General features: G+C 68.8%; 56 protein-coding genes and 1 pseudogene (2 of these 57 only partly in view). 47 read left to right on the top strand and 10 right to left on the bottom strand.

Going from position 1 to position 56,760, the window contains the following annotated elements; genetic code table 11:
• The 18 genes from FXO18_RS05520 to FXO18_RS05435 all read left to right on the top strand — a co-directional run.
• Positions 1–1,350, top strand: the 3' portion of a protein-coding gene (locus FXO18_RS05520; RefSeq protein WP_149359988.1) for a [protein-PII] uridylyltransferase. The gene continues 1,167 nt to the left of window position 1, outside the view; only the last 1,350 of its 2,517 coding nucleotides appear in the window; its start codon lies beyond the left edge, outside the window; its stop codon occupies positions 1,348–1,350.
• A 151-nt stretch (positions 1,351–1,501) separates the two neighbouring features.
• Complete coding sequence (ffh, locus tag FXO18_RS05515; protein WP_149359987.1) at positions 1,502–3,073, top strand: signal recognition particle protein; 1,572 nt, start codon at positions 1,502–1,504, stop codon at positions 3,071–3,073.
• Positions 3,074–3,079: 6 nt separating this feature from the next.
• The gene (locus tag FXO18_RS05510) at positions 3,080–4,159 is read left to right on the top strand and encodes an amidohydrolase family protein (protein ID WP_149359986.1); all 1,080 of its coding nucleotides are present in this window, start codon (positions 3,080–3,082) and stop codon (positions 4,157–4,159) included.
• Positions 4,156–5,193, top strand: coding sequence for a CPBP family intramembrane glutamic endopeptidase (locus FXO18_RS05505; RefSeq protein WP_149359985.1), 1,038 nt, complete (start codon positions 4,156–4,158; stop codon positions 5,191–5,193). Before FXO18_RS05510 ends, FXO18_RS05505 begins: the two co-directional genes overlap by 4 nt.
• 213 nt (positions 5,194–5,406) lie before the next feature.
• Positions 5,407–5,838, top strand: a complete 432-nt coding sequence (gene rpsP, locus FXO18_RS05500; RefSeq protein ID WP_149359984.1) for a 30S ribosomal protein S16 — start codon at positions 5,407–5,409, stop codon at positions 5,836–5,838.
• Positions 5,835–6,077 (top strand): RNA-binding protein, encoded by a 243-nt coding sequence (locus FXO18_RS05495; protein WP_149359983.1) that lies wholly within the window; start codon positions 5,835–5,837, stop codon positions 6,075–6,077. The genes rpsP and FXO18_RS05495 overlap by 4 nt, the downstream gene beginning before the upstream one ends.
• 10 nt (positions 6,078–6,087) lie before the next feature.
• On the top strand, positions 6,088–6,606 hold the full coding sequence (rimM, locus tag FXO18_RS05490) for a ribosome maturation factor RimM (RefSeq protein ID WP_149359982.1): 519 nt from the start codon (positions 6,088–6,090) through the stop codon (positions 6,604–6,606).
• 8 nt (positions 6,607–6,614) lie between these two features.
• Positions 6,615–7,361, top strand: a complete 747-nt coding sequence (gene trmD / locus FXO18_RS05485) for a tRNA (guanosine(37)-N1)-methyltransferase TrmD (RefSeq protein WP_149359981.1) — start codon at positions 6,615–6,617, stop codon at positions 7,359–7,361.
• A 57-nt stretch (positions 7,362–7,418) separates the two neighbouring features.
• Positions 7,419–9,794, top strand: coding sequence for a Tex family protein (locus FXO18_RS05480; RefSeq protein ID WP_235900460.1), 2,376 nt, complete (start codon positions 7,419–7,421; stop codon positions 9,792–9,794).
• Positions 9,795–9,993: 199 nt separating this feature from the next.
• On the top strand, positions 9,994–10,335 hold the full coding sequence (gene rplS, locus FXO18_RS05475; RefSeq protein WP_149359979.1) for a 50S ribosomal protein L19: 342 nt from the start codon (positions 9,994–9,996) through the stop codon (positions 10,333–10,335).
• A 43-nt stretch (positions 10,336–10,378) separates the two neighbouring features.
• Positions 10,379–11,209: a signal peptidase I gene (lepB, locus tag FXO18_RS05470; RefSeq protein ID WP_149359978.1), complete on the top strand. Its 831-nt coding sequence runs from the start codon at positions 10,379–10,381 to the stop codon at positions 11,207–11,209.
• A gap of 13 nt (positions 11,210–11,222) precedes the next feature.
• A complete protein-coding gene (locus tag FXO18_RS05465; protein ID WP_187774179.1) occupies positions 11,223–11,912 on the top strand; it encodes a ribonuclease HII in 690 nt (229 codons plus the stop codon).
• A gap of 76 nt (positions 11,913–11,988) precedes the next feature.
• Positions 11,989–12,312: a DUF2469 domain-containing protein gene (locus FXO18_RS05460; protein WP_149359976.1), complete on the top strand. Its 324-nt coding sequence runs from the start codon at positions 11,989–11,991 to the stop codon at positions 12,310–12,312.
• 10 nt (positions 12,313–12,322) lie between these two features.
• Positions 12,323–12,502: a hypothetical protein gene (locus tag FXO18_RS05455; protein ID WP_149359975.1), complete on the top strand. Its 180-nt coding sequence runs from the start codon at positions 12,323–12,325 to the stop codon at positions 12,500–12,502.
• Positions 12,503–12,649: 147 nt separating this feature from the next.
• Complete coding sequence (locus FXO18_RS05450; RefSeq protein WP_149359974.1) at positions 12,650–13,135, top strand: YraN family protein; 486 nt, start codon at positions 12,650–12,652, stop codon at positions 13,133–13,135.
• Positions 13,135–14,682 carry a YifB family Mg chelatase-like AAA ATPase gene (locus tag FXO18_RS05445; protein ID WP_149359973.1) on the top strand — a complete coding sequence of 516 codons (1,548 nt, stop codon included), beginning with the start codon at positions 13,135–13,137 and terminating at the stop codon, positions 14,680–14,682. Before FXO18_RS05450 ends, FXO18_RS05445 begins: the two co-directional genes overlap by 1 nt.
• 11 nt (positions 14,683–14,693) lie before the next feature.
• Positions 14,694–15,971 carry a DNA-processing protein DprA gene (dprA, locus tag FXO18_RS05440; RefSeq protein ID WP_149359972.1) on the top strand — a complete coding sequence of 426 codons (1,278 nt, stop codon included), beginning with the start codon at positions 14,694–14,696 and terminating at the stop codon, positions 15,969–15,971.
• 61 nt (positions 15,972–16,032) lie between these two features.
• Positions 16,033–17,121, top strand: coding sequence for a tyrosine recombinase XerC (locus tag FXO18_RS05435; RefSeq protein WP_149359971.1), 1,089 nt, complete (start codon positions 16,033–16,035; stop codon positions 17,119–17,121).
• Between the two features lie 30 nt (positions 17,122–17,151).
• Here the strand turns inward: FXO18_RS05435 and FXO18_RS05430 are convergent, their stop codons facing one another.
• Positions 17,152–17,760 carry a M23 family metallopeptidase gene (locus tag FXO18_RS05430; protein ID WP_235900459.1) on the bottom strand — a complete coding sequence of 203 codons (609 nt, stop codon included), beginning with the start codon at positions 17,758–17,760 and terminating at the stop codon, positions 17,152–17,154.
• Between the two features lie 452 nt (positions 17,761–18,212).
• Here FXO18_RS05430 and rpsB point away from each other — a divergent pair, with 452 nt between their 5' ends.
• The 6 genes from rpsB (at position 18,213) to FXO18_RS05400 (ending at position 23,379) form a co-directional block, all read left to right on the top strand.
• Positions 18,213–19,148 (top strand): 30S ribosomal protein S2, encoded by a 936-nt coding sequence (gene rpsB / locus FXO18_RS05425; RefSeq protein WP_149359970.1) that lies wholly within the window; start codon positions 18,213–18,215, stop codon positions 19,146–19,148.
• Between the two features lie 105 nt (positions 19,149–19,253).
• Positions 19,254–20,078 (top strand): translation elongation factor Ts, encoded by an 825-nt coding sequence (gene tsf, locus FXO18_RS05420; protein WP_149359969.1) that lies wholly within the window; start codon positions 19,254–19,256, stop codon positions 20,076–20,078.
• 133 nt (positions 20,079–20,211) lie between these two features.
• Entirely contained in the window at positions 20,212–20,943 is a 732-nt protein-coding gene (pyrH, locus tag FXO18_RS05415; protein WP_149359968.1) for a UMP kinase, read from the top strand.
• Between the two features lie 148 nt (positions 20,944–21,091).
• On the top strand, positions 21,092–21,649 hold the full coding sequence (gene frr / locus FXO18_RS05410) for a ribosome recycling factor (protein ID WP_149359967.1): 558 nt from the start codon (positions 21,092–21,094) through the stop codon (positions 21,647–21,649).
• Between the two features lie 52 nt (positions 21,650–21,701).
• Complete coding sequence (locus tag FXO18_RS05405) at positions 21,702–22,613, top strand: phosphatidate cytidylyltransferase (RefSeq protein WP_235900458.1); 912 nt, start codon at positions 21,702–21,704, stop codon at positions 22,611–22,613.
• Positions 22,614–22,644: 31 nt separating this feature from the next.
• Entirely contained in the window at positions 22,645–23,379 is a 735-nt protein-coding gene (locus tag FXO18_RS05400; protein WP_149359965.1) for a class I SAM-dependent methyltransferase, read from the top strand.
• Between the two features lie 54 nt (positions 23,380–23,433).
• Here FXO18_RS05400 and FXO18_RS05395 read toward each other — a convergent pair whose 3' ends face one another.
• On the bottom strand, positions 23,434–23,886 hold the full coding sequence (locus FXO18_RS05395; RefSeq protein WP_149359964.1) for a LapA family protein: 453 nt from the start codon (positions 23,884–23,886) through the stop codon (positions 23,434–23,436).
• A gap of 77 nt (positions 23,887–23,963) precedes the next feature.
• On the opposite strand from FXO18_RS05395, the gene rlmN reads away from it, so the two are divergent.
• Entirely contained in the window at positions 23,964–25,073 is a 1,110-nt protein-coding gene (gene rlmN, locus FXO18_RS05390) for a 23S rRNA (adenine(2503)-C(2))-methyltransferase RlmN (protein WP_149359963.1), read from the top strand.
• A 160-nt stretch (positions 25,074–25,233) separates the two neighbouring features.
• Here the strand turns inward: rlmN and FXO18_RS05385 are convergent, their stop codons facing one another.
• On the bottom strand, positions 25,234–25,509 hold the full coding sequence (locus FXO18_RS05385; RefSeq protein WP_149359962.1) for a DUF2631 domain-containing protein: 276 nt from the start codon (positions 25,507–25,509) through the stop codon (positions 25,234–25,236).
• A gap of 177 nt (positions 25,510–25,686) precedes the next feature.
• Here FXO18_RS05385 and dxr point away from each other — a divergent pair, with 177 nt between their 5' ends.
• The 6 genes from dxr (at position 25,687) to FXO18_RS05355 (ending at position 32,807) form a co-directional block, all read left to right on the top strand.
• Positions 25,687–26,856 (top strand): 1-deoxy-D-xylulose-5-phosphate reductoisomerase, encoded by a 1,170-nt coding sequence (gene dxr / locus FXO18_RS05380; protein WP_149359961.1) that lies wholly within the window; start codon positions 25,687–25,689, stop codon positions 26,854–26,856.
• On the top strand, positions 26,853–28,106 hold the full coding sequence (locus tag FXO18_RS05375) for a M50 family metallopeptidase (protein WP_149359960.1): 1,254 nt from the start codon (positions 26,853–26,855) through the stop codon (positions 28,104–28,106). The genes dxr and FXO18_RS05375 overlap by 4 nt, the downstream gene beginning before the upstream one ends.
• Before the next feature lie 124 nt (positions 28,107–28,230).
• Positions 28,231–29,361 carry a flavodoxin-dependent (E)-4-hydroxy-3-methylbut-2-enyl-diphosphate synthase gene (gene ispG, locus FXO18_RS05370; protein ID WP_149360143.1) on the top strand — a complete coding sequence of 377 codons (1,131 nt, stop codon included), beginning with the start codon at positions 28,231–28,233 and terminating at the stop codon, positions 29,359–29,361.
• A 126-nt stretch (positions 29,362–29,487) separates the two neighbouring features.
• Positions 29,488–30,324, top strand: a complete 837-nt coding sequence (locus FXO18_RS05365; protein WP_149359959.1) for a GNAT family N-acetyltransferase — start codon at positions 29,488–29,490, stop codon at positions 30,322–30,324.
• A 54-nt stretch (positions 30,325–30,378) separates the two neighbouring features.
• Positions 30,379–31,242 carry a type I methionyl aminopeptidase gene (gene map / locus FXO18_RS05360; RefSeq protein ID WP_149359958.1) on the top strand — a complete coding sequence of 288 codons (864 nt, stop codon included), beginning with the start codon at positions 30,379–30,381 and terminating at the stop codon, positions 31,240–31,242.
• Positions 31,239–32,807: a cobyric acid synthase gene (locus FXO18_RS05355; RefSeq protein WP_149359957.1), complete on the top strand. Its 1,569-nt coding sequence runs from the start codon at positions 31,239–31,241 to the stop codon at positions 32,805–32,807. Before map ends, FXO18_RS05355 begins: the two co-directional genes overlap by 4 nt.
• On the opposite strand, the gene FXO18_RS05350 is transcribed toward FXO18_RS05355, so the two are convergent.
• The gene (locus tag FXO18_RS05350; RefSeq protein WP_149359956.1) at positions 32,804–33,403 is read right to left on the bottom strand and encodes a TetR/AcrR family transcriptional regulator; all 600 of its coding nucleotides are present in this window, start codon (positions 33,401–33,403) and stop codon (positions 32,804–32,806) included. The two genes, FXO18_RS05355 and FXO18_RS05350, sit on opposite strands and share 4 nt — an antisense overlap.
• A 112-nt stretch (positions 33,404–33,515) precedes the next feature.
• On the opposite strand from FXO18_RS05350, the gene FXO18_RS05345 reads away from it, so the two are divergent.
• Together FXO18_RS05345 and FXO18_RS05340 are read left to right on the top strand one after the other, a co-directional pair.
• Positions 33,516–34,430 (top strand): diacylglycerol/lipid kinase family protein, encoded by a 915-nt coding sequence (locus tag FXO18_RS05345; protein ID WP_235900457.1) that lies wholly within the window; start codon positions 33,516–33,518, stop codon positions 34,428–34,430.
• Positions 34,431–34,556: 126 nt separating this feature from the next.
• Positions 34,557–35,120 (top strand): alpha/beta hydrolase, encoded by a 564-nt coding sequence (locus tag FXO18_RS05340; RefSeq protein ID WP_149359955.1) that lies wholly within the window; start codon positions 34,557–34,559, stop codon positions 35,118–35,120.
• A 26-nt stretch (positions 35,121–35,146) separates the two neighbouring features.
• Here the strand turns inward: FXO18_RS05340 and FXO18_RS05335 are convergent, their stop codons facing one another.
• Positions 35,147–36,574, bottom strand: coding sequence for a mycothione reductase (locus FXO18_RS05335; RefSeq protein WP_149359954.1), 1,428 nt, complete (start codon positions 36,572–36,574; stop codon positions 35,147–35,149).
• Positions 36,575–36,602: 28 nt separating this feature from the next.
• Entirely contained in the window at positions 36,603–37,679 is a 1,077-nt protein-coding gene (locus tag FXO18_RS05330; protein WP_149359953.1) for an alpha/beta hydrolase, read from the bottom strand.
• Between the two features lie 161 nt (positions 37,680–37,840).
• Between FXO18_RS05330 and mqo the strand changes: the two genes are divergently transcribed.
• The 7 genes from mqo (at position 37,841) to FXO18_RS05295 (ending at position 47,074) form a co-directional block, all read left to right on the top strand.
• Positions 37,841–39,505: a malate dehydrogenase (quinone) gene (gene mqo, locus FXO18_RS05325; RefSeq protein ID WP_407936426.1), complete on the top strand. Its 1,665-nt coding sequence runs from the start codon at positions 37,841–37,843 to the stop codon at positions 39,503–39,505.
• The gene (locus FXO18_RS05320) at positions 39,502–41,511 is read left to right on the top strand and encodes a VWA domain-containing protein (RefSeq protein WP_235900456.1); all 2,010 of its coding nucleotides are present in this window, start codon (positions 39,502–39,504) and stop codon (positions 41,509–41,511) included. The genes mqo and FXO18_RS05320 overlap by 4 nt, the downstream gene beginning before the upstream one ends.
• Before the next feature lie 70 nt (positions 41,512–41,581).
• Positions 41,582–42,202, top strand: coding sequence for a cob(I)yrinic acid a,c-diamide adenosyltransferase (gene cobO, locus FXO18_RS05315; protein ID WP_149359952.1), 621 nt, complete (start codon positions 41,582–41,584; stop codon positions 42,200–42,202).
• On the top strand, positions 42,199–43,593 hold the full coding sequence (locus FXO18_RS05310; protein WP_407936425.1) for a cobyrinate a,c-diamide synthase: 1,395 nt from the start codon (positions 42,199–42,201) through the stop codon (positions 43,591–43,593). The genes cobO and FXO18_RS05310 overlap by 4 nt, the downstream gene beginning before the upstream one ends.
• Positions 43,590–44,111, top strand: coding sequence for a cobalamin biosynthesis protein (locus FXO18_RS05305; protein WP_149359951.1), 522 nt, complete (start codon positions 43,590–43,592; stop codon positions 44,109–44,111). The genes FXO18_RS05310 and FXO18_RS05305 overlap by 4 nt, the downstream gene beginning before the upstream one ends.
• 57 nt (positions 44,112–44,168) lie before the next feature.
• On the top strand, positions 44,169–45,419 hold the full coding sequence (cobA, locus tag FXO18_RS05300) for a uroporphyrinogen-III C-methyltransferase (RefSeq protein ID WP_149359950.1): 1,251 nt from the start codon (positions 44,169–44,171) through the stop codon (positions 45,417–45,419).
• 107 nt (positions 45,420–45,526) lie between these two features.
• Positions 45,527–47,074: a DHA2 family efflux MFS transporter permease subunit gene (locus tag FXO18_RS05295; protein WP_149360138.1), complete on the top strand. Its 1,548-nt coding sequence runs from the start codon at positions 45,527–45,529 to the stop codon at positions 47,072–47,074.
• On the opposite strand, the gene FXO18_RS05290 is transcribed toward FXO18_RS05295, so the two are convergent.
• The gene (locus tag FXO18_RS05290) at positions 47,071–48,042 is read right to left on the bottom strand and encodes an arsenic resistance protein (RefSeq protein ID WP_149359949.1); all 972 of its coding nucleotides are present in this window, start codon (positions 48,040–48,042) and stop codon (positions 47,071–47,073) included. The two genes, FXO18_RS05295 and FXO18_RS05290, sit on opposite strands and share 4 nt — an antisense overlap.
• Positions 48,043–48,072: 30 nt before the next feature.
• Positions 48,073–48,813, bottom strand: coding sequence for a YaaA family protein (locus FXO18_RS05285; protein WP_149360137.1), 741 nt, complete (start codon positions 48,811–48,813; stop codon positions 48,073–48,075).
• A gap of 82 nt (positions 48,814–48,895) precedes the next feature.
• Between FXO18_RS05285 and FXO18_RS05280 the strand changes: the two genes are divergently transcribed.
• Positions 48,896–50,641, top strand: a complete 1,746-nt coding sequence (locus FXO18_RS05280; RefSeq protein ID WP_149359948.1) for a proline--tRNA ligase — start codon at positions 48,896–48,898, stop codon at positions 50,639–50,641.
• A gap of 68 nt (positions 50,642–50,709) precedes the next feature.
• Positions 50,710–51,441 (top strand): O-methyltransferase, encoded by a 732-nt coding sequence (locus FXO18_RS05275; protein ID WP_149359947.1) that lies wholly within the window; start codon positions 50,710–50,712, stop codon positions 51,439–51,441.
• On the opposite strand, the gene FXO18_RS05270 is transcribed toward FXO18_RS05275, so the two are convergent.
• Both FXO18_RS05270 and FXO18_RS05265 read right to left on the bottom strand, forming a co-directional pair.
• Positions 51,405–51,911 (bottom strand): DUF4439 domain-containing protein, encoded by a 507-nt coding sequence (locus FXO18_RS05270; RefSeq protein ID WP_149359946.1) that lies wholly within the window; start codon positions 51,909–51,911, stop codon positions 51,405–51,407. The genes FXO18_RS05275 and FXO18_RS05270 overlap by 37 nt on opposite strands.
• Complete coding sequence (locus FXO18_RS05265; RefSeq protein WP_149359945.1) at positions 51,911–52,477, bottom strand: hypothetical protein; 567 nt, start codon at positions 52,475–52,477, stop codon at positions 51,911–51,913. The genes FXO18_RS05270 and FXO18_RS05265 overlap by 1 nt, the downstream gene beginning before the upstream one ends.
• 93 nt (positions 52,478–52,570) lie before the next feature.
• Here FXO18_RS05265 and rimP point away from each other — a divergent pair, with 93 nt between their 5' ends.
• The 5 genes and pseudogenes from rimP to infB form a co-directional block, all read left to right on the top strand.
• Positions 52,571–53,119, top strand: a complete 549-nt coding sequence (gene rimP / locus FXO18_RS05260) for a ribosome maturation factor RimP (protein ID WP_149359944.1) — start codon at positions 52,571–52,573, stop codon at positions 53,117–53,119.
• Complete coding sequence (nusA, locus tag FXO18_RS05255) at positions 53,116–54,117, top strand: transcription termination factor NusA (RefSeq protein WP_149359943.1); 1,002 nt, start codon at positions 53,116–53,118, stop codon at positions 54,115–54,117. The genes rimP and nusA overlap by 4 nt, the downstream gene beginning before the upstream one ends.
• A 159-nt stretch (positions 54,118–54,276) precedes the next feature.
• Entirely contained in the window at positions 54,277–54,630 is a 354-nt protein-coding gene (locus FXO18_RS05250) for a YlxR family protein (protein WP_149360136.1), read from the top strand.
• A gap of 120 nt (positions 54,631–54,750) precedes the next feature.
• Positions 54,751–54,870 (top strand): annotated as a pseudogene (locus FXO18_RS16285) (hypothetical protein); the annotation flags it as partial.
• A 45-nt stretch (positions 54,871–54,915) separates the two neighbouring features.
• Positions 54,916–56,760, top strand: partial view of a translation initiation factor IF-2 gene (infB, locus tag FXO18_RS05245; RefSeq protein ID WP_456237246.1) — the 5' portion only. It continues 1,062 nt past the right edge of the window; the window shows 1,845 of its 2,907 coding nt (coding positions 1–1,845); it begins with the start codon at positions 54,916–54,918; its stop codon lies beyond the right edge, outside the window.

Here is a 56,760-nt window from a genome sequence, read left to right as displayed (position 1 = left end):
GAAGCCGTGCATGACCTGCTCGTGCTGCTCGGCTCCGGCCGCGCGATGGTTCCCGTCATCGAGGCGCTCGACCGGACCGGGCTGTGGGGCAGGATCCTGCCGGAATGGGGCGCGGTGCGCGATCTGCCCCCGCGTGATGCCATCCACACCTGGACGGTGGACCGTCACCTCGTGGAGACCGTCGCCTACGCCGATGCGCTGACGACTCGGGTCTCGCGGCCCGATCTGCTGCTGCTTGGCGCGCTGCTGCATGACCTCGGCAAGGGCAGGGGTGGCGACCACAGCATCGTCGGCGCCGACATCGCCGAGCACATCGGCAATCGCATGGGCCTGCCCCGGGCTGACATCGCGATCCTGCGCGCCATGGTGCGACACCACCTGCTGCTGCCCCATACCGCGACCCGCCGCGACGTCACTGATCCCGATGTGGCGCGCTTCGTGGCCGAGACGCTCGGCGGCTCCCGGGTGCTGCTCGAGCTGCTCCATGCCCTCGCCGAGGCTGACTCCCTCGCTACCGGTCCCGGTGTGTGGGGGGAGTGGAAGGCAACGCTGATCAGTGAGCTCGTGCGGCGCTGCGAGCACGCCATGGACGGTGACGAGCTGCCTGCTCCCGATCCGGTGCAGCCCGAGCTCCTTGATCGTCTCGAGCCCTCCGCGGACGGCCGGGTCGCCCTGCGGGTCTCGCTGCGCCCGACCGACCGCAACCACATGTACGAGCTCGCGATCACCGGCCCTGACGCGCCAGGCCTGCTCGCGAAGGCCGCTGGGCTGCTGACACTGCACTCGCTGCGCGTGCACGCCGCCTCGGTGGCCGGGCAGGATGGCGCCGCGCTCAACGTGTTCATGGTGTCGCCGAAATTCGGCAGCCCGCCCGATGCGGGATTCCTGCGGCAGGAGCTTGCCCGCGCCCTCGCCGGCGATCTCGACATCCAGGCGATGCTCGATGAGCGGGAGCGCACCACGTCAGGCACCGCGCTCCGGGACGACATCTCGTGCGATGCTCTTGACGATGACATCACTCCGCCGGGCACGGGCGTGCTCGGTAGCCAGGTCGCTGCGGTGCCGGCGCAGCATGCCGATGCTCCACCGGTGATCCGCTGGCTGCCAGCGCAGGACCCGAGCGAGGGAATCCTCGAGGTGCGGTCCGCCGATAGCCTCGGGCTGCTCTCCCGCGTCGCCGGAGCGCTCGAGCGGGGCGGTGCCGATATCCGCTGGGCGAAGGTGGCCACGATGGGCGCCTACGTGGATGATGTGTTCTGCGTGGCGCTGCCGAACGGTCCCGAGTCGCGGTCGCGCGCGGACGCCGCCGTGCGTGCCGTCCTGCCCCGTGCGGCGCGGGTCGTGCGCTAGCGCGAGCGCTGCGGGTAATGTCCATGGACCGGGCGGTTACCCTGTAGGGAGTGCCACCGTGCGTGCGGCGCATCCGGGTGGCCAGCAAGGCAAGCAGCGCGAGTAGTTGCAGACGAATGGCGCAGTGATGGACGAATAAGGAGTGCGGTCGGTGTTCGATTCCCTGTCAGACAGGTTGAATGGCGCGTTCAAGGGGTTGCGGGGCAAGGGGCGGCTCACCGACGCGGACATCGACGCCACTTGCCGCGAGATCCGGCTCGCCCTGCTCGAGGCCGATGTGGCCCTGCCCGTGGTGCGCGAGTTCATCAAGCGGATCAAGACGCGCGCCAAGGGCGCCGAGGTGCACGGTGCCCTCAACCCCGCCCAGCAGGTCGTCAAGATCGTCAATGAGGAGCTCGTGGGCATCCTCGGCGGCGAGACCCGCCGCCTGGCTCTGGCGAAGAACCCGCCCACCGTCATCATGCTCGCCGGCCTCCAGGGCTCCGGCAAGACCACCCTCGCGGGCAAGCTCGCTCTTTACCTGCGCAAGCAGGGCCACACGCCGCTGCTCATCGCCTGCGACCTGCAGCGCCCCGGCGCGGTCACCCAGCTGAAGATCGTCGGCGAGCGCGCCGGCGTCGCGGTGTTCGCGCCGCACCCGGGCACCTCGGTCAGCGATGGGGGAGCGGCTCGCGAGGTCACCGTCTCCGATCCGATCAACGTTGCTCGCGAAGGCGTGGCCGAGGCCCGCGCCAAGCAGCATGACATCGTGATCGTCGATACTGCGGGCCGCCTCGGCATCGACGAGGAGCTGATGGCGCAGGCCTCCGGCATCCGTGACGCCGTGCAGCCCGACGAGACGCTGTTCGTGCTCGATTCCATGGTCGGCCAGGACGCGGTGATGACCGCCAACGCCTTCGCCGAGGGCGTGGGATTCACCGGCGTCGTGCTGACCAAGCTTGATGGCGATGCCCGAGGCGGCGCGGCGCTGAGCGTCCGCGATGTCACCGGCAAGCCCATCATGTTCGCGTCCTCCGGCGAGAAGCTCGAGGATTTCGATGTCTTCCACCCGGATCGCATGGCCAGCCGCATTCTCGGCATGGGTGATGTGCTCAGCCTCATCGAGCAGGCCGAGCAGGTCTTCGACGCCGACCAGGCCGAGGCGACCGCTCACAAGATCGGTTCGGGCGAGCTCACGCTGGAGGACTTCCTCGATCAGCTGATGTCCATCCGCAAGATGGGCCCCATCGCGAACCTGATGGGCATGCTGCCCGGTGCCGGTGGGATGAAGGACGCGCTCGAGCAGGTCGACGAGAAGCACCTCGATCGCATCCAGGCGATCATCCGCGGCATGACCCCCGCCGAGCGGGAGAATCCCAAGATCATCAACGCCTCCCGGCGGCTCCGCATCGCCAATGGCTCCGGCGTCACCGTCTCTGAGGTCAACCAGCTCGTCGACCGCTTCTTCGAGGCCCGCAAGATGATGTCCGCCATGGCTGGGCGGATGGGCCTGCCCGGCGGCAACCAGCGGCGCTCGAAGACCCGCAAGGGCAAGAAGGGCAAGGGCAAGGGACGTGGTCCCACGCCACCCAAGGTGCGCGGCGGCCTGCCGCCCGGAATGGCAATGCCACCAGGAATGCCCGACCTGTCCTCGATGCCCAAGGGCCTCGACGAGCTGCCCCCGGGGCTCGAGGGCCTCGACCTCTCCCAGCTGAAGCTGCCCAACCAGGGCAAGAAGCGCTAGCACCCCATGGGAGCGCTCCACCTGCACGGAATCGCCCTGCCCGACGAGCAGCCCACCGACCTGTGGATCGTCGACGGCAGATGGGTGCGCGAGCCCGTGCCCAAGGCCACCACCATCGTCTCCGATGGCTGGATCACCCCGGGGCTTGTTGACGCGCACTGCCACATCGGGATCCGTTTCGGTGGTGGCCACGAGACCGAGGACGGTGCCCGGCAGCAAGCCACCATCGAGGCCCGTGCCGGTGTGCTGCTCGCCCGCGATGCCGGATCGCCGGTTCCCACGCGCTTCCTCGACGACGACGATGCGCTGCCGCGCATCATCCGGGCGGGACGCCACATCGCCGCGCCCAAGCGATACATCCGCGATCTGGGGATCGACGTGGAGGACGAGAAGGACCTGCCCGCCGAGGTGCGCCGGCAGGCCCGCGCCGGCGACGGCTGGGTCAAGCTCGTCGGGGACTGGATCGACCGGGACGCCGGTGACCTCGCGCCCCTCTGGAGCCGCGACATCCTCCGCGAGGCCATCGCCGCCGCGCACGAGGAAGGCGCCCGTGTCACCGCGCATGTCTTCGGCGAGGATGCGTTGCCCGATCTGCTCGACGCTGGAATCGACTGCATCGAGCACGGGACCGGACTGACGGCGAGCACCATCGACCAGATGGCCCGCGACAAGATCGCCCTCGTCCCGACCATGATCAACATCGATAATTTCCCCAGCATCGCCGACAGCGCCTCGCGCTTCCCCCTCTATGCGGCGCACATGCGGGACCTTCACGCGCGAGTCGGGCAGACGGTCCGGGATGCCGTCGAGGCCGGTGTCCCCGTCTACACCGGGACCGACGCCGGCGGGATGGTCGAGCACGGGCGCATCGCCGACGAGATCGACAAGCTCCGCGAGCACGCCATGACCACCGAGCAGGCCATCGCTGCGGCAAGCTGGTCCGCGCGCGAATGGCTGGGAGCCGATTCCGCCTTCAGCGCGGGGGAGCGCGCCGACGCTGTCGTCTACCTCGAGGATCCGCGCGCGCGGCCGCAAGTGCTGCGCCATCCCGTTCGCATCCTCTGCGCGGGCACCGTGGTGGCATGAGCGAGCCGGGCAGGGGGCCTGAGGAGGGCGGGCCCGACGGAAATGGCTCTGAGGACGGCGGCCCCGACGACGAGGGGACCGGCAGCGACGGTTCGGGAAACGGTTCCCCCGGTGCTGCCGAGAACCCTCAGTCCATCCCGGAGGATTGGTGGTATCCCACCACCATTGACGAGGCCCCCGGACCCGTGCACGGCAACTCTGATCCCCGTGACCTCTGGCGGCGCCAACCCATCCAGCCGCGGCCCCTCGACGCGCCCCGCCCGGCCGTACCACCCGGGCCACCAGGACGCTGGAAGCGCGCGGAGGAAGCGCTAGCGCGGCGCATGCCCGGGCAGCGCTGGGGCATGGGCGCTGCCATCCTCGTCCTTGCGACAAACCTCGCGGGGTTCGCGATCGCGGCGCTGCTCGTTGATCCGTCGAGCCCGCTGCTGGTGATCGCCGTGATCGTCCCGACGCTGGTCGCCGCTCTCGTGGGCGTAGCGATCACTTGGGTGCGCGGCAATGGGCCGTGGATCGATCTTGGCCTGCCCCGGTCGCTGCGCGAGGCGGCTGGCCAGGCGGGCGTCGGGCTCGTGCTCGGGGCGGCCGCGGTGCTCGGGGGGCTCCTGCTCGCGCTTGCCCTCTTCGGTCTCAGCGAGGACATCCCGACCGGTCCGCTGCAGGAGCTCGCTGACCAGACACTGGGGTGGCGGATCGCGCTGGCGCTGTGGATCTGGATCGGTGCCCCGATCGTGGAGGAGGTCATCTTCCGGGGCATAGTGTGGGGGGCGCTGGAGAAGCAGCGCCATGCCGCGCGCTGGCGCTGGCTGGCACAGGCCGCGAGCGGGAACGTCAGCGTGCTGCTGCTCACGGCACTGCTCTTCGCGGTGTGGCACGCGGAGCCCTGGCGCTTGGGGATCCTGCTCTTCGCGGGCCTGGTCTTTGGCCTCGCCCGCCTGCATGCAGGGGGAGTGCTCGCGCCAATCGTGGCGCACAGCGTCAACAACACCTTGCCGGCACTGAGCGTGCTGTTCCTCCCAACGATCATGCCGTGACCGGAATTACCACATTGGTCCCGGCATCTGGCAGAATATTGCGCTGTTCCCCTATGGCTCAACGACATTGTTGACCTGTCTCCCCGGCGAGAAGCTGGAGCGCGGGCCAACAAGGGCTGGCGCCGTGCGGGACCACGAAACCGCAAAACCGGGTGCACCGACCGGGTGCATCGCTGAATTGCACCGTGTTCATCATGAAGGAGCGCTACCAGCGTGGCTGTAAAGATTCGACTCCAGCGGCTCGGCAAGATCCGCAACCCCCAGTACCGCATCATCGTTGTTGACTCGCGCACCCGGCGCGATGGCCGCGCGATCGAGACGATTGGCAAGTACCACCCCAAGGAAGAGCCCAGCCTCATCGATGTGAAGTCCGATCGGGCTCAGTACTGGCTCGGTGTCGGCGCGCTCCCGACCGAGCCGGTTCTCGCGATCCTGAAGATCACCGGTGACTGGCAGAAGTTCAAGGGCCTCCCCGGCACCGAGGGCACCCTCCGGACGGCCAAGCCCAAGCCCACCAAGCTCGAGCTGTTCCAGGCAGCGCTCGCTGAGGCTGATGGCGAGGCTCCCGCCCCGGCGAAGGCCCCGAAGAAGGCCGCCGCAGCGGCGACCGCTGATGCATCGGCTGATGAGGCCGCGCAGAAGTGAGCTCCGTCCTCGTTGACGCCGTCGAGCACCTCGTCCGTGGCATTGTCAGCCAGCCGGACGAGGTGCGCGTCGGTTTGATCACCAACCGTCGCGGCCGCACCATCGAAGTCCACGTCCACCCCGAGGACCTCGGCAAGGTGATCGGCCGGAACGGACGGACGGCCACCGCGCTGCGGACACTCGTCTCGGCGGTCGGCGGGCGTGGCATCCGTGTAGACGTCGTCGATACCGACAGCTGATCGCGCTGCCATGGAACTCGTCATCGGTCGTGTCGCCAAGTCCCACGGTGTGCACGGCGAGCTAGTCGTGGAAGTGCGCACCGACGCCCCGGAGGACCGCTTCATCCCGGGTGCCGAGCTGCATGGACGACGTGAGCGTGACCAGGCGACGCGTCCCTTCGTGATCGAGACCGTGCGGCAGCACTCGGGCCGGCTTCTCGTGCGGCTCGAGGGCATCCGGGATCGCGACATGGCCGATGCGCTGCGCGGAACCCTGTTCGTGGTCGACAGCGCGGATCTTCCTCCTTCGGAGGATGATTCCTACTACGACCATGAGCTCGAGGGCCTGCGCGCGTTCCTCCGCGACGGTGGTGCGGAGCTCGGTACCGTGCGCGAGGTCCTGCACACCGCGGCGGGCGAGCTGCTCGCGATCACCACCACGGAGGGCAAGGAAGTGCTTGTGCCGTTCGTGACCGAGATCGTGCCTGATATCGACCTCGCGGCAGGCCGGATCACCATCGCGCCGCCCGATGGACTGCTGGAGCTCTGAGCGCTCCGGTGCGCCTCGACGTCATTACCATCTTCCCCGAGTACCTCCGGCCGCTGCGCGAATCCTTGCTCGGCAAGGCACGCGAGCGGGGGCTCATCGACGTCGGCATCCACGACCTGCGCGACTGGACGTCCGATGTGCACAAATCGGTCGATGACTCTCCCTATGGTGGCGGGCCAGGCATGGTCATGAAGCCCACGGTGTGGGGCCCTGCCCTCGACGATGTGTGCCCGGACGATGCCTTGCTCGTTTTTCCCACCCCTGCCGGGCAACCGTTCACCCAGCGAACCGCGGAACGCTGGTCCCGCGAGCCGCGCATCGTTTTTGCCTGCGGCCGCTATGAGGGCATCGACCAGCGTGTCATCGACGATGCGGGCCGACGCGTCCGCGTCGAGGAAGTGTCGCTCGGCGACTACATCCTCATCGGCGGCGAGGTCGCCGTCCTCGTGATGGTCGAGGCCGTCGCGCGGCTGCTGCCCGGAGTGCTCGGCAACCAGCAGTCCCACCAGGAGGATTCATTCTCCGACGGGCTGCTCGAAGGCCCGAGCTATACCCGTCCCGCGTCCTGGCGCGGCCTCGATGTGCCGCCGATCCTGCTCTCGGGGGACCATGCGCGCGTCGCGTCGTGGAAGCGGCAGCAGTCCTTGCGCCTGACCGCGCAGCGCCGCCCGGAACTGCTTGATTCCGTCGAGCTTTCCGCCGCCGACCAGCAGTTCCTCGCCACCGTCGAGGCTGACGCGCCGCGCGCTGAATGAACCGCCGGCGAGCGCCGCGCCGCAGCAATGTCGGACCGAGCGGGTAATCTGCCCGCCGTGAAGATTGCTGTGAAGCCCGTGCCCGAACGCATCGCGGAGGAGCTCGGCATTGCCGTCTGGCAGGCCGCCGCCGCGATCGCGCTCCTCGACGAGGGCGCCACCGTCCCCTTCGTGGCGCGCTACCGCAAGGAAGCGACGGGCGGCCTCGATGATGCCCAGCTGCGCGAGCTCGACGAGCGCAGGCACTATCTCCGCGAGCTCGACCAGCGGCGCGAAGCCATCCTTGAGTCCATCGACGCCCAGGGCAAGCTCACCGCGGAGCTCGCCAAGCAGCTCCATGAGGCGAGCACCAAGGCGCGGCTCGAGGACATTTATCTGCCCTACAAGACGAAGCGTCGCACCAAGGCCCAGATCGCACGGGAATCAGGCCTCGAGCCGCTTGCCACTGCACTGCTCGGGGACCCCACCCAGGACCCGCACGCCCTCGCCGAGGGGTTCGTGGACCCGGACCGCAGTGTCGCTGATGCGACAGCTGCTCTCGACGGTGCCCGTGCCATCCTCATCGAGCAGATCTCCGAGGACGCCGACCTCGTGGGGGAGATCCGTGAGCTCATGTGGAGCCAGGGGCGGGTCACTTCGACGGGCAAGCCTGGGCAGGATGAGAGCGCTTCGAAGTTCTCCGACTACTTCGATTTCTCCGAGCCGTTCCGAACCTTGCCCTCGCATCGCGTCCTGGCCCTGCTGCGTGGCGAGAAGGAGGGCGCGCTCGCCCTCGCGATCGATCCGCATCCGGCAGATCCGGAGGATCCCCGTGCCAGGACGGTCTACGAGAACCGCATCGCGGCCCGGATGGGCATCGCGGACCACGGGCGGCCAGCGGATCGATGGCTCAACGACACGGTCCGCTGGGCCTGGCGCACCAAGCTCTACGTGAGCTCCAGCATCGATATCCGCAATCGCCTGCGCCACTCCGCCGAGCAGGATGCGGTGGAAGTCTTCGGCCAGAACGTGCGTGACCTGCTGCTTGCTGCTCCCGCGGGAGCGCGCACCACGATGGGCCTCGACCCGGCCTATCGCACCGGGGTGAAGGTAGCGATCATTGACCACACGGGCAAGGTGCTCGAGACCACCGCCATCTACCCGCACAAGCCGCAGGGGCAATGGGAGCAAGCACTAGGGGTGCTCTCCGCTCTGGTCGCCCGCCACGGCGTGGACCTCATCGCGATCGGGAACGGCACTGCCTCGCGCGAGACCGACACGCTCGCCACCGAGCTGATCTCGCGCATACCCAGCTCCAAGCCCACCAAGATCGTCGTTTCCGAGGCAGGCGCCTCCGTCTACTCCGCCTCCGCCTACGCCACCCGCGAGCTGCCCGAGCTCGATGTCTCCCTGCGCGGCGCGGTCTCCATCGCCCGGCGGCTGCAGGATCCGCTCGCCGAGCTCGTCAAGATCGATCCCAAGTCCATCGGCGTGGGCCAGTACCAGCACGATGTATCCGAGACGCTCCTCGCTCGCTCGCTCGATGCCGTCGTCGAGGACGCCGTCAATGCTGTCGGTGTCGACGTCAACACGGCATCCGTGCCGCTGCTCGCGCGCGTCTCCGGAATCACGGCGGCGCTCGCCGAGAACATCGTCGCCCACCGTGACGAGAATGGCGCCTTTCCGAGCCGCTCCGCGCTGCGCAGCGTGCCCCGGCTTGGCCCGAAGGCCTACGAGCAGTGCGCGGGCTTCCTGCGCATAACCGGCGGCGACGACCCGCTCGACGCCAGCGCGGTGCACCCCGAGGCGTACCCCGTCGTGCGGCGCATCGTCGCGAGCAGCGGCACCGAGATCGGCAGCCTGCTCGGCAATGGCCGGATCCTGTCGTCCCTGCGGCCGCAGGATTTCGTCGATGACTCCTTCGGCCTCCCCACCATCACCGATATCCTCGCCGAGCTCGAGAAGCCTGGCCGTGATCCGCGCCCCGAGTTCAAGGCCGCGCGCTTTGCCGAGGGCGTCGATACCGTCTCGGACCTCAAGCCCGGGATGGTGCTCGAGGGCACCGTGACGAACGTAGCGGCCTTCGGGGCGTTCATCGACATCGGTGTGCACCAGGATGGACTTGTCCACGTCTCAGCGATGTCCAGTTCCTTCGTCTCCGACCCGCGCGCCGTGGTGCGCTCCGGCGACGTCGTCAAGGTCAAGGTCACCAGCGTGGATGTGCCGCGCAACCGAATCAGCCTCACCCTTCGGCTCGACGATGAAATCCCGGCCAGTGGCAACGCCGCGCAAGGGGGCGCCGCCGCGCCACGGCGGAGGGAGGACCGCAGGCCCGCTGCCAGGGGCAAGCAACCCGGGAGCCAGCAAGCAGGGGCGGGCCGTGGCTCGGCGCCGCCCGCCGGGGGATCCCTCGCCGATGCCTTGCGCAAGGCGGGGTACTCCGGGCGCAACTGAACCTGGCCTCCTGCGCGGGCCCGGCCACGTGCGTGCACCACGGTCCGGTTTTCCAACCCTGATGCCGTTCTGGCATGATTGCAGGGTTGCCCGTCGCGGACCGCGGCGCGCGGCCATAACCCAGGGGTACGAACCAGACGAGCCTGCGTGCCACTCGGTTCCTCTACCCGTCACGCGAATACGCGAGGAATTACACACTATGAACACCCTGGACTCACTCGACGCCAAGTCGATGCGCGATGACATCCCAGACTTCCGCGCTGGCGACACGCTGGAAGTTCACGTCAAGGTCATCGAAGGATCCAAGGAACGCGTCCAGGTCTTCAAGGGCGTCGTGATCCGGATCTCCGGCGGCGGCATCCGCGAGACCTTCACCGTTCGCAAGGTCTCGTTCGGCGTTGGCGTGGAGCGCACCTTCCCGATGCACAGCCCCAACATCGCCAAGATCGACGTCGTCACCCGCGGTGCCGTGCGTCGCGCCAAGCTCTACTACCTGCGTGATCTCCGTGGCAAGGCTGCCAAGATCAAGGAGAAGCGCTGAGAGTCGTCCGCTCCGGGGGCGTGCGCATCGCTAGGCTGGTCGCGTGACCGACCCGCGCCCGCACACTCCCGGTAGTGACGCCTCCGCGTCCCGCAGCAGCGACAACGATGATCGGCAGGATCCCGTGAGCAAGAAGGAAGACCCCCCCAAGAAGGAAGGCTCCTTCTGGAGGGAGCTGCCGATCCTGCTGGTCATCGCTCTCGCGCTGAGCTTCGTCATCCAGACCTTCATCGCCCGCGTCTATGTGATCCCCTCGGAATCCATGGAGCCGACGCTGCATGGGTGCCCGGGCTGCACTGGCGATCGCATCCTTGTCGAGAAGATCACCTACCGGTTCGCTGATCCCCGTCCCGGCGACGTGCTGGTTTTCCGCGGCACCGGGCCGTGGGCCGAGGGCTTCGTCTCCACACGGTCGGACAACATCGTCGTGCGCGGTCTCCAGGAGGTCGGTTCCGCGATCGGCGTCGTCCCGCCCGATGAGAACGATCTGGTCAAGCGCGTGATAGCCACGGGCGGCCAGGCCGTGGCCTGCTGCGATGCCGAGGGTCGAGTCACCCTTGATGGCCAACCCATCGACGAGCCCTATATCGTATCGGACTTCCCGTTCGACCCGAGCGTGCTGGATTGCGAGACCTCGCCGGCCTCCCGCCGCTGCTTCCCCACCGTGACCGTTCCCGAGGGCCACCTGTGGATGATGGGCGACAATCGCAACAACTCCAAGGACTCGCGCTGGTACATCGGCAGCGAGACGGACGGCGCGATCCCCGAGGACACCGTCATCGGCAAGGCCCGCTGGATCATCCTCCCGCCCTCGCGGTGGGGCGGCATCAGCGATCCCGAGATCCAGCCAGCAGCCGTGGCATCGACACGGTGAACCAGGACGACTGATGGCTGCATGGCCACCTCGCGCCATCATCCGGCGCGATACCGGCACCCGTGCGCTCGAAGGTGCCTTGCGGCGTCGTCTCGGACCGGTCGCCGGAGTGGACGAAGCCGGGCGGGGAGCCTCGGCGGGCCCTCTCGTCGTCGCGGCCTGCATCCTGCCCGAACGGGCGCACACCAGGCTTCCCGGGCTCGATGATTCGAAGGTCCTCAGCGAAAAGACCCGCGAGCGGCTCTACCCGCGCATTCTCGACATCGCTCGCAGCACGCACATCGTCACCATCCCGCCGGGCGAGATCGATGAGCGCGGCGTGCACGTATGCAACATCGAGGGGATGCGGCGCGCTGCCATGGGCCTTGATCCACAACCAGGCTATGTGCTCACCGATGGCTTCCCGGTCCCCGGGATTCCCTGGCCATCCCTCGCGGTCATCAGTGGCGACGCCAGCGCGGCGTGCATCGCTGCGGCAAGCGTGCTCGCCAAGGTGACGCGTGACCGAATCATGGCCGAGATGGACGACAACTACCCGGGGTATGGGTTCGCGCGCCACAAGGGGTACTCCACCGCCAGACATATGCAGGAAATCGTCGCTCGCGGAGTCACGCCACTCCACAGGACGTCCTACGCCAACGTCGCCGAGGCTTCCCGTATGTTTAGGTCTCGCCACGCGCACGCTGCTGACGGCCACGCATGACAAGGCTTCCAGAGCACGAGCGATCGGGCAGCCGCGAACGACCCAATAGACGCAACAGAGAAGGAGGACCCACGTCATGAGCGCAGAGGATCTCGAGAAGTACGACACCGAGATGGAACTCACGCTGTACCGCGAGTATCGCGACGTGGTGGGCCAGTTCGCCTATGTGGTCGAGACCGAGCGACGCTTCTACCTCGCCAACGCCGTGGAACTGATCCCGCGCAACGCCGAGGGCGAGGTCTACTTCGAGGTGCGCATGACCGACGCCTGGGTGTGGGACATGTACCGCCCGGCGCGATTCGTCAGCCACGTCCGTGTCTTCACGTTCAAGGACGTCAACATCGAGGAGCTCGAGAAGCCCGAGATCAACCTGCCGCCCGGCGGCGGCCACTTCAGCTAGGGGGCAACGGATGCGAATCCACCGACGGATCCTCGGACTGATCGACCTCGACGTCGTGGCGGGGGAGAAGCACGGACTGAGCACCTTCAGCATCAACTGGGCCAGGCCGCGGGCTTCCCGGGATGGCGACGATCCGTCGCGCCCGGGCGACGGCAACGAGCCCCCGCCCATTGATAGCAGGCTTGGCTGACAAGAAAACCTGTCCGGGACTGACTTATCCACAGTTCCGGTGTATCCACAGCAATTTCGCCCCCAGGCGCGGATCCCTGCCTCATGCGGGCACAGTGACAGCGGCGCAACGCCACTGCCCCTGAACTCGCACAAGCAGGACGGACCCATGCCCCGCCAGACCAATCCCAGCCCGGTTCCCGCGGGCGCGAAGCCCGCTCCCGGCCCCAGGGCGCCCGGCCATACCCCGAAGATCCAACGATCCCCAGGCAATCCTGCCCGGGACCGACGTGTCGACGCACTTGCCCTTGGCAGTGCTGGCGAGGACCTTGCCGCGGAGTACCTCGCCGGTCTTGGCTACCGGGTGATCGCCCGGAACTGGCGCTGCACCCACGGTGAACTGGACCTCATCTGCCTCGATGCCGCCGGATCGCTCGTCATGGTCGAGGTGAAGACACGCACCAATGACCTCCACGGCCACCCCTGCGAGACAGTCACGCCACGCAAGGCACGGCGCATGCGCGAGGCAGCCCGGCACTGGATCGCCGCTCACGACTGGCGGCACGGAGCGATCCGCTTCGACATCGTCGGGATCATCACGCGCCCCGGAAACAAGTTGCTCCCAGACATCACGCACCTTAGGGACGTGTGCTGATGCCCATCGGGCGCGCCCACACAGTAGCGATGACCGGGCTCGATGGTCGGCTGGTGGAGATCGAGGCCGATATCGGCAGAGGACTGCCCGGCATGCACATCGTCGGTCTCCCCGACACCACCCTCAATGAGGCCAGGGACCGTGTCCGTGCCGCGCTCCGCAATTCGGGGCACAGCTGGCCCGTCGGGCGGACCACCCTCGCGCTCTCGCCCGCGGACTTGCCCAAGATCGGATCCCACTACGACCTGGGCCTGGCCTGCGCAATTCTTGCCTCCGCTTCGATCATCCCCGCGACCCCGGCATGGGGGCGGACCGCAGTCATCGGTGAGCTTGCCCTCGACGGTCGCATCCGGCCGGTGCGAGGCGTGCTGCCCGCAGTGAGCACCGCGCGCGCCAGCAAGTGCGAGACCGCCATCGTGCCCACCGGAAACCTCGACGAGGCCTCCCTCGTGCCGGGAATCACTGTGCTGGGCGCAAGCTCCCTCAACAGCGTCATCAGCTGGTGCAACGGCGACGACATGCTCGAGCGTCCCAGCGCGCCCAGGGCCCCAGCGCCGCCCCGGCATCCCGACCTTGCCGACGTGGCTGGGCAGGATGAGGCCCGGTTCGCCCTCGAGGTAGCTGCTGCCGGCGCCCATCCACTGCTGCTGCAAGGAGCACCAGGAACCGGCAAGACCATGCTTGCTCACCGATTGCCCGGAATCCTGCCGCCACTGCATCCCGACGAGGCGCTCGAGGTCACGGCGATCCATTCACTGCTCGGTGAGATTCCAGCCGGAGGCACCCTGGTGAGCAGCCCGCCATTCGTGGCGCCCCACCACTCAGCCACGATGGTCTCGCTCATCGGAGGCGGTTCCGGCATCGCCCGTCCCGGCGCGGTCAGCCGCGCTCACCGTGGAGTGCTCTTCCTGGATGAGTGCGCGGAGCTCTCGCCCCGGGTGCTCGACACTCTTCGCACGCCGCTCGAGGAAGGCGAAGTGCGGATCAGTCGCCGCGGCGGGGTCGCCCGCTACCCGGCACGATTCCTGCTCGTGCTCGCAGCGAACCCCTGCGCGTGCGCGCCCCGCCATGAGGCGGACTGCACCTGCACTCCCACAACGCTGCGCCGCTACCGGTCGCGCCTTTCCGGCCCGCTGCTCGATCGAATCGACCTCGGTGTCAGGATGTGGCCCGCCCCAGCGGGAGGCTCCCTAGCGGGACACCCCTTAACGGGCCACCACAGCCCCGGCCATGAAACACCCGAGACCTCCCATCAGGTGCGGCAGCGCGTGCAAGCGGCACGCGACGCCGCCCGGGAACGGTGGAAGCAACTGGGCTGCGCCACGAACAGCGAAGTGCCCGGTCCCGTGCTACGCGCGCAAGCAGCACCCGGCCCGCGCGCCCGCGAGACCCTCGATACGGCGATGCGCCAGGGCCTGCTCAGCGCACGCGGCGCGGATCGAGCGCTCCGCGTGGCCTGGACCATCGCAGACCTCGAGGGAGCCACGATGCCGTCGCGCGCCCACGTCGAGCAAGCGCTCGCCTACCGCCTCCAGCACCTCCGATAGCAGGAGCAGACATGCCATCCCCCAGCATCCCGCCCCGCCCTGCCACGACACCTAGCCCTGCCACGACACCCAGCCCTGCCACGACGACCCTCCCCGCTGCCACAACCACCCGCACCCCAGAGCGAGCCTGGGCCTACCTCTCGCGCGTCGCCGAAGGACCATGCTGGGCGCTGCACGAGCTGATCAACCTCGTGGGCCCGATCGACGCCGCCGAGGCCATCCGCGCGGGCAATCTGCCGCCGGCCCTCGACAAGCCGACCCAGGCCCGCCGCGGCACTGACAGCTCGGATGCCGACCTCGAGGCCCTCGCTCGCCACGGCGGAACGCTCCTCACCCCTGACAGTCCGCACTGGCCGGCTTGGCACACGCTGCAGATGCGCAGCGACCCGGCCCGTCGAGACGCAGGAGCCGCGCCACCCATCGCACTGTGGATCCGCGGACGCGATGATCTTGGCACGCTCCTCTCCCGCGGCATCGCCATCGTCGGCACCCGCGCCCCTACCTCGTACGGCGAGCACTGCACCCGCGATATCGCGCACGAGCTCGCCACCAATGGCGCGACGATCGTCTCCGGCGCTGCCTACGGAATCGACGGCTGCGCTCACCGGGCCGCCCTCGCCGCTCACCAGCCGACGGTGGCGATCCTCGCGTGCGGCATCGACCAGGACTATCCCGCCGGTCACGCGCGACTCCTCCAGGACATCGCGCGAAACGGCACCGTGATCAGCGAATACCCGACCGGTACGCGGCCAGCGCGATTCCGCTTCCTCGCCCGCAACCGGCTCATCGCGGCGTTCGCCGAGCACGTGATCATCACCGAGGCCGGGGCGCGCAGCGGCGCGCGCAATACCGCGCGGTGGGCACGCCTGTACAACACGCCCGTGCATGCCATGCCTGGTCCCGTCAGCTCGGCCGCCTCCGTGGGATGCCACGAGATGATCCGGAACGGTGAAGCCACTCTCCTCGCGCGAGCTCGCGACATCGCAGGTGATGCCATGCTGCCGATGGACTGCGGAGCGCAGCCCGCCCCGGCCAGCCACACCAGGCCGACCGACCATCTCACGCCCGAGCAACTGCGCGTGTTCGACATGTTGCCCAGAAGAGGCTGCGCTAGCGCCACCCGGATCAGTGCCGACACTGGTCTCGATGCGAGAACTACCCGTGCAGCGCTGGCCGTGCTCGAGATGCACGGTCACGCACGATGCATGGACGGTGAATGGCAGCGAGCTAGCCAGCGGGCGGGCACAAGCCCGATTGCCCAGCGACGCGCCTCGCGCCCCTTGCCGTGAGGAACACGCGACTGCGGAGCGATTCGTTGCCAAGGCACGTGGCAGCAGGCAGGCTAGCGGCATGCCAGGAGAGCGCGCGAATGCCCCCGACGAAGCCAGTTTCGCGCCCAGCCCGCCGGGCCCGGCGCCGCAGCATCCGGAGCCGCTGGGGTTTGCAGTGGTGCTGGATCAGTTCGCGGAGCATCTCGTACTCGAGCGGGACCGGTCCGACCACACTGTCCGCGCCTACCTCGCCGACGTTCGCGCGCTCCTCGATCACGCAGCAGCAGATGGCTGTACCAGGCTGCGCGACATCAGCCTCACCACGGTCCGGGCGTGGCAGTCCGAGCAGGCGGCTGACGGTCTTGCTCGATCGACCCTTGCCCGGCGCGCGTCATCGGTCAAGGCATTCACCGCCTGGGCGGTCAAGCATGGACACCTGGATTCCGACCCGGCTGCTCGCCTGCAATCGCCCCGGCGCCACCGGACGCTCCCGCACATCCTGCGGCAGGACCAGGCGGCCGCCGCGCTTGATGGGCTCGACGCGAGCCGCTCGAGCAACGAGCGCGCTGCGGAGCCTCTCCCGGAAGCCGCCAGCTCGCCGGATCATTCTCCGCACGGTGGAGCGGACGAGGCCAACCATCGACCGCGGTCCCCGCGAGAGGAGGCGATGCGCCGCCGGGACCGCCTCATCGTCGAGATCCTCTACTCGACCGGAATCCGGGTCAGCGAGCTATGCGGCCTCGACCTCCACGACGTCGACCAGCGCAGCCGGATCGTGCGCGTGCTGGGCAAGGGACGCAAGGAGAGAATGGTGCCGTACGGGGCGCCGGCCCAAAGCGCCCTCGACGACTGGTTGCGTCTCGGCCGACCACTACTCGCGGTTCCCCGCTCGGGAAGCGCGTTGCTGCTGGGCGCGCGCGGAGGTCGCCTCAACCCTCGGCAGGCCCGCGAGATCGTGCACACGGTTCTCGCCGAAGCTGGCATGCCCAGCCTAGGGCCCCACGGTCTCCGGCACTCGGCTGCTACCCATCTTCTCGAGGGCGGCGCTGATCTCCGAGTCGTCCAGGAGCTTCTCGGCCACGCCAGCCTCTCGACCACGCAGCTCTACACCCAGGTATCTGTGCGTCGCCTGCGGACTGTCCACGACCAGGCCCACCCGAGGGCTTGAGTCCAAGCAGCTGCCCCCAAGAACCCGGTCTCACCCTGATCCCGTGACAGGTTTCAGCCCGACGGTGACATGCCCGACCAGGAGCAAGGGATCGAGATAGGCCAGTCGGTCCTCGGCGCGGCGGGCTCCCCAGTGCAAGCATGCAGCGGCCTCGCATCCTGCATGCCCTGGCTCCACGGTTCCGATGACGGTCCCGCTCGCGATCTCGTCGCCCATGCTGACTGTCGTGGCGACTGGCTGGTAGGTCGTGAGGATGCCGCCCTCATGCCGGATCGACACGACTCCCGCTCCGGCGACCGAGCCAGCGAACCACACGATCCCGTGCGCCGGAGCGGTGATGCGCGCACCGGGCGTGGCAGCGAGATCGACTCCGCGATGGCCGGGGCCGTAGCGATGCGAGGGCGCGATGAATCGCTTCGCGATGCGGATCGGAGGACCGAGCGGCCAGGAGAACCCAGGATCCATGATCTCGTGCGCGGGGCCGAGGCTCCCCGCGATTGCCGGGGCGGGGGAGAGATGCTGCTCCGGCTGCCCGGTGGCGGCCGGGGACATTGCCGCGACTGGCAGGAATGCTGTCGCGATGACCAGTGCGATCCGCAACGCGGTGGCGCGGCGGATGCGAGCGGGAAGTCCTGACATGGAGTACAGGATGCCGCGCACTAGGTGGGAGCCTGGATCAGAAGGCGACATCTGTGGATGGTGCGGGGATGATCCACAGGAGGCTCGGAGGCAAGCGCCGCGATGCTATGAGTGGCGTGCAAGCCGAGCACCGCGTCGGTTGCGCGCGAGCGGCCACCTGGGAGTACACTGCATGGCGGCGCGCTTGCTGCGTGCCACAATTTCGCGTTCTCGAACGCACCCAGATCCGAGTGGTGGACTAGCAACGTCGAATCGTGGTTCACGGACCACAGCATGATGGTTGCTTGTTCCTGCCCGGCACTCCGGGAGCCCGGGCCTTCCGGTCCCGCGCATTGCGCGGGTGGAGGCTCGCGACGAGGACCAGGGCGGTCACCAACCCGGTGGCTGCACAAACCGGAACACGAGAAAAGGAGCGAGGACTACAGGCCACGTGCCTGGGTCCGTGAATCGCTATGGCTGTTGTAACCATGAAGCAGCTGCTTGACAGCGGCGTGCACTTCGGTCACCAGACCCGTCGGTGGAACCCCAAGATGAAGCGATTCATCTTCACCGACCGGAACGGCATCTACATCATCGACCTGCGTCAGACCCTGACGTACATCGACCAGGCGTACGAGTTCGTCAAGGAGACTGTCGCCCACGGTGGCACCATTCTCTTCGTCGGCACCAAGAAGCAGGCGCAGGAGTCCATCGCGTCCGAGGCCACGCGGGTCGGCATGCCCTATGTCAACCACCGCTGGCTCGGCGGCATGCTCACCAACTTCCAGACCGTCCACAAGCGCCTGCTGCGCCTCAAGGAACTTGAGAGCATGGAGCAGACCGGTGGCTTCGAAGGTCGCACCAAGAAGGAAATCCTCATGCTGACGCGTGAGAAGACCAAGCTGGAGCGCACCCTCGGCGGTATCCGTGACATGGCCAAGGTGCCGAGCGCGGTGTGGATCGTCGATACGAACAAGGAGCACATCGCCGTCGGCGAGGCGCGCAAGCTCAACATCCCCGTGGTGGCGATCCTCGACACCAACTGCGATCCCGACGTCGTTGACTACCCGATCCCGGGCAACGATGACGCGATCCGGTCGGCTGCTCTGCTCACCCGCGTTGTGGCTGCTGCGGCCGCTGACGGCCTCAAGTCCCGCGCCGGCGTGAACACTGGTGCGGACGAGAAGGCCGAGGGCGAGCCGCTCGCTGACTGGGAGAAGGAACTCCTCGAGTCCGCATCGCCCGCGACCGAGGAAGCTGACGCTCCCGAGGCAGAGGCTCCTGCGGCTGACGCTCCCGAGGCAGAGGCTCCTGCGGCTGACGCTCCGGCATCTGACGCTCCGGCAGCCGAGCCTGCTGCTGCAGAGGCGCCCGCGGAAGCGGCCGCTGACACGAAGTCCGACAACTGATGTGAAGCGCCAGTCGCGGCTACGATCGTGACTGGCGCTTTCGCTCGGCCCGTACAGCACCACCCGTTGCATCCCGCACACGCATTTGAGGAGGCTCGCCCCACCATGGCGAATTTCACTGCCGCTGACGTCAAGCGGCTTCGTGAGCTCACCGGCTCCGGCATGATGGATTGCAAGAACGCGCTCGCCGATACCGACGGCGACTTCGACAAGGCCGTGGAGATCCTCCGCATCAAGGGCGCCAAGGACGTCGGCAAGCGCGCCGAGCGCGCGACCGCCGAAGGCCTTGTCGCAGCGGCCGGCGGCGCCATGATCGAGCTCAACAGCGAGACCGATTTTGTTGCCAAGAACGCTGACTTCCAGGCCGTTGCTAACGAGATCGTCACGGCAGCCGCGGAGGCCAAGCCTGCCGATCTCGAGGCGCTCAAGGCGGTCGAGGTCAATGGCCGCAGCGTCGAGGCCGTCGTGCAGGAGCTGGCAGCCCGGATCGGCGAGAAGATCGAGCTTCGCCGGGTCGTCTCGTTCGACGGCCAGGTCCAGACCTACCTGCACAAGCGCAGTGGCGATCTGCCCCCCGGCGTCGGCGTGCTCGTCGAGTACACCGGCGAGGGCGAAGCTGCCGCCGAGGCAGCCCGTGAGGCCGCTATGCAGGTAGCGGCGCTCAAGGCGAAGTACGTCACGCGCGACGATGTCCCCGCGGAGATCGTCGAGAACGAGCGGCGCATCGCCGAGCAGACCGCGAAGGAGGAGGGCAAGCCCGAGCAGGCCCTCCCCAAGATCGTCGAAGGCCGCGTCAACGGCTTCTTCAAGGATGTCGTGCTCACCGAGCAGGCATACGTGAAGGACAGCAAGAAGTCGGTCAAGGCTCTCCTTGACGAGGCTGGCGCTACCATCACTCGTTTCGTGCGGTTCGAGGTCGGACAGTCCTGACCGGGGGTCCCGGAGGCACGAGCCACAGCGATGAGGCAAGATATGCGGGGTTGCCGCGTGGGTATTTCCACGTGGCAGCCCCGCATTCGCGTATGAGGCGACATTCACACAGGCACCAGTGACGAGGAGACTCATGGCCGACCAGACACCCGAAGAGCGCCGCCCCTACAAGCGAGTGCTCATCAAGCTTGGTGGAGAAATGTTCGGGGGCGGGCGCATCGGCGTGGATCCTGACGTCGTTCACATGGTTGCCGAGCAGGTCGCCGAGATCGTCAAGACCGGGGTGCAGGTGGCTCTGGTGATCGGCGGTGGCAACTTCTTCCGTGGCGCTGAGCTGCAGCAGCGTGGCCTTGATCGGGCCAGGGCCGACTACATGGGCATGCTGGGAACAGTCATGAACTGCCTCGCGCTCCAGGATTTCCTGCAGCAGCAGGGAGTCGACACCCGGGTGCAGACTGCCATCACGATGGGCCAGGTCGCCGAGCCGTACATCCCGTTGCGCGCGATCCGGCACCTCGAGAAGGGCCGCGTCGTGATCTTCGGCGCGGGCATGGGCATGCCGTACTTCTCCACCGACACCACCGCGGCGCAGCGTGCCCTCGAGATCGGGGCCGAGGTGGTCCTGATGGCCAAGGCTGTCGACGGCGTCTACACCGCTGACCCTAAGATCGACAGTACCGCGACGATGTTCGATGAGTTGACGCACCGCGAGGCGCTGGAGAAGGGACTGAAGGTCGCTGACGCGACCGCGTTCAGCCTCTGCATGGACAATGACATGCCGATCATCGTGTTCAACCTGCTGCGTCACGGCAACATCGCCCGTGCTGTGGCGGGCGAGCATGTAGGCACCCTGGTGCGGCCCTAGGCAACCAGGCCGGACCAGAGGCCGCACGAGAGGCTGGACCAGCCCAGGGACGCGAGCGCCCCCGCAGCCGCGCCAGCTCGTGAAGAGAGCGCGGTGAAGCAGCCGCGGTGCAATAGTTATCAACGAAGTGCTACGAGGAAGGTGTGCCGTGATCGACGAAGCAATGTTCGATGCCGAGGAAAAGATGGAGAAGGCGGTGACCGTCGCGAAGGACGAGCTCGGGTCCATCCGGACCGGTCGTGCCAACCCTTCGATGTTCGCCCGCGTGTCCATCGACTACTACGGCGCCCCCACGCCCATCACGCAGCTCGCGAGCATCGCGGTGCCAGAGGCTCGCATGGTGGTCATCAAGCCGTACGAGCAAGCGCAGCTGAACAACATCGAGACGGCGATCCGCAACTCCGATCTGGGCGTCAACCCCACCAACGATGGCAACATCATTCGCGTATCGATCCCGCAGCTCACCGAGGAGCGGCGCCGCGACCTGTCGAAGCAGGCCCGCTCGAAGGGCGAGGATTCCAAGGTCGCCATCCGCAACGTGCGCCGCAAGGCCATGGAGGAGCTTGGCCGCATCCAGAAGGATGGCGAGGCCGGCGAGGACGAGGTAGCGCGCGCGGAGAAGGAGATCGACAAGATCACCGCGAAGTACACGAACCAGATCGACGAATTGGTCAAACACAAGGAATCGGAACTTATGGAGGTCTAGCCTCAACCGTGAGTGAATGATCAGCCAAACCGGGCGGGCGAGGAGATATGTAGTGGTTGACGGTCACGAGTCGCACCAGCCAATCGGCGAGCCAGCGGAGCCTGTGACCGCTGCCACCGAGGAGAAGAAGACTTCTCGGGCGGGCCGCAACCTGCCCGCTGCAATCAGTGTCGGGGTCGGTCTTGGTGCCATCATCGTCGCGGTGCTGCTGCTCGCGCCGCGTGGATGGGTCGGCATCGTCGCCATCGCTGTCGGGCTAGCGATATGGGAGCTGTTCAAGCGGTTGCGCCAGCAAGGCGTGTACCTGCCCCTCATCCCGATGGTGGTCGGGGGACCGGCGACCGTGCTCGCGGCGCTGCCCTTCGGGATAACCGGGGTCTTCACAGGCTTCGCCGTCACCACCGTGACATGCATGATGTGGTGCCTGCTCCGCAATGGCCTGTCGGGCAAGCCCGAGAACTATGTGCGAGATTCCGCGATCACCCTGTTCGTCGCGACCTGGGTGATCCTCTTCACTAGCGTGGGAGCGATGCTCGTCCTCACAGAGAAGGGCGCTGGCCCCATCTGGGTGCTGATGATCGGCGTGATCTGCTCGGACGTGGGCGGCTACACCGCTGGGGTGCTGTTCGGCAAGCATCCGATGGTGCCGCAGATCAGTCCCAAGAAGTCGTGGGAGGGATTCGCGGGCTCGATGATCGCCGGGATCATCGGCAGCATTCTCACGGTCACTCTGATCCTCGGGGAGCATCCGCTCATCGGAGCGCTCATCGGCGCCGCGCTCGTAATTTTCGGGACGCTCGGCGACCTCATCGAGTCACAGTTCAAGCGCGATCTCGGCATCAAGGACATGGGTACCCTCCTGCCTGGCCATGGCGGGCTCATGGACCGGCTCGACTCGCTGGTCGTCGCGGCGGTCGTGCTGTGGGTGTTCGTGATGCTTCTCGGCTATCCACTGACTGTCTAGCAGCAGCTCGGCGGGGGAGGATCGCCAAGGAATGCTCCGGAGCGGGCGGCGCAAGGGAACCATCACGATCCCGAGTCCCAACATCTGGCACTGGCCCGAGATCTATGAGATCGAGAACCTGGCCCAGGACCATGCTGGAGCCATCCCCGCGGAGCTCCAGCGCCACGCCCGCTGGTCCGGGGCACGCATCGTGGACATCGGGTGCGGCACCGGATTCCACCTGCCACTGTTCGCCTTGCAGGCGCAGGCCGTCACTGGTATCGAGCCGCACCCGCCGCTCGTCGCAGCGGCCCGCGAGCGCATCGCGGGCTTCGGCAATGTGACGGTGCTCCACGGCCGGGCCGATGCGATCCCGCTTCCCGCTTCAAGCGTGGACATCGTGCATGCGCGCACCGCCTACTTCTTTGGCCCAGGCTGCGAGCCTGGCATCAGGGAAGCACTGCGGGTGCTCGTGCCGGGGGGCTGGCTGCTGATCGTGGACCTCGACGTGACGGCCGGCCTCTACGGGGAATGGATGCGCGCTGACCTGCCCCGCTACGACCCAGCGGCCGTGGAGTCATTCTTCGAGCGCCAGGGCTTCGGGCTCGCGCGCGTCGACACTCGATGGACATTCCGCACGCGGGCCGATCTCGAGGCCGTCCTCGCCATCGAGTTCAGTCCCCGCGTCGCGAGCCGGGCTCGGCAGCAGGTGGTGGGAACGTGCCTGCCCGTGCGCTACCGCATCCATAGCCTGCGCAAGCCGACCTTCGAGGGCAGCAGGGCATAGCAGGACCGGAGACGCCGGGCAGGCACAGTCGTCAGGCCTCGGGGCGAGAGGCGGCTAGCGCAAGCCCTTCCTGGCCTCGCGCCGGAGCTGCAGGATGCGGATGCCGCCAATCGTCGCGGTGATGAGCACGCCGAGGATCGCGGCGCCGAGCAATGCCACGCCGAGCGGAATATCCATCTGCCACACGAGGAGGTGGATGGTCTGCGTCTCCAGGTTCTGCAGGATGAACACCAGCAGGACGATCAGCAGAGCCGCACCGATGATCAGCGCGGTCCACCAGGAGCCCGCGCGGGAATGCGGCAGGGCCTGCTTGGCAGGCTTGGGCTGCTTCCCCGGCTTCTTCTCGGATGCCGATGGCTTCGTCGAGGAGCTTCCGGCGGCGCTCGAGGACGCGGGGGACGGGGTGCTGGACGCGGAGCCCGAGCGGCCTGCTGATGGCTCCGGCGTCGGTTCCTTGGAGCGTGGGAACGGTTCCTGGGATGACGGGTCCGTAGATTTTGATGCCATGTGTTGATCATGGCTGATTTCGCGAGCACGCGCACTAGTTCGGAGTTCCCGGCGATCCGTGGGACACTGGTCCAGCCATGCCTGCGAATATTCCTCTTGTCTTCACCGCGCCCCGCCGTGGGATCCCTCCACGGCATTTTGCCGATCTTGATCCCGCCGAGCACAAGTCAGCCGTCTCGGAGCTGGGCCTGCCGGCCTTTCGCGCCGATCAGATCGCCCGCCACTACTACGGCCGGCTCGATGCTGATCCGCACGCGATGACCGACCTTCCTGCCGCCGCCCGCGCGACGGTCGCCGATGCCCTGTTCCCGCCGTTGCTCGAGCCGGTCCGGCACCTGGCCTGCGACCGGGGAGAGACCCGCAAGACCTTGTGGAAGGCCCACGACGGCACTCTCCTCGAGAGCGTCCTCATGCGCTACCGGGATCGCGCCACGGTGTGCATCTCGAGCCAGGCGGGGTGCGGGATGGCCTGTCCGTTCTGCGCGACCGGCCAGGCCGGTCTTGACCGGAACCTCTCCACCGCCGAGATCGTCGACCAGGTGCGGGCGGCTGCGGCCGCGATGCGTGATGGCGAGGTCGGCGATAGCCCCGGTCGGCTGTCCAACGTCGTGTTCATGGGCATGGGCGAGCCGCTGGCGAACTACAAGCGGGTGCTCGCCGCTGTGCGACGCATCACCGATCCTTCCCCGCGTGGGCTCGGGCTGTCCCAGCGCAACGTGACGGTCTCCACCGTCGGACTGGCGCCGGCGATCCGCAAGCTTGCCGACGAGGGACTCAGCGTCACCCTCGCGGTGTCGCTGCACACGCCTGATGATGAGCTGCGCGACACGCTCGTTCCGGTGAACAATCGCTGGTCGGTGGCCGAGGTGCTCGAGGCTGCCCGCTACTACGCCGATCAGACCGGGCGACGTGTATCGATCGAGTACGCGTTGATCCGCGACATCAATGATCAGCCGTGGCGCGCGGACTTGCTGGGCAAGAAGCTGCACAAGGCGCTCGGTCAGTTCGTCCACGTCAACGTGATCCCGCTGAACCCGACGCCGGGCAGCAAGTGGGATGCGAGCCCCAAGGCTGCCGAGGCTGAGTTCGTGCGGCGCGTGCAGGCGCAGGGAGTGCCGTGCACGGTGCGCGATACTCGTGGCCAGGAGATCGCGGCAGCCTGCGGCCAGCTCGCCGCTGAAGGCTGACCAGCCCTTCGCGTAGCTACCACGCTTGGTCAGCTCCCGTGGCCAAAGCGCATAGCTGCCACCGATATTTCGGTGGCAGCTATGGGAGATCCGTGGGATCGGCGCGCTATGGGTGGCAGATAGCCTGAGGCCCGCGCGCGGGGGCCGGCCTCGACCTTTTCTAGCGGCGCTTGGCCTTGCGCGAGTCGATGTTGTACTTGATCAGCAGGATGGCAATGGTGAGCCCGGTGCCGATGATGAAGATGTTCTCGATCATGCCGTCGTGATTGCCGATGAGGTACGCGAACACCATGACCGTGAAGAGCCAGCCCACGGCCTGGAACGCGGCAGGGAACTCGCCGTGCCAGCCCCAGCCCACGGAGGGCTCGTCCTGCGGGTCGATCTTCGATCGCGCGATGGCGCGCTCGAGGCCTGGATCGATTTCTGTGCTGGCCACCGTGGTTCCTCCTGATCGCCTGGACGCTGACGCGGCCCGGGCCTGCCCCGGGAACGCGTGGTCCACTGAGCTTATCGTGACACATCGCGCGCGGGCGCATCCGGGAGGGGTTGCTGAGCGCGGCGCGCGCGGCACCGCGTGGTGCGGGGGCGCGGGCGCATCGGCCACAATGGCGGGGTGACCTCACCGACTCGTGTTCTTCTCCTTGGCAGCACTGGCTCGATCGGCACGCAGGCCCTGGAGGTGATCGCGGAGAACCCGGAGCGCTTCGAGGTCGTGGGCCTGGCCGCCGGCGGCGGGAACGTGGACCTGCTGCGGCAGCAGATCGCCGCGGCGGGCGTGCCGGGTCACCGGGTGGCGGTCGCATCGGCTGGGGCAGCGGAGAGGCTGGGCGTCGAGGGCGTGCGCAGCGGCGCGGGCGCGGTCACCGAGCTCGTGGAGTCCGTCGAGGCAGACGTGGTGCTCAACGCCCTGGTGGGCTCGCTCGGCCTCAAGCCCACCCTGGCGGCGCTGGCCACGGGCGCGCGGCTCGCGCTGGCGAACAAGGAATCCCTGGTGGCGGGCGGCTCGCTGGTGCTCGATGCAGCGTCGCCCGGGCAGATCGTGCCGGTGGACTCGGAGCACTCGGCGATGGCGCAGTGCTTGCGGTCGGGCGCGCGCGGCGAGGTGGACCGCATCGTGCTGACCGCATCGGGCGGCCCGTTCCGCGGGTGGTCGGCCGACCGGCTCGAGCCGGTGACCCCGGAGCAGGCGGGGGCGCATCCGACGTGGTCGATGGGGCCGATGAACACCTTGAACTCGGCAACGCTGGTGAACAAGGGCCTGGAGCTGATCGAGACGCACCTGTTGTTCGGCGTGCCGTACGAGCAGATCGATGTCGTGGTGCATCCGCAGTCGATCGTGCATTCGATGGTGACGTTCGTCGATGGGTCCACGATCGCGCAGGCGAGCCCGCCGAGCATGCGCCTGCCGATCGCGCTGGCGCTGGGCTGGCCGGAACGGGTGGCGGGCGCGGCGCCGCGGCTGGATTTCGCGGAGGCGTCCTCATGGACGTTCGAGCCGCTCGATGACGCGGTCTTCCCGGCGGTGCGGCTCGCGAGGGAGGCCGGGATGGCCAGGGGCTGCTCCACGGCGGTGTACAACGCGGCGAACGAGGAGGCTGCTGCGGCGTTCCTCACTGCGGGCCTGCGTTTTCCCCGGATCGTCCGTATCGTGGAGGAGGTGCTCGCGGCCGCGGGCGAATGGTCGGCGGCGCCGTCGACGGTCGAGGATGTGCTCGCCGCGGAGGACTGGGCCCGTGCCCGTGCCCGTGAGCTCATCGCCCAGGAGGATGTAGCCCGCTCATGATGTTTGCGTTCGGCGTGACCCTGTTCGCGCTCGGCATTGGCTTGTCGATCGCGCTGCACGAGTACGGCCATTTCCTCACCGCCAAGGCATTCGGCATGAAGGTGCGCCGGTACTTCATCGGCTTCGGCCCGACGCTGTTCTCGTGGCGGCGCGGGGAGACGGAGTATGGGCTCAAGGCGATCCCCGCGGGTGGGTTCTGCGACATCGCGGGGATGACGGCTCTCGATGAGCTCGAGCCTGATGAGCACGAGCGAGCCATGTACAAGCAGGCCACGTGGAAGCGCCTGGTGGTGATGCTGGGCGGGCCGATGGGCAACTTCGTGTTCGGCTTCGTGCTGGTGATCGTGCTCGCGGTGGGCTGGGGCCTGCCCAACCTGATGCTGTCGTCGAGCGCGGTCGTGGGCGAGGTCGGATGCGTCGCCTCGTCGCAGGAGCCGCCCCGGCAGAATGCTGAGGGCCAGTGGGTGCCGGGAGGCGTCTCGGGCTGCTCGGGAACCGGTCCGGCCGAGGAGGCCGGCATCGAGCCGGGCGATCTGATCGTCGCGGTCGACGGGCAGCCGGTCGCGGACTTCGGCGAGCTGGTGCGCCTGGTGCAGCCCGCCGAGGGCGTCATCACGGTGACGGTGGAGCGTGGCGAGGAGCGCCTCGACTTCCCGGTGCGGGTGGAGCCCGCGCAGCGCTACGTGATCGATCCTGGGCAGTCCCTGGAGCAGGCGCGGCCGGAGACAGTCAGTGCTATCGGTGTCGGTGCTGGCCGCTTGGCCCCGCCCGAGCCCTTGGGCGTGCTGCCCGCGCTTCCCGCTTCGGTGTCCTTCACCGGCGATATGGCGGTGCTCACCTGGGACGCGATGCTGCGCATCCCCGAGCGCATGCCTGCGGTGGTGCGGTCGATCATGGGGGAGGAGCGTGACCCGGACACCCCGATCAGCGTGGTGGGGGCGAGCCGCATCGGTGGCGAGGTCGCCGAGCGCGGCTTGTGGGAAGTGTTCATCCTGCTGCTCGCGAGCCTGAACTTCTTCATCGGCCTGTTCAACCTGCTGCCGCTGCTGCCGCTCGATGGCGGGCATATCGCGGTCACCATCTACGAGTCCATCCGCAACCGCATCCGGCGCATGATGGGCAAGCCCAATGGCGCCCCGGTCGACTACACCAAGCTGCTGCCGATCACCTTCACCGTGATGCTGCTCGGCGGCGCGGTTATGCTGTTGACCATCACCGCCGACATCGTCAACCCGATCAGATTGTTCTAGTGGCGCACCCACGGCCACATCCCTTGCTGCGGCCCAGCGCGGAGCAGGGGCGCGAGACGTTGAAGGAAGGTTTGTTGTGACAGGCACGAGCTCGGCCGGAACCACGAATGCGATCGGCCTCGGGATGCCCGCGGGACCCGTCGAGGTCCTCGCGCCCCGCCGCCGCACCCGGCAGCTTATGGTCGGCTCGGTCGGCGTGGGCAGCGACCACCCGATCTCGGTGCAGTCGATGACCACCACCAAGACTCATGACGTGAACGCGACGCTCCAGCAGATCGCCGAGCTCACCGCGTCGGGCTGCGACATCGTGCGGGTCGCCTGCCCGCGCCAGGAGGACGCGGACGCGCTCGCCGAGATCGCGCGCAAGAGCCAGATCCCGGTCATCGCCGATATCCACTTCCAGCCGCGCTACATCTTCTCCGCGATCGATGCGGGCTGCGCCGCGGTACGGGTGAACCCGGGCAACATCAAGGAGTTCGACGGTCGCGTCAAGGAAGTGGCCAAGGCCGCGGGTGATGCAGGCATTCCCATCCGCATCGGCGTGAATGCTGGCTCGCTCGATCCACGCATCCTCGGCAAGTATGGCAAGGCCACCCCGGAGGCGCTCGTCGAGTCGGCTCTCTGGGAAGCGGGCCTGTTCGAGGAGCACGGCTTCGGCGACATCAAGATCTCCGTCAAGCACAATGATCCCGTCGTGATGGTGCGAGCGTACGAGTTGCTCGCCGAGCAGTGCGACTATCCGCTGCACCTCGGCGTGACCGAGGCTGGCCCGGCGTTCCAGGGGACCATCAAGTCGGCGGTGGCGTTCGGCGCGCTGCTCTCGCGCGGTATCGGCGACACGATCCGGGTCTCGTTGTCCGCGCCTCCGGTGGAGGAGATCAAGGTGGGCAACCAGATCCTGCAGTCGCTGAACCTGCGGCCGCGCAAGCTCGAGATCGTCTCCTGCCCGTCGTGCGGGCGCGCCCAGGTCGATGTGTACACGCTCGCCGACGAGGTCACCGCCGGCCTCGAGGGCATGGATATCCCGCTGCGCGTCGCGGTGATGGGCTGCGTGGTCAATGGGCCCGGCGAGGCGCGCGAGGCCGATCTCGGTGTCGCCTCCGGCAACGGCAAGGGCCAGATCTTCGTCAAGGGCAAGGTCATCAAGACCGTCCCGGAGGCGAAGATCGTGGAGACCCTGATCGAGGAAGCGATGCGCATAGCCGAGGAGATGGGCGAGAGTGGCACTGGTGGACCGGTCGTGACTGTCAGCTGAGCCACTGATCGGCGGGGCCCTGATAGCGGGCTCATCACGGCCTCGGCACGGTCGAGTTTCTGTTTTTTCGTTCTTGCCCCCCAAACGGGGTACCGCTGGACCCCTTTCTCGTGGCAATCTTGAGTTGTGCTGAAGTTGCTGGGTGCCCGTCCGCTGGGGTCGCGCGATACCCCCGCGGTGCTGCGCGCGCTCGACAACGACCCGATCGCGAGCTGCATGGTCGCCGCGCGCATCGAGGAGTTCGGGGTGGACCCTCGATTCCTGCGGGGCGAGCTGTGGAGCCGGGGCCGCCCCGAGGAGTCCCTCTGCTTCTCCGGGGTCAACCTGATCCCCCTGCGCGGTGATGAGACCGACATGCGATTCTTCGCGGATCGCGCCTGCCGGGGACCACGCATGTGCTCCTCGCTGGTGGGGCGCGCTGACCTGGTCCTTCCGCTGTGGGAGCAGCTCGAGAGCGAGTGGGGCGCGCCGCGCGAGATCCGCGACGAGCAGCCCATGCTTGCCCTGCCTGGCCCCCCGCGCTGCCAGTCCGACCCGTTGACCCGCCGGGCGCGCAAGGACGAGCTCGAGCCGTACCTCGATGCAGCGGTCAAGATGTTCATCGAGGAAGTCGGCGTGGATCCGCTCGCCCACGATGGGGGTCGTTCCTACCGCTACCGCATCGAGCGGCTGATCGAGTCGGGCCAGGCGTGGGTGCGCTTCGAGGGCGACGAAGTGGTGTTCAAGGCCGAGGTTGGCTCTACCTCGCGCCGGGTCGGCCAGATCCATGGCGTCTGGGTGCACCCCGACTACCGGGGGTGCGGGCTCGGAGCAGCAGGAACGGCAACGATCGCGCAGGCCATCGCGAGCTCGGGACGCATCGCGAGCCTGTATGTCAACAGCTACAACCGGGCCGCGCGCACCATGTACGCCAAGGTCGGCTTCCAGCAGGTCGCCACTTTCGCCACCGTGCTCGTGGACTAGCAGGCACCACCTTGCTCCTCGCGCCGGCCCCGCGCGCCCATTACTCTCGTTAGCATGTCGACCCGTACCGCCCTGCAGCCTGGAACCCTCTCACCGATCCGTGAGGTGCCTACCTCGATCGCCCGCCCCGAGTACGCGTGGCGCAAGACAGCGAAGGAAGGCCGCGAGCCGTGGGTGCAGACGCCCGAGGTGATCGAGAACATGCGCATCGCGGGACGCATCGCCGCCGATTCGATCGTCGAGGCGGGCAAGCGGGTCGAGCCAGGCGTCACCACGGACGCCCTTGATGCGGTGGTGCACGAGTACTTGTGCGATCACGGCGCCTACCCCTCGACCCTGGGCTACCGGGGCTTCCAGAAGTCCTGCTGCACCTCCCTCAACGAGGTGATCTGCCACGGCATCCCGGACTCGACGGTGATCGAGGACGGGGACATCGTCAAGATCGACGTGACCGCCTACATCGGTGGCGTGCACGGCGACACGTGCGTGACGTTCCTCGCTGGCAACGTCTCCGAGGAGCATCGCCTGCTCGTCGAGCGCACCAAGGCGGCACTCGACCGGGCGATCAAGGCCGTCAAGCCGGGGCGGCAGCTCAATGTGGTGGGCCGGGTCATCGAGTCCTACGCGAGCCGCTTCGGCTACGGGACGGTGCGCGCGTTCACCGGCCACGGCGTCGGCCCGACGTTCCACAACGGCCTCGTGGTGCTGCACTACGACGATCCCACCGTGGAGACCGTGCTCGAGCCTGGCATGACCTTCACGATCGAGCCGATGATCAACCTCGGTGGCATCGAGCATGAGATCTGGAACGACGGCTGGACCGTGGTGACCAAGGATCGCAAGTGGTCGGCGCAGTTCGAGCATTCGCTGGTGGTCACCGATACCGGTGCCGAGGTCCTTACCCTCCCCTCGGCGTGAGCTCCGCGCGTCCCTCGGGGGCGCTGCTTGTCGCGGGCACCACCTCCGATGCGGGCAAGAGCCTGATCGTGGCGGGCTTGTGCCGGGCCTGGGCCCGGCAGGGCGTGGCAGTGGCGCCGTTCAAGGCGCAGAACATGTCGAACAACTCGTTCGTCACCCTCGACGGTGGCGAGATCGGTCGTGCTCAAGCGTTGCAGGCGCGGGCATGCGGCCTCGAGCCCAGCACGCGGTTCAACCCGATCCTGCTCAAGCCAGGTTCAGATCGGCGCTCGCAGCTCGTCATTCATGGCCGCGCCGAGGGAATGGTGATGGCCGGTGACTATGTCGCGCGCCGCGCCTGGTTGCGGGATGTCGCCGCCGAGACGCTGCGCGGCCTGCGCGAGGAGTTCGACATCGTGGTGTGCGAGGGAGCGGGCTCGCCGGCCGAGATGAACCTGCGCCATTCCGATGTGGCCAACATGGGCCTCGCCGAGGCCGCTGATCTGCCCGTGGTGGTGGTGGGCGACATCGACCGGGGTGGCGTGCTGGCGCACTTCGTGGGCACGCTCGCGGTACTGTCCGCTGCCGATCAGCAGCGCGTGGCGGGATTCATCGTCAACAAGTTCCGCGGCGATCCTGAGCTGCTGCGCCCGGGCCTCGAATCCGTGGAGGAGCTGACCGGGCGGCCGGTGCTGGGCACGGTGCCGTTCCTGCATGATGTGTGGCTCGATGCGGAGGATTCGCTAGCGAGCCAGATCGGGCGCGTGGTCGGTGTGGCGGCGCCGCCGCTGGGTGGCGCGTGGCTGTCGGTGGCGGCGATCCGGTTACCGCGGGTATCGAACGCGACCGATGTGGAGGCGCTGGCCTGCGAGCCGGGCGTGGTGGTGCGGTGGGTCGATGATCCCGGCTCGGTGCTGGCCGCGGACCTCGTGGTGCTGCCGGGCAGCAAGGCCACCGTCGATGACCTGCGCTGGTTGCGCGAGCGTGGCCTGGACCGGGCGCTGCGAGCGCGGGCGGATGCGGGTGGTCCTCTGCTGGGCATCTGTGGTGGCTATCAGATGCTGGGCAGGACGATCCTCGACCCGGTGGAGTCCGGTTCCCCGGCACCAGTCGCGGGGCTGGGCCTGCTGGATGTGGTCACGGAGTTCGCGAGCGACAAGGTGCTCGAGCGCCCTGAGGGCAGGGGCAGCGCTGTGGGCGCGGGCATCTCTGTGCGGGGCTATGAGATCCATCATGGCCGCGTGACGCACAACGGCGAGGCACCGCTGCTGCATACCGCGTCGGGTGGCGAGGGCAGCGCGCGCGAGGCCTTGTGGGGCACCCATTGGCATGGTCTTCTCGACAACGACGAGTTCCGCCGCGCGTTCCTGGTGGAGGTCGCGCGGTTGCGTGGCGCGCGGGGCTTCCGGGTCTCGTCCAGCACATCGGTGGCGGGCGCGCGGGAGGCGCAGCTCGATGCGATCGCGGATGCGGTGGAGCAGGGGATCGGGCTGGCCCGGCTGGAAGCAGTGATGCGGGCGGGGTGCGGTAGTAGGGGCGAGCCGGGCTCGGTGCCGGTGCTGGAAGCGCGGCTGCGGTGGCCCTAGCTGGGTTCCAGGTAGCGCGTGAGCAGCTCGACCTGCTCGGCGCGGAGAGCCTCGAGCGTCGGGGGGCCTGCCATGATGGGGGCGGAGACGAGCCAGGATTGGCACAGCAGGAGGATCGTGTGCGCCATCGCTGCCGGGTCACCGTCGCGGATCGTGCCAGCGGCCTGCCCTTGGTGGATCATCTGCTCGAACGCCGCGATGCCCCAGTTCTGGGTGCGACCGCGGCGCTGGATGACGTAGGTGAGCATGATCTCGGGGTCGACGTCGATGACCTTCGCGAATAGCTTGTTCTCGCGGAGCGAGTCGGTGATGGCGAGAAGCGCGGTCGCTAGGTCCCGCAGTGAGTGAGCGTTGTGCTGGTCGTCGTTGCGGAGAAGCTCCTCGATGCCCGGAAGGCCCGTCCATTCACGGGTCATGACATCGCTCATGAGGCGACGCATGTCATTCCACTTGCGGTAGATGGACATGCGGGAGACATTGGCGCGACGGGCCACATCAGTGAGGGTGGTGCGTTTCCAGCCGACGGCGAGCACGCAGTCGCGCGCGGCATCGAGGATGGCGTCCTCATTGATAGACCTGTGACGACTTGCTGACATATGTCACAACGTAACATATGAGGCTGCCGTCGCACCGGTCCATCGGCAGCAGTGATCGACGCCTCGTGCCGTCTCTATCGACAGCAACGCCGCCATCCCGCATTATCAACCGGTGAGCACCGGCCGCGCTTTCCACTTTATCGTCAACCGCGAGGCCGGCGGCGGCGCTGCCGAGCGGACAGCCCTATCGGTGGCGCGCCGCATCCGGTCCGCGGGTCACGAGGTCCGGATCACCCCGAGCGCGGGGACGGAGCACTGCCGCGGCCTGATGCCCGGCTCCATCGCGCGCGGCAAGATCATCGTCGCAGTGGGCGGGGACGGTACGGTCGGCTCGCTCGCCGGCCTGGTATCCACGGTCGGCGGAACGCTCGGTATCGTGCCCGCCGGTCGTGGCAACGATCTGGCCCGGCAGCTCGGCATTCCACGCGCGCCCGCGGCGAGCGCGGCCTGCTTGCTGCACGGACCGGCCACGAGCATCGATCTCATCGATGTGGCCACCGCTAGCGGTGCGGGCCTTGTCGTGGGCAGCGCCTACGCGGGCGTGGAGTCCCTCGCCTCCGCCCTCGTGGAGCGCGCCCCACGCTTCCTCCCCGCCGCGCTCCAGTACCACTATGCAGCGGTCCGGGCACTTGCCTCGTTCCAGCCCCGCCAGTACGTCGTGGATGTCGACGGGGCGACCTACCGCTTCCGGGGATTCACCACCGTCATCGCGAGCTCGGGCTTCTACGGCAGGGGAATGCACATCGCCCCTGATGCCGACCCGGCGGACGGAATGCTCGACATCGTGATGATCTCGGCCGGCTCGCGCGCGAGATTGATGCGTGCCCTGCCGCGGATCTATCGAGGAGATCACGTCGCCCTGGCCGACGTCACGATCCTGCGCGGCAAGCAGGTGGAAGTCCGCACCGAGGGCCCGGGGGAGCAGCTCGAGGCGTGGGGCGATGGCGATCGGCTCGGCCTGCTCCCGCTGCGCGCGGCCGTGCGGCCCGCAGCGCTCGAGGTTCTCGTGCCGCGAGCCGTGCCATGACGCGATGGCTGCCTATGAGGACTATCGCGCGACGATCCCGATGTGTGCCGTGCCCCACCTCTGCAATCGAGTGAGTTCGCACAACTGTGCAGGTAGCGCCCCCGGCTCTCGCGTAACGTTCAATGCATGGAGATCGTCTCGAAGACAATGGGGGAGAACGACTACACGGTGCGATGCGGAGGGGACCAGCGCAACGCCGCCGTCCTCGTCCTCGTGCCCGGTAACGAGGCCGCCGAGGACTATGACGAGCTGTGCACCCGGCTGCACAACTCCGGCCTGCGCACCGTCACCGTTCCGGTCGCGACCGACACCCCCGACGCCGACATCCTTGCCCTCACCGACGCGCTGCAATTCGGCTGGGTCCACGTCACCGGCATCCGTTCCGCCACCCCGGTCGCCTGGCGGTTCGCCGCGCACCACTTCGATCGCACGAGCAGCCTCATTGTGCTCGGATCCGGGCATCCGGCCGCGGTGACCAGCCAGGACACGGCTACCGACGCCGCATGCCCCGCCGTCGAGGTCGGTACCACCATCATCGCGACCAGTCCGCGCGAGCTCGCCCATGCCAAGGCATCCGGCCAGCACGTCCGCGGCGATCTGCGCATCGTCACCACCACCGACACCACCGGCGCGCATTCCGAGCTGGGCGTGCTCGCCACCGAGGTAGTGCTGCGCTCGAACCCCTGGTGACCCACCCCGGCCGCTATTCGCGCTGCCTACCGGATCCGCGCCCCGAGCAACGCGTTCTCCACGACCTCGGGCAGCGCGGGATGCACCCAGTACTGCCCGCGGGCCAGCTCCGCCGCGGTCAGGCCGAACGTCATCGCTTGCACCAGTGACTGGATGAGCACGGTGGCGTGGGCGCCCAGCAGGTGCGCGCCCACGATCATTCCCGATGATCGTTCCACGAGGACCTTGCAGAACCCCGCAGGGTCATCCATCGCCCACCCGTACGCGACGTCCTTGTAGTCGAACACCGACTCCACCACATCGAGACCCGCTTCGCGCGCTGTCGCGCTGGTCTCTCCCACGGTCGCGATCTGTGGGGAGGTGAAGACGCCCGACGGAACCACCCGGTGATCGGTCTCGATCAGCTCGCCCGGGTGCAGCAGATTGTGCTGCACCACGCGCGCCTCATGGTTGGCGACATGCTTGAGCATCCACGGCGAGCACACGTCGCCGAGCGCCCACACCCCGGCCGCAGTGGTGCGCTGGTGCTCGTCCACCACGATCCGCCCGTCCTCGGTCGCGCGCACCGAGGTGTTGCCGAGGCACAGGTCCTCGGTAGCGGGAGCGCGTCCGGTGGCCGCGAGCAGCGCCGCGCACTCGAGGACGTCCCCGGTGGACAGGGTCACGCGAGCCCCGCCGGGTGCTTCCTCCACCGCGGTGACCTCGGCGTTCAGGCGGACGTTCCATTGCTTGCTAGCGAGAGCCGTGAATCGCTGGGAGATCTCCTCGTCGTGGTGGCGAAGCAGGGCGGGCCCGCGCTCGACGAGCGTCACCTCCACCCCGAGCGCGCCGAAGACGTGCGCGAACTCGGCGGCGATGAAGCCGCCGCCGACGATCACGAGCCGATTGGGCAGCCGCGGGATCCGCATGATGTCATCGGAGGTGTAGACAGGGACGCGCCCGCTGGCCACGGCATCGAAGGTGCAGAACTGGGCCGGGACCGTGGGGCGCGAACCCGTGGCGATGACGATCTGATCGGCACTGATCCGTTCCGGGGCCGGGCTCGCGGCACCGGTTTCCGGGCGCGCATCCGCGGCGTCGGCGGGCGCGAGCTCGAGGACATGATCCGAGACGAACCGGGCCTGCGTCGCGTAGACCGTGACGTTCGGGTTGTCCTCGCGGAACTGCTTCGCCGAGGCCTCGTTGGCATCGATGCGGGAGAAGATGCGCTTGACGATCGCTGGCCAGTCCACGGAATCCAGGCTCGCGGTGATGCCGAACCGGGCGGCCTCGCGGATGTGGGCGGCCACGTCCGCCGTGTAGACGAACATCTTGGTGGGGATGCACCCGACGTTCAGGCAGGTCCCGCCGAACTTGTTCGACTCAATGATCGCGACCTTCTTGCCCGCGAACTTGCGATTGACGATCATATTGCCGGAACCGGCCCCGATGATCGCGATGTCATAGTGCTCCACGTGTGAACCTCCGGTCCGCTGCTCCCGGTCAGCGCACCGGCGCGTCGCTCGTTTCCCTGCCACCTGCTGCTGCGGTGCCATCCATTGCGGGCCGCGCGGGTGCCTCCCGGCCAGCGAGCCAATCGAGGAACACACCAAGCTCGAGCATTGCTTCCGACAACGCCGGCTCGTTGGAGAGGAACACATCGTGCCGCGCGCCCTCGATCGGGACCACGGACACGCGATTGCCGACGCAGCCCGACCACTTCGCGATCTGGCGGACATCGAGCACGCAGTCCACGTTATCGATCTCCGGCTGGTAGTGGGGAGAGAACCATGTCCGGTCCGAGCGCAGGATCAACGACGGCACCCCGGTGTCGAGGCCGCGGTGCAGCTGCAGGTGACCGCGGCGAACCGCCCTCAGCCACCCGAACCGCGCCGCGTACCCGCCGTAGGGCTTCCAGGTGGTGTCGAAGTCCCACTGGCCGTGGCGGTCCCGGTGCAGGCTCGACCCATAGCCATCGAACTTCGCGTCCTGGGCGATGCGCAGCGGCTGCACCCGCCCCACCGCATCGATGGCGGCCGTGCCAACGCTGCGCAGCCACCAGGATCCCTGCATGTCGAACCAGGGGCTATTGAGCACCATGCCGATGATCCCGCGACTGCTCGTGCCGCCCTCGGATTGCTCCAGCCGATCCAGCCACAGGGGCAGGATCAGCCCGCCGGTGGAATGGGCGGAGACGACGATGCGGTCCCCGGGCCCCGGGCCGAGCTCGCCGCGAATGATGTCGATCGACGCGCCGAGCTCCTCGTCGTAGACCGCGAGATCGGTCACAAAATGCGGTGTCAGGCCGGGGCGCTGCGAGCGCCCGCACTTGCGCAGGTCCAGGGCGTAGAACGCGTGCCCCGCAGCGGCGAATGCCTCGGCAAGATGCCGCTGGAAGAAGTAGTCCGAGTACCCGTGCACATACAGCGCAGCGCTGTGAGCAGCGGGAAACCGGCCCTCCGGCGGCGCGTGGCGCACCAGCGTCGCGACGATCTCGCCCTCCCCATCAGGGTCGGTGCCCAGCTCGATCGTGCGCTGCTCGAAGTCTTCCCCCAGGATGTCCGCGGTCCATGTGGTCACGAAAACACCCTATCGCGCATACTGCTAGAACACAGATGAGGCAGGATGGAACACACCGCACGCGGACCTGCGCGGACGGTGACAGCATCACGCTCATGCACCCGCTAGGGTCTATGGGAGGTTGATGGGTGCCGAACGACCGGACAAGAAAGTTGAGTCCAGTGCCAGAACATGATGCGCATGACCGGAGCAACGCTTCGAGCGGCGGAATTACCGAGCAGTCAGTCGATGTCGCGCTGATCGGCGCGGGAATCATGAGCGCCACGCTCGGATCCCTGCTCACCGAGCTCGAGCCAGACTGGACCGTCTCGCTGTTCGAGCGGCTCGATGCCGCCGCCGCCGAGAGCAGCGACCCCTGGAACAATGCCGGGACGGGCCACTCCGCGCTGTGCGAGCTGAACTACACGCCGCAGAACGCCGACGGCAGCGTCAGCATCGACAAGGCGATCGACATCAACGAGCGCTTCCAGGTGTCGCGCCAGTACTGGGCCTACGCGGTGGAGAAGGGCATCCTCGGCAACCCCTCCCGGTTCATCAACCCAGTGCCGCACATCAGCTTCGTGCATGGCGAGGACAACGTGAAGTACCTGCGCAAGCGGTACGACGCGCTCGCTGGCGAGACCCTCTTCGAGGGCATCCAGTACACGCAGGACCGCAGCACGTTCTCCGAGTGGCTGCCCCTGATGGCGCGCAAGCGTGACTTCAGTGACCCGATCGCCCTCAACCGCTTCGATCTCGGCACCGACGTCGACTTCGGGGCACTGACCCGCCAGCTCCTCACCCACCTCGGTGCTTCCGGCTACGACGTGCGGTTCGGGCACGAGGTCGCCAACATCACCAAGCAGAGCGACGGCCGCTGGAAGCTCAAGGTGCGCAACGTCCGCACTGGCGCCAAGCGCACTGTCATCGCTCGGTTCGTCTTCGTCGGCGCTGGCGGCGGCGCGCTGCCCCTCCTGCAGAAGTCTGGCATCAAGGAGATCAAGGGCTTCGGCGGCTTCCCCATCAGCGGCCAGTTCCTGCGCTGCACCAATCCTGACCTCATCAAGCAGCACGAGGCGAAGGTATACGGCAAAGCCGCCGTGGGCGCGCCGCCCATGTCCGTCCCGCACCTCGATACCCGTGTCATCGCGGGGGATCGCGGCCTCCTCTTCGGCCCGTACGCGGGCTGGACGCCGAAGTTCCTCAAGGAAGGCCACCTGACCGACCTGTTCCTGTCGGTCAAGCCGAGCAACATCCTCCAGATGATGAGCGTCGGCATCCACGAGATGGGGCTCACCAAGTACCTCATCGAGCAGGTCGTGCAGTCCGACCAGACCCGCATCGACGCCCTGTCCGAGTTCATCCCGGATGCCGACGGCAAGGACTGGGATCTCATCACCGCCGGGCAGCGCGTGCAGACCATCCGCACCGGCAAGGACACCAAGGGAACGCTGGAGTTCGGTACCGCCATCGTCGCTGCCGAGGACGGCTCCATCGCCGGGCTGCTCGGTGCCTCGCCAGGCGCATCGACCTGTGTCTCTGCGATGCTCGAGGTGCTCGAGCGGTGCTTCACCACGCGCTACAAGACGTGGGAGAAGGAACTGCAGCGCATGATCCCGTCCGTCGGCCGCCAGCTCAACGCCGAGCCCGCGCTGTACCAGGAGCTGTGGGACTGGACCAACAACGTGCTCAAGCTCGTCCCTGAACCGGAGCCGACCGCTGCCGCCGCGGCTGCCGACGCCCCGTCGGCGGAGGTCTCCGCTGGTGCTGGCTCTCCCGCCGAGGATACGGGCCTGGGCGGCGAGCCCACCGAGCGATCGGCCGGGGAAGCGCCCAGCGAATCGTGATCCAGGGCCGCCCCGGCGAACCGGGCGACACGCCCGGCTACCCGTTCAGCGCGATCGTTGGACAGGACCAGCTGCGCCTTGCCCTGATCCTCTGCGCCATCAGCCCCGCCATCGGCGGGGTGCTGGTGCGTGGCGAGAAGGGCACGGCCAAGTCCACCATCGTGCGCGCCCTCGCCCGGCTCCTGCCAGCCCCGCTAGCGGGGACCGAGCAGCACAGGGCGCCGCTGGTGGAGCTGCCCATCGGCGCCACCGAGGACAGGGTCGTCGGCTCGATCGACCTCGAGCGCGTCCTGCGCGACAGCGAGCACGCGTTCCGGCCGGGGCTCCTCGCCCGCGCGCACGACGGCGTCCTGTACGTCGACGAGGTGAACCTGCTCCACGATCACCTCGTCGACGTGCTCCTCGATGCCGCCGCCATGGGACGGGTCCATGTCGAGCGCGACGGCTTCTCCCACGCTTATCCCTCCCGGTTCGTGCTCGTCGGCACCATGAACCCCGAGGAGGGCGAGCTGCGACCGCAGCTGCTCGACCGCTTCGGCCTTGCCGTGGATGTCGCCGCTTCCCGCGATCTCGACATCCGCACCGCCGTCGTGATGCGACGGCTCGACTATGAGCGTGATCCCCAAGCCTTCGCCGATGCCTACGCCCCCGCTGACGCGCAGCTAGCCGACCGCATCCGCGAAGCACGGGACGCGGTAGCGGCTGTGCGCCTTCCCGAGCGGGAGATCCGGCGCATCGCCGCCATCTGCGCCCGGCTCGATGTGGACGGCATGCGCGCGGACCTCGTGATCGCTCGCGCCGCCACCGCGCACGCCGCCTGGCGGGGCGGCAGCACAGTCACCGAGGACGACATCCGCATAGCTGCGGAGCTCGCGCTGCCGCACCGCAGGCGCCGCGATCCGTTCGACGAGACAGGCATGAGCGAGGACGAGCTCGACGAAGCGATCACCGAGGCCCGTTCCGCGGTGGGCGACGAGGACGAGCCCGGCACATCGAGCAGTGATGATCAAGGTCCCGATGCCTCGGGCGCCAACGGGGACGACGGCCCGACCGGCGATGGAGGCCCGAACGACGACGGCCCCGACGACGACGGCCCCGGCGACGATGGCCCCGAGGACGACGGTCCCGGAGGGGGCGGGGAGCCGCAGCCGGAGCCGCCCCAGGGCCCGAGCGGGAAGGCCCGCGAGCGAACGGCAGGCGCGCCCGGCCCGGGATTCACCGCGCCCCGCTTCGAGCTGCCAGGACGGGGCTCGGGCGCGGCGGGCCGCCGGTCCCGCTCGGTCTCCCCACGGGGCCGCATCGTCCGCGCGGGGCCCTATACCGGCAGCGGGATGCACGCACCCGCGACGATCCGGGCTGCCGCCGCCGAGGTCCCGCGACGGGGCGGGCTCGCCATTCGTCTCGAGGACATGCGTGGCGCGGCGCGCGAGGACCGGGAGGGCAACCTGGTGATCTTCGTCGTCGATGCATCCGGCTCGATGGCCGCGCGCGACCGGCTCTCCGCCGTGACCGGCGCCGTGCGCTCGCTGCTCCGTGATGCCTACCAGCGGCGCGACAAGGTCGCCGTGATCACCCTGCGGGGCACCAGCGCTGACATCGTGCTGCCCCCCACTGGCTCGACCGATGTCGCTGCTCGTCGCCTGCGCGACCTCCGCACCGGCGGCCGCACCCCGCTCGCGGAAGGACTGGTCGAGGCTCGTGGACTCATCCAGCGCGAGCGCCGCCGCGACCCTGACCGGCGGGCGCTCGTGGTCCTGCTGACCGACGGCCGCGCCACCGCGGGCCCAGAACCTGTCGCGCGCGCCCGGACGGCAGCGCGCGGCATGGCGAGGGACGGCATTGCCTCGATCACCATCGATTGCGAGCACGGCATGGTCTCGCTCGGCCTTGCTGCCGAACTCGCCCACCACCTCCGTGGTGGATACGTACGGTTGAACCAGTTGTCCGCCAGCACCGTCTCCGGCGTGGTCCGCGCGGCACGCGGGCCCGGGGCCGCCGCGGCCTAGCCGCTCCAGATCTCGGGCAATGGCGGTCCGGGCCCGGACGGGGCGCGGCACCGAGGAGGAAAGGAACACGATGCCCAAGGGCGTACCGGAGCAGGGCACGATCCCCGACGATGGCCTCACCACCAGGCAGCGCCGCCAGCAGCCGGTGCTCGCGGTCCACACCGGCGCGGGGAAGGGCAAGTCCACGGCCGCGTTCGGCCTGGCGCTGCGGGCCTGGAACCAGGGCTTCGACATCGGGGTGTTCCAGTTCGTCAAGAGCGCCAAGTGGCGCGTCGGCGAGGAGACCGCCCTGCGCGCGCTCGGCGACGCGCACCTCGCCAGTGGCATCGGCGGCCCCGTCGAGTGGCACAAGATGGGCGAGGGATGGTCGTGGATCCGCAAGCACGGCGATGATTCGGACCACGCGGACGCCGCCCGCGAGGGCTGGGCGGAGATCGCCCGCCGGCTCGCCAGCGAGCGGCACCGCTTCTACCTGCTCGATGAGTTCACCTATCCGCTCAAGTGGGGCTGGATAGACGTCGGCGAAGTCGTCGACACCCTGCGCTCGCGGCCCGGCAACCAGCATGTGGTGATCACGGGACGGGATGCGCCCCCGGAGCTCATCGACGCCGCGGACCTCGTCACCGAGATGACCAAGGTCAAGCACCCCATGGACGCGGGGCGCAAGGGCCAGCGGGGCATCGAGTGGTGACCGTACCGGCAGTGGTGCTCGCCGCCCCCGCCTCGGGCAGCGGCAAGACGACGCTGGCCACCGGCATCATGGGCGCGCTCACCGACCAGGGCATGCGCGTTGCCCCGTTCAAGGTGGGGCCCGACTACATCGATCCCGGCTACCACGGTCTCGCCACGGGCCGGGTCGGGCGCAACCTCGACGCGGTCCTCACCAGCCCGGATCTCATCGGACCGCTCTACCAGCATGGTTCGCGAGGCTGCGACATCGCGGTCATCGAGGGAGTCATGGGGCTTTTCGACGGTCGCATCGGTAGCGGCGAGCCCGCGACCGGGTCGACGGCACACATTGCCGCGCTGCTCGGTGCGCCCGTGGTGCTCGTGGTGGATGTGCGCGGGCACAGCCAGAGCCTCGCCGCGCTGCTGCATGGCTTCGCCACGTTCGATCCGCGGGTGCGCATCGCCGGGGTGATCCTCAACCAGGTCGGCAGCGACCGGCACGCGGAAGTGCTGCGGGAAGCGTGCGACCGGGCAGGGATGCCCGTGCTGGGCTGCGTGCCGCGGCTCGATGCCGCGACGGTCCGTTCCCGCCACCTCGGCCTGGTCACGGCGAAGGAGGGCGGCGCGGGCGCCATCCGCGCGCGCGATGCGATGGTGTCGCTCGCTCGCGCGCACATCGATCTCGACGCGATCCGCGCGCTCGCGCGGGCGAGCACGAGCGCCGAGGCATGGGATCCCGCGGCAGCCATCGCGCCATCCCTCTCCGGCGCCTCGCCAGGATCCGCGCGGGTAGCGGTGGCGGCGGGGCCCGCGTTCAGCTTTGTCTACGCCGAGCAGGATGAGCTGCTGCGGGCCGCCGGCGCCGAGATCGTGCGCTTCGATCCGCTGGCCGATCCCTTGCCGCCCGGCTCCACCGCTCTCATCCTGCCCGGCGGATTCCCGGAGGAGCACGCGGGCGCGCTCGCGGAGAACGCGATAGTGCGCGCGCAGATCCGGGACGCCATCGAGCGTGGCATGCCCGTGCACGCGGAATGCGCGGGACTGGTCTATCTGGCGCGCGAGCTCGACGGGCACGAGATGGTGGGCGCGCTCGACGTGCGCGCGCGGTTCGGCAAGCGGCTCGTCCTCGGGTACCGGGACGCCATCGCGCTCGCATCGTCGGCGTTGTTCGAGCCAGGGGAGCGCATCACCGGCCATGAGTTCCATCGCACCAGCATCGAGGCGGGCGCAACGGGTAACGCACCGGTCCAGGACGCGTGGGGCTGGCGCGCGCACGACGGCGCCGCCGTGCGCGAGGGCGTGGTCCGTCGCGGTGTGCATGCCTCCTACTTGCATACCCATCCGGTCGCTCGGCCCGCGGCCATGGCCCGGTTCGTCAGGCTCGCCGCAGCGGGCGTGGGGGCGAGCGCATGATCGTGACAGCGGGGCTGGGCATCTCGTCGCGGGCCAGCCATCTGGATGTGCTGGACATGCTGGCGGAGCTCGCGCGAGCGGCCGGTGTACTGACATTCGTGGGAGTGGGGACCCTCGAGAGCAAGTCCGGCTCCCTGGCCCTCGTGCGTGGGGTGGAGGCTTTCGCGCCGATCCGCATCGAGGGGTTCGATGCCGCCGAGCTCACCGTGGTCCCGGTGCATGCGCCAAGCCGCAGGCTGGAGGCCACGGTGGGAACCGCGAGCGTCGCCGAGGCCGCGGCGATCTGCGCGGCACGGCGGCTGACTGGAGCCGCGCGCCGCGCGAGAGGCAGTTCCGACCTCATCCCGCGCGCGGCATCGCTGCGCGGATGGCCCGTTCCTGGCGCCGCCGCGGCGATCGACATGCTGGTGCCCAAGCTGGTGGGCCGCTTCGTCACGGGAGCGGTCGCGCGAGCTACCTGGGTGGACCAGCCGCAGCGCGGGCAGGCCATTGGTGCCGCCGGGATGGCCAGGTACTAGGCTTTGGCAGGTTCGCCGCCACCCTGCTGGTGGCATGTGGAGTGAGGAGCAGCAACGGTGCGCGATAGCACGTCGGAGGGCCGCGACGCGGCATCGGGCCAGACGCCCTACCTGGCAGGCCTTGATCTCGCCGGTCGCAAGGTGGTGGTCGTGGGCGGCGGGTCGGTGGCCCAGCGCAGGCTGCCGCTTCTCGTCGCCTCGGGCGCGCTCGTGGAGGTGGTGACCATCGCAGCGACCGCGGCCGTCGAGGGCATGGCGGCGGGCGGGCAGATCGAGCTTGACCTGCGCCCCTACCAGCCCGGGGATCTCGCGGGGGCGTGGTACGCGATCGCCTGCACCGACGATCCCGAGGTCAACGCCGCAGTGGTCGCCGAGGCCGAGTCCCAGCGGATCTTCTGCGTGCGCGCGGACGTGGCGCGCAAGGGCACGGCGGTCACGCCCGCATCGACGTCGTACGACGGGTTGACCGTTGGCGTGATCGCGGGCGGGGATCATCGCCGATCGGCCGCGATCCGCAACGCGATCCGCGATGCCCTGCAGACCGGCGCCGTCGACGATCATGGTTCCCGGTCGAGCGCCTATGCCGGCGTGGCGCTCGTCGGCGGGGGGCCGGGGGACCCGGACCTGATCACGGTGCGTGGCCGCCGCTTGCTCGCGCACGCCGATGTCGTTGTTGCCGACCGGCTCGCCCCGCCCGAGCTGCTCGCCGAGCTCTCCCCGTCCGTGGAGGTGATCGACGCATCGAAGATCCCCTACGGCCGGTCGATGGCGCAGGAAGCGATCAACGACACCCTCATCGATCGCGCGCGTGCTGGCAAGTTCGTGGTGCGGCTCAAGGGCGGGGACCCCTACCTGTTCGGCCGGGGCTTCGAGGAGCTCCTCGCGTGCGTCGAGGCCGGGGTGCCAGTGACGATGGTCCCCGGGATCTCCTCGGCGTTCGCGGTGCCCGCCGCGGCAGGGGTGCCCATCACCCATAGAGGCGTGGCGCACGAGGTCGTGATCGTCAGCGGGCACGTGGCGCCCGGCCATCCCCAGTCGCTGACGGATTGGTCGGCGCTCGCCCGGTTGCGGGGCACCATCGTGCTGCTGATGGGCGTCGAGCGGATCGAGCAGTTCGCCGCAGCGTTGCTCGACGGTGGGAGGGAGCCCGCCACGCCGGTCACCGTCGTGCAGGAAGGCACTACCCGGGGACAGCGCGTCGTGCGCACCGATCTGGCGCATGTCGCGGCGGCGGTCTCCGAGAACGGGATCCGGCCGCCCGCGATCATCGTCTTCGGCGATGTGGCGGGCATCGCACCTGGTATTTAGTGAAACGAATTGCGTGTTGGTTGACGATAGGTAACGAAAGGCTCGATCGACGACGCAAAGGAGCGCGGACCGTGAGCATCGACATCGGCGCGGGCAAAAAGCACGCGATGGCCAGCGATGGGCCGGGCTCACGAACGATCGACCAGGGATCCGCGACACCAGCGGGATCGGGCGGAGGAACAACGCACGTGGTCCACGACGGTGCAGCAACACGCGTCCTCGGATGGGCGATCGTCGTGCTCAGCGCCCTGCAGCTCATGGTCGTGCTCGACGGCACCGTCGTCAATCTCGCGCTCGCCCGCCTGCAGAACGATCTCGGCCTCACCGACAGTGGCCGCACCTGGGTCATCACCAGCTATGCGCTCGCGTTCGGCGGGCTGATGCTGCTCGGCGGGCGCCTCGGCGATACCTTCGGTCGCAAGCGCATGTTCATGGCCGGCGTCGCCGCTTTCACCATGGCCTCGCTCGTTGCCGGGCTCGCCACCACCGACATGGTGCTCATCCTCGCCCGCGTGCTGCAGGGCGCCGGTGCCGCCGTCGCCTCGCCCACGGCGTTCGCCCTGGTAGCCACCACCTTCGCGGCTGGTCCGGTGCGGAACCAGGCGTTCGCGATCTTCGCCATGATGACTGCGCTCGGCTCGGTCTCCGGCCTGTTGCTCGGTGGCGCGCTCACCGAGATCTCGTGGCGGTGGATCTTCCTGGTCAATATCCCGGTCGGCCTGCTGATCCTGGTCAAGGCCCGCACCGCTTTGCCCGAGTCGCAAGGACCGCGCCGCAGCCTCGATGTGCCGGGCGCGGTGCTGGGTACCTCGGGCGCCACCGCGCTGGTCTACGGACTGACCCAGGGTGCTGAGGTCGGATGGGACCACGGCAGCGTCGTCGTGGCCCTCGCGGTCGGGCTGGTGCTGCTCGGTGTGTTCCTCCTCGTCGAGCGCAGTGCCGAGAACCCCCTGCTGCCGTTCGTGCTCTTCCGCGACCGCGACCGTGTCATCACGTTCGTGGCGATCGCGATCGCGGGCTCCATCACCATGTGCATGGCCGTGTTCGTGGCCCTGTTCGTCCAGGAGATCATCGGCTTCAGCCCGCTCGAGGCGGGGCTGTCCTTCATGCCCTTCGCCGTCGCGCTCGGCATCGCCGCGCAGATCTCGGCGACCCTCGCGGTGCGCTACCAGCCCCGCTGGCTCGTGGCCTCGGGCGGGATCCTGATGGCCGTCGGACTCGGGCTGGCCTCCCGCATGGACGCGCAGTCCACCTACGCCGCGGACCTTCTTCCCGCGATCCTCGTTGTCGGTGCCGGAGTGGGCATGGCCGTGGTGCCGCTGACCCTGTGCGCCGTAGCGGGGGTCCCGTCGAGCGAGATCGGCCCGCTCACCGCGATCGCGCTGGTCGCCCAGACCCTCGGCGGCGCGATGGGGCTCGCCATCGTCGGTGCCATCGCTACTTCCCGCACCCTGTACCTCGGGGGCATCAGTGGTCCCGTCGATGAGATGACTGCCAGCCAGGTCACGGCCCTCGGCGACGGCTACATGTTCGCGATCGGCGCCACCGCGGGACTGGCCGTGGTGCTCACCCTCCTCGTCGGCCTGTGGATGCGCTTCACCCCGCAGCAGGTCGCGCAGGCACGCGCGGCCCAGGACGCGAGCGAGGTGCTCTAGCCCTGGTGCTCCCGTGTTGTCCCAGCGAACAGGACGCGCGGCACCCACCACAGGTAGAAGACCATCCCAAGCAGCTCGACGAGCGACTGGGTGACGATCACCACAGCCACGATCTCCCCGCCGGGCAGAGCCAGGGCCACGGGCAGCACAACGAACGAGTTCCTCGTTCCCATGCTGAATGCCAGGGTCCGGCCCTGCTCGACGGGCAGCCGGGCCAGCCATGCCAGCCCGCGGGCGAGCAGCGAGGCCGTGAGAAGATAAGCAACGAACACCGGCACCAGCACGGGCAGCAGGTGCATCACCTCGCCGACCGCCTGGACCTGCGCGCCAGCCACCAGCAGCACCACGACGGCGAGCAGGGGGACGGGGAGCCATCCGAGGCGATCGCGCGCCCGCGCCCGGCCAGGCCGGGACTCGAACCACCGCTCCGAAGCGATCGCCGCTGCAAGGGGCACCAGCACCACCGCTAGCGCGGGCGCGGCATCGCGTGGACCAATCGTCGTGGCGAGGCCGGGACCCAGCAGCAGCCATAAGTACAGCGGCAGCAGCAGCAGTTGCAGCACGAGGTTCACCGGTGTCGCGGCGATCGCGCGCGGCACATCGCCACGGCCGAGCTGCGTGAAGGTGATGAACCAATCCGTGCACGGCACCAGCAGCACGAGCAGCACCCCGAGCCGGATCGCGGGTTCGGCCGGCAGGAACTGAATCAGCCCCCAGGCCAGGGCCGGGACAAGGATGAAGTTGCCGAAGAGCAGCGCCGCCACGAAGCGACGATCCCGCAGGGCCTCGCGCATATGCAGCATCGGCACCTGGGTGAACGTCACGTAGAGCAGCAGCACGAGGAACGGCCAGATCAGCGCCTCGAGGAGGCCCCCGGCGCGCGGCCAGGCGCTACCGGCGAGCAGGCCCACCGCGATCGCGATGAGATAGATCCAGACCTGCCGACGCTCCAGGACCAGGCGATCCATCACCAGCCCCTCTCGACCAGGCATCCGCAGCTAGACGACCAATGTCACGTCGTGCGGGCCCGGAACCTCCGCCCGCATGCCGTGCTCCCCAGCGAGGCGCGCAACGCCCCGCGCATCCTCGGGCTCCCGCGGGGCCACCGCGAGCGCCCGCGCCAGCAGGCCCTTGTAATGCTTGTTGAAATGGCTCACCACGGCACGTGATCCATCTGGTCGCTCGCTCATCACCGTCACCGAGATGGCGCCCGGCACCGGACCGAGCGCGGCATACCCGCCCGAGCGGAGATCGACGACGAGCCCCCGTCCCAGCGCAGCGATCTCCTCGCCCAGCACGGGCCGCCACAAGGCACGCAACGTGGGCTCGCCGGGGATGCGCGAAGCAGCGGAGAGCTTGTAGTACGGGATCGGATCAGTCGCCCCCACCGCGCCAAGCAGCGCGGAGCCGATCATCAGGCGTTCCTCGGCCCTGCCACGCTCTGACAAGGTCATCGACCCGGCGTCGAGCGCATCGAAGAGCACCCCCGTGTAGCGCTCGAGCGCCGGCATCGAGGGGCTCGACCACAGCGCGGCATTGCGGCCCACATCGTCGAGCTGCCGCGGCCCTAGCTTGAGCGCCGCCGCGCACGCATCCGGGTCCGCAGCCAAAGCGACAGTGGCATCGACGATGTGCTCCCGGATGGGCGCGAGGCCCGGCAGCGCCAGCCTGGCGAGATCGAGCGGGGCGCCCGAGCCGCCGAGCGCCTTGGTCTCCGAGGGCGGGAGGATTATCAGCACGCCCCACACCCTATCGGTGACGCGCGCCAGCGTCGTGCCGCCATGTGCGACAACCGTGCCGGGCACGATAGTGTTGCATGCCGTGATCACCCGACTTTCTCACCTGTTCCTCCGCACGCTGCGCGAGGATCCCGCCGATGCCGAGGTCCCCAGCCACAAGCTGCTCGTCCGTGCCGGATACATCCGGCGCGTCGCACCGGGCATCTACTCCTGGCTACCACTGGGCCTGCGGGTGCTGCGGGAGGTAGAGCGCGTGGTGCGGGAAGAGATGGACGCGATCGGCGCGCAGGAGATCTCGCTGCCCGCACTGATCCCCCGCGAGCCCTACGAGGCGACCGGGCGCTGGACCGAGTACGGCGACGGGCTGTTCCGGCTCAAGGACCGCAAGAACGCTGATTACCTCCTCGGCCCAACCCATGAGGAGCTCTTCGCCCTGACGGTCAAGGGCGAGTACAGCTCCTACAAGGACCTTCCCGTCATCCTGTACCAGGTGCAGAACAAGTATCGCGACGAGGAGCGCCCGCGCGCCGGCATCCTCCGCGGCCGCGAGTTCATCATGAAGGACTCCTACTCCTTCGACGTCACCGACGAGGGGCTCGCCGAGTCGTACCAGCGGCACCGTGCCGCCTACCAGCGCATCTTCGACCGGCTCGGCCTGCGCTACGTGATCGTCACCGCGACCTCGGGCGCGATGGGCGGCAGCGCCTCCGAGGAATTCCTCGCCGAGAGCGCGATCGGCGAGGACACCTACGTCCGCAGCCCCGAGACCGGGTATGCCGCCAACGTCGAGGCCGTCACCACCCCGGTGCCCGAGCCGCTGCCCATCGAGGGCCTGCCCGCGGCGACGGTGCATGACACGCCAGGCACACCCACCATCGCCACGCTCGTTGACTGGGCCAACTCGAGCGAAGAAGTAGTCGAGCGCCTGGGCCGTCCCGTCACCGCCGCGGACACGCTGAAGAACGTCCTGGTCAAGACGCGCCTGCCGGGCGGGGAGTGGGAGTTGCTCGCCGTGGGCATCCCGGGCGATCGCGAGGTCGACGAGAAGCGGCTCGAAGCCTCGCTCGCGCCCGCTGAGTTCGCCATGCTCGATGATGCCGACTTCGCCTCGAGGCCCTTCCTGGTGAAGGGCTACATCGGTCCGCGGGCATTGCTGGACAACAAGGTGCGGTACCTCCTCGACCCCCGGGTCGTGCCAGGAACACGGTGGATCACCGGCGCCGACGCCCCGGGCAAGCACGTCGTGGACCTTGTCGCTGGCCGCGACTTCGAAGGCGACGGCACCATCGAGGCCGCCGAGGTCCGCGACGGCGATCCCGCCCCCAGCGGGGAGGGAACGCTCGTCTCGGCGCGCGGCATCGAGATCGGGCACATCTTCCAGCTCGGTCGCAAGTACACCAACGCGTTCGATCTCGACGTCCTCGACGTCAACGGCAAGCCCGCCCGCGTCACCATGGGCTCCTACGGCATCGGTGTATCGCGCCTCGTGGCGGTCATCGCCGAGCAGATGCACGACGAGAAGGGCCTGCGCTGGCCGGTCGAGGCCGCGCCCGCCGATGTCCATGTGGTGATCGCCAACAAGGACGAGCAGGCCTGGACCGGGGCCGAGTCGATCGCTGCGCAGCTCGATGACGCGGGGCTGCGGGTCATCCTCGATGACCGCAAGGCATCACCGGGCGTGAAGTTCAAGGACGCCGAGCTGATCGGTGTCCCCACCATTGTCGTGGTGGGACGTGGCTGGGCCAACGGCGTCGTGGAGATCCGGGACCGCGCGACGGGGGAGAACCGCGAGGTGCCTGCCGGGACCATCGTCGACGAGCTGACCTGATCGAGGCCTAGCCATCCCTGTTCCCGTTCCGGGTGCGGGGATGGCTGGCTAGAGGGCATGATCGGCATATGGTGTCCGCGAACCACCCCTTGGGCCAGCCTGCCGATATCGACGCCGTCGAGTCACTGATCACGCGGCTCGTGGTCACGCCGGACGAGCATGCCGAGCGCGCCGCGCGTCGCGCGATCGACGCCGGCCTGCCGCCCATCGAGGTGGCGCCGAACCACGGCAAGCTGCTGCACCTGCTCGTGGCGATCAGTGGTGCCCGCCGCGTGCTCGAGATCGGCACCCTCGCTGGCTATAGCACGATCTGGATGGGCTCCGCGCTGCCGCCGGACGGCACGCTGGTCACGATCGACAACGAGCCGCGCCACGCCAGGATCGCCGCAGCGAACATCAGCGAGGCGGGACTCACCGATGCCGTGGAGCTGCGCGTCGGCGAGGCGACCACGATCCTCGCGGAGCTCGCAGGCCCGGCCAGCACGAGCGCGCCCTTCGACTTCGTGTTCATCGATGCCGACAAGGAGAGCATCCCCGAGTACCTGCGCCTCGCGCTCCTGCTCTGCGCGGACGGCGCGGTCGTCGTGCTCGACAACGCGGTGTGGCATGGCGCGATCATCGACGCCGCCGACCCTGCTGCGCGTGGCATCCGCGCGGGCCTCGAACTGCTCGGCTCCGACAACAAGTTCGATGCCACCGTCATCCAGACCGTCGGCACCAAGGGCTGGGACGGCTTCGCGATCGCGCGCGTCCGCCCGGGCAATCAGGGCGAGCCCGGAAACGCCTCGGTGGCGGGCTGATCGCCCAGAGCGATCCGCCACGAAGCCGCGGTCCTGGCGCTCGAGGCCAGGGCATCGACAGCAGCTTCGCGCACGGGCCGCGCCGTAGCGCGCACGATCACCGCGTGCCAGGCCCGCGCGCAATCATCCTCGATGATGGCTGCCGCCCGTATCGCTGACGCAGAGGAATCGATATCCGTGGGGGCCTTGTAGGCGGGGGCGGCGATCACCGGGGCCAGCCCGAGCGAATCCATCGCCTCCACAACCGAATCGCGGCGCGCACGGTGCGCAGCGAGGGCGGCACGCACGGCCGTGGTGGCCGGCCCTTCCACGAACGCCAGCAGCGTGCCGTACAGGAAGACGGCGGCATGCTCCCGATCAAGGGCCCGGCCGAGCGCGGCAGCCTCGTCGAGGGATTCCGGCTCACCAGCAGGGGAGGCAATGCCGTGCGAGTCCCGGCGGCGCGCATCGCGGGGGCGGAAGTGCTGCATCACGCATCCCCCAGCAGCTCGAGGTGGGCGGAGCAGGCGGCACTGACCGACGCCAGCAGTCCTGCCCGGTAGCCCGTCGACCGGATCGCGGCCCGCCGGGTGGCTTCCACGGACTCCGCGAGCGCGGCGCGCACCGCGTCGAGGCCGGCGGGGGTCCCGGGCATCAGCGCCGGGATGCCGGCGAGCACCGCGTCCCGCTCCACGTCCATGCTCGCGGGCGGCTCGGTGATGCTCCGGCCCGCCGCGCGCGCGATCTCGGTACGCAGCGCGGCCGCATGCTCCACCCGCTGGGCCGTCACGATCCGCAAGGCATCGGCGCTCGCGGGGGCTGTCGCCGAGGCCGACCGCGCGAGCGCTGCATCGCGGGCCGCGGCCGCCGCATGGCTCGCCAGGCTGTCCTCCGCCGTCGCGGGGGACAGCGGAGCAGGCGGCGCGCCGCAACCGGCGAGGGCCAGCGCAGCGCCCGCCGCCACGGTTCCGGGCGGGACCGCGGCGAGCCACTGCCGTCGTGTCATGGATCTGCCGGGAATGCCGTCGGGGCGCGCGTGCGGGTTCACACCGGTCATCCTGCCATCCCCGGCGCGCTAAGCTAGAGCCTCGCGCGGCCACGGATGGCCGCGCGCTGCATAGCCGCGCACATCGAGACGAAGGGTTTGTTCATGCCAGTGCCATCCCGGGAAGACCTGGCCCGGATCGTGTCCCCCCTCGCGAGGGACCATGGCTGCGATCTCGAGGAAGTACGGGTCTCGCCAGCGGGCAATCGCAGCATGATCACCGTGGTGGTCGATGCGGACGAGCCGCTCGTGCTCGACGAGCTCGCAGGCCTGAGCCGCGAGATCTCCGAGGCGTTCGACGCTGCCGAGGTGTTCGGGGAGCTCGCCTATGTCCTGGAGGTAACCTCCCCCGGCGTCGATCGTCCGCTGACCCTGCCGCGGCACTGGCGGCGCGCTCGTGGCCGGCTGGTGAAGGTGCGGGCGGCCGGACGTTCCATCGAGGCGCGCGTTGGCGCGCTCGTCGGTGACCAGGAGCAGCCGGACGGCGTGATGCTCGTGGTCAGCGGCGCCGACGGACCGACCGCGCACGTGCTTGACCTCTCCGAGGTATCGAGCGCAGTGGTGCAGGTGGAATTCTCGGCACCGGACGCGCGTGCCGTCGCGCTCGCGCTCGGGGATGCCGGGAGCACGAACAATGAGGAGTCCCACAAGTGAACATTGATATCGCGGCGTTGCGGGCGATCGAGAGCGACAAGGACATTCCTGTCGATACCGTGATCGAGGCCATCGAGAGCGCGCTGCTCACGGCCTACCGCCACACCGAGGGGCACCAGCCCCATGCCCGGATCGACATCGACCGCAAGTCCGGCAACGTCGCGGTCATGGCGTACGAGGAGGATGCCGACGGCAACCTCGTGGCGGAGTGGGACGATACGCCCGAGGGCTTCGGCCGGGTCGCGGCCACCACGGCCCGGCAGGTCATCCTCCAGCGCCTCCGCGATGCAGAGAATGATCGGACATTCGGCGAGGTCTCCACGCACGAGGGGGAGATCGTCGGCGGAGTCGTCCAGCGGGATACGCGCGCGAACGCGCGCGGCATGGTGATCGTCCGGATCGGCAGCGACCTCTCCACGACCGAGGGCGTGCTGCCCGCGGCCGAGCAGGTCCCTGGCGAGCGCTACGAGCATGGCGATCGCCTGAAGTGCTACGTCGTGGGAGTGGCTCGTGGCATGCGAGGCACGCAGATCACGCTCTCGCGGACCCACCCGAACCTGGTGCGCAAGCTGTTCGCGCTCGAGGTGCCGGAGATCGCGGACGGGTCGGTGGAGATCGTCGCGGTCGCGCGCGAGGCCGGGCACCGCTCCAAGATCGCGGTCACTTCCCACGTCGCGGGGCTCAACGCCAAGGGCTCGTGCATCGGGACGATGGGCCAGCGGGTGCGCAACGTGATGAGCGAGCTTGGCCAGGAGAAGATCGACATCGTTGACTACGACGAGGATCCGTCGCGCTTCGTGGCCAATGCACTGTCGCCATCGCGCGTGCTCTCGGTCTCGGTCGTGGATCTCGCGACCCGCTCGGCCCGTGTAGTGGTGCCGGACTACCAGCTCTCGCTGGCCATCGGCAAGGAGGGCCAGAACGCCAGGCTCGCCGCGCGCCTGACAGGCTGGCGCATCGATATCCGTAGCGATGCCGCGACCGGTGAAGACGAGTAGCTTGGGCACGGCACGGTTCCTTCCCGGCCGGGCGCGGGCAGCGCGGTGGACGCCCAGAGCTCAGGGCGGTGGCCCGCCGAACGATTCGCATTTAACGTATCGCTCATCGCGCGCTACACTTGTGGGTGGTTCAACGTGAGCGACAGTTCGATCTTCCCGATGCCACTTCGCCCGGCGCACATGCCGGTGCGGACTTGTGTGGGGTGTCGGCGCAGGACGTTCGCTGCTGATCTGCTGAGGATCGTGGCTCTGCAGGGCGATGAGCATCGTTTCTGCCTGGCGCCTGATCCGCACCAGGTCTTGCCTGGTCGGGGAGCATGGTTGCATCCCACCACGCAATGCCTGGACAAGGCGGTCAAGCGGCGCGCGTTCGGGAAAGCTCTGCGACGGCCGGGAAACGTGGATACCACGGAGCTCGATCGTTTTGTCCGGGATTCACCGCCACCCGCGGGTGGCTGGCCCGGACGGTGCGATCGCGCCCGAGGGCGTGGTACCGGCAGTGATGAACCATGACAGCGCGACCTGCGAGAAGGGTAGGCACGAGAACACATGAGCAAGCAATGAAGTTCCCGCGATGAACAATCATCCGCGATAACCCGAGGTCGTGCGGCCTGTCACCGCTCGGCCTCATCAGTGAGGAGAGTAGTGCCAGGCAAGATCCGCGTGCACGAGCTAGCAAAAGAGCTCAGCGCATCAGGCCAGACGGTCACGAGCAAAGAGCTCCTGACCACGCTCAAGGAGCAAGGCGAGTTCGTCAAGTCAGCTTCTTCGACCGTCGAGGCCCCCGTAGCCCGCAGGATCCGCGAGCAGTATGCTTCCGGATCCGGCGCGAGCAAGTCCGCCCAGGAAAAGCCAACCCAGGGGAAGCCCGGCCCGGGCAAGCCCGAGGCCCCCGCGGGCCCGCGCAAGGGAGCCCCCAGTGGCTCTCGCCCGAAGCCAGGGCCAGCTAAGCCCGCAGCGCCGCAGGCGCCCGCGCCGAAGCCTGGAGCTCCCCGTCCCGCTCCGGAGGCGACCGCGCCACCGGTTAGCGAGGCACGGCCAGCACCCGCCCCCTCGAGCGCTCCGCGTCCCGCTGAGCCCGCAGCCCCGGCCGCCAGTGCCCCGGAGGCGAGCAAGCCCGCCGCGAGCAAGCCCCCGGCCCCCAAGCCTGGCGCGCCGAAGCCTGCCGCGAGCAAGCCCGCCGCCCAGGAAAGCGCCAGCCCGAGCCCCGCTGCTCCCGCGGCCCCGCGAACCGGTGCTCCCAAGCCCGGCCAGCGTGCGCCACGGGTAGGCAACAACCCATTCAGCGTGCCTACCGAGGCGCCCGCTGCCCGCCAGGCGCCCGCGCCTGGTCGGCCGAGCGCTCCGCGTCCCGGTGGCGCGCCAGGCCGTCCGGCCCCCGGCCAGGGCGGGCCACGCCCCTCGCCTGGCCAGATGCCGCAAAGGCCGACCGCTCCGCGTGCCGGTGGCGCGCCAGGCCGTCCGGCCCCCGGCCAGGGCGGGCCACGCCCGCCCGCTGGCCAGGGTGGTCCGCGCCCGTCGCCCGGGCAGATGCCCTCGCGGCCTAGCCCCGGGTCGATGCCTGCGCGCCCGAACCCCGGACAGATGCCCTCGCGCTCTGCCCGTCCCGCTCCCGGCGGTCGTCCCGGTCGTCCGGGCGGCGCACCAGGTGGTGGCGGCGGCGCCGCCCGTGGTGGCTTCCGCGGCGGACCCGGTGGTGCTCCAGGCGGCGCTCCCGGTGGTGCTCCAGGCGGCGCCCCCGGTGGCTTCCGTGGACGCCCAGGTGGCGGCGGCCGTGGCCGCGGCGGTGCTGCGGGCGCGTTCGGTCGTCCCGGTGGCGCACCGCGCAGGGGTCGCAAGTCGAAGCGCCAGAAGCGCCAGGAATATGATTCGATGCAGGCACCCAGCGTGGGCGGCATCCGCCTCCCACGGGGCAGCGGCGAGACCATCCGTCTCGCCCGGGGCGCCTCGCTCGCGGACTTCGCCGAGAAGATCGATGCAAACCCCTCGGCACTGGTGCAGGCACTGTTCCACCTCGGTGAGATGGTCACTGCCACGCAGTCGGTGAGCGACGAGATCCTCGAGCTGCTGGGCAGCGAGATGAACTACAACGTCCAGGTCGTCAGCCCCGAGGACGAGGATCGCGAGCTCCTTGACTCGTTCGACCTCACCTTCGGCGAGGACGAGGGCGTCGAGGAGGATCTCGAGCATCGGCCACCGGTGGTCACCGTCATGGGTCACGTCGACCACGGCAAGACCCGCCTGCTCGATACCATCCGCAAGGCCAACGTCCGCGAGGGCGAGGCCGGTGGCATCACCCAGCACATCGGTGCCTACCAGGTGCCGACCGTGCTCGAGGGCAACGAGCGGCTGATCACCTTCATCGACACCCCGGGCCACGAGGCGTTCACCGCCATGCGTGCCCGTGGCGCGAAGGCGACCGATATCGCCATCGTCGTGATCGCCGCAGATGACGGCGTCATGCCGCAGACGGTCGAGGCGATCAACCACGCCCAGGCCGCGGATGTGCCGATCGTGGTGGCTGTCAACAAGATCGACGTCGAGGGTGCCAACCCGGACAAGATCCGCCAGCAGCTCACCGAGTACGGGCTGGTTGCAGAGGAGTACGGCGGCGAGACCATGTTCGTCGATATCTCCGCGAAG

Source organism: Lolliginicoccus suaedae, assembly GCF_008312885.1.
GTDB classification, from domain to species: domain Bacteria; phylum Actinomycetota; class Actinomycetes; order Mycobacteriales; family Mycobacteriaceae; genus Lolliginicoccus; species Lolliginicoccus suaedae.
This window is presented reverse-complemented; position numbering and strand designations above follow the sequence as displayed.

Bases quoted from the DNA above. Each gene is read 5' to 3' on its own strand.
- FXO18_RS05445 (WP_149359973.1), top strand. From the start codon at position 13,135: ATGCCCATCGGGCGCGCCCACACAGTAGCGATGACCGGGCTCGATGGT.
- FXO18_RS05350 (WP_149359956.1), bottom strand. From the start codon at position 33,403: ATGTCAGCAAGTCGTCACAGGTCTATCAATGAGGACGCCATCCTCGAT.
- FXO18_RS05305 (WP_149359951.1), top strand. From the start codon at position 43,590: ATGATCGTGACAGCGGGGCTGGGCATCTCGTCGCGGGCCAGCCATCTG.
- FXO18_RS05510 (WP_149359986.1), top strand. From the start codon at position 3,080: ATGGGAGCGCTCCACCTGCACGGAATCGCCCTGCCCGACGAGCAGCCC.
- FXO18_RS05265 (WP_149359945.1), bottom strand. From the start codon at position 52,477: ATGACCGGTGTGAACCCGCACGCGCGCCCCGACGGCATTCCCGGCAGA.
- FXO18_RS05430 (WP_235900459.1), bottom strand. From the start codon at position 17,760: ATGTCAGGACTTCCCGCTCGCATCCGCCGCGCCACCGCGTTGCGGATC.
- rimM (WP_149359982.1), top strand. From the start codon at position 6,088: ATGGAACTCGTCATCGGTCGTGTCGCCAAGTCCCACGGTGTGCACGGC.
- rlmN (WP_149359963.1), top strand. From the start codon at position 23,964: ATGCCTGCGAATATTCCTCTTGTCTTCACCGCGCCCCGCCGTGGGATC.
- FXO18_RS05270 (WP_149359946.1), bottom strand. From the start codon at position 51,911: ATGCAGCACTTCCGCCCCCGCGATGCGCGCCGCCGGGACTCGCACGGC.
- FXO18_RS05375 (WP_149359960.1), top strand. From the start codon at position 26,853: ATGATGTTTGCGTTCGGCGTGACCCTGTTCGCGCTCGGCATTGGCTTG.
- FXO18_RS05250 (WP_149360136.1), top strand. From the start codon at position 54,277: ATGCCACTTCGCCCGGCGCACATGCCGGTGCGGACTTGTGTGGGGTGT.
- FXO18_RS05275 (WP_149359947.1), top strand. From the start codon at position 50,710: ATGGTGTCCGCGAACCACCCCTTGGGCCAGCCTGCCGATATCGACGCC.
- FXO18_RS05460 (WP_149359976.1), top strand. From the start codon at position 11,989: ATGAGCGCAGAGGATCTCGAGAAGTACGACACCGAGATGGAACTCACG.
- map (WP_149359958.1), top strand. From the start codon at position 30,379: ATGTCGACCCGTACCGCCCTGCAGCCTGGAACCCTCTCACCGATCCGT.
- FXO18_RS05400 (WP_149359965.1), top strand. From the start codon at position 22,645: ATGCTCCGGAGCGGGCGGCGCAAGGGAACCATCACGATCCCGAGTCCC.
- tsf (WP_149359969.1), top strand. From the start codon at position 19,254: ATGGCGAATTTCACTGCCGCTGACGTCAAGCGGCTTCGTGAGCTCACC.
- cobO (WP_149359952.1), top strand. From the start codon at position 41,582: ATGCCCAAGGGCGTACCGGAGCAGGGCACGATCCCCGACGATGGCCTC.
- pyrH (WP_149359968.1), top strand. From the start codon at position 20,212: ATGGCCGACCAGACACCCGAAGAGCGCCGCCCCTACAAGCGAGTGCTC.
- rplS (WP_149359979.1), top strand. From the start codon at position 9,994: ATGAACACCCTGGACTCACTCGACGCCAAGTCGATGCGCGATGACATC.
- FXO18_RS05450 (WP_149359974.1), top strand. From the start codon at position 12,650: ATGCCCCGCCAGACCAATCCCAGCCCGGTTCCCGCGGGCGCGAAGCCC.
- FXO18_RS05455 (WP_149359975.1), top strand. From the start codon at position 12,323: ATGCGAATCCACCGACGGATCCTCGGACTGATCGACCTCGACGTCGTG.
- rimP (WP_149359944.1), top strand. From the start codon at position 52,571: ATGCCAGTGCCATCCCGGGAAGACCTGGCCCGGATCGTGTCCCCCCTC.
- FXO18_RS05290 (WP_149359949.1), bottom strand. From the start codon at position 48,042: ATGGATCGCCTGGTCCTGGAGCGTCGGCAGGTCTGGATCTATCTCATC.
- FXO18_RS05505 (WP_149359985.1), top strand. From the start codon at position 4,156: ATGAGCGAGCCGGGCAGGGGGCCTGAGGAGGGCGGGCCCGACGGAAAT.
- dprA (WP_149359972.1), top strand. From the start codon at position 14,694: ATGCCATCCCCCAGCATCCCGCCCCGCCCTGCCACGACACCTAGCCCT.
- FXO18_RS05435 (WP_149359971.1), top strand. From the start codon at position 16,033: ATGCCAGGAGAGCGCGCGAATGCCCCCGACGAAGCCAGTTTCGCGCCC.
- FXO18_RS05340 (WP_149359955.1), top strand. From the start codon at position 34,557: ATGGAGATCGTCTCGAAGACAATGGGGGAGAACGACTACACGGTGCGA.
- FXO18_RS05395 (WP_149359964.1), bottom strand. From the start codon at position 23,886: ATGGCATCAAAATCTACGGACCCGTCATCCCAGGAACCGTTCCCACGC.
- ispG (WP_149360143.1), top strand. From the start codon at position 28,231: ATGCCCGCGGGACCCGTCGAGGTCCTCGCGCCCCGCCGCCGCACCCGG.
- rpsB (WP_149359970.1), top strand. From the start codon at position 18,213: ATGGCTGTTGTAACCATGAAGCAGCTGCTTGACAGCGGCGTGCACTTC.
- FXO18_RS05465 (WP_187774179.1), top strand. From the start codon at position 11,223: ATGGCTGCATGGCCACCTCGCGCCATCATCCGGCGCGATACCGGCACC.
- FXO18_RS05295 (WP_149360138.1), top strand. From the start codon at position 45,527: ATGGCCAGCGATGGGCCGGGCTCACGAACGATCGACCAGGGATCCGCG.